The organism is Myxococcales bacterium, assembly GCA_022563535.1.
Taxonomy (GTDB): Bacteria; Myxococcota_A; UBA9160; order UBA9160; family UBA4427; genus DUBZ01.
Genome location: JADFNE010000036.1, coordinates 1 through 44383 on the forward strand (window position 1 = coordinate 1; position 44383 = coordinate 44383).

Sequence of the window (44383 nt, forward strand, 5' to 3'; positions counted from 1 at the left end):
GAGTCCCTTTACAACGCGCAACGTCACGTGGGCGGGAGTGAGTTTATTAAAATCAGATCGTTGTCGATGAGGCACCTGGCCACGTCCAACCCGCTTGGCTCCAGCTCCTTTGCGCGGCCCGCCATGCCCAGAGGTCATGCGCTTCTGCATGACGAAGTCAGCGAGTTCGAGCTGCTTGATTACTGCCATGCCTCTACTGTAGCAGGAACGATCGTCCTTATCAACCCAATAATGCGTCAGATAACTAAAATAAATAACAACAACAACCCGTGAACTTTCATTCACCCCCTGTCCGCGCCACCACCACGCCCCGCACCAACCCAGCACCCCCGAAAACCCCCTTTCCCTCATCGCCCAAATGGCAACACGCCCAGTGCAAGACCCCCGAGCCTCACCCCCAAAGCCCCGCGACCACAAGCCCCGCAACCAGAACAACCCAAGCCGAACCAGAACAACCCCGGCCCGATTCGGTGCGAGGCGTACGAGAAACAAGAAGCAACCCCGACGAAACGACGCCTACGTCTTGCTACCGAGCCCCTCCGCATCTATAAGAAGAGTCGAAGGTCGCGTTCGCGGCGGTCTCGAGCGCGCAGTCTCACGCGGTTCCAATCCCTTCGCGTATTCAGCCCCTCGGGGCCTCGATTGTCGGAGAGGAGGTTGTAATCCAAGTTTACGGGAACACCCATGGCCTGAAGGCTAGCCAGGTCCAGCGGCTCGAACGCCTCTTCCGCCGGAAACTGGACGCGGACGTGCTCCTCAACAACGACTTCGCCCGGCAGCTTACGGAGTTGAGTCGCGAGATTCGCCGGCAGGTCGGCGTGCTGGTCGATCGCCGCGGCAACGTCGCCCACGTCATGGTCGGCGGACCCAGTTCATTGGAACTACCCGATTGGGGGCGTCTGCGCGCGGGGGAAGGTCGCTTGCGGGGTCTGCGCTGCATCCACACCCATCTTGCGGGGGAGGGCCTCACTCGGGACGACCAGACTGATCTGTTACTGCTGCGCCTCGACGCGATGGTGAGCGTAGCAGCGCTCGAAGACGGACTCCCCGGGCTCGCCTATATCGCGGCCCTCGAACCCACCGTCCGCAGCAACAAAGGCATTGTCGAACACAAGCCGGTCCATCCTGCGCAGATCAACATCGAATTCCAACACTGGATTCGCGAACTCGAAGACGATCTCACCGCCAGTGTTCGCGGCCGTGAGGTCGATACCCGCGACCGAGCGATCCTGGTTTCGGTCACCGCCGGGCGCGATGCCCACGAACTCGAGTTGCATCTAGACGAACTGCGCGAACTCGCGCGGGCTGCCGACGTCACCATCTGCGACGTCCTCACCCAGAATCGCAATCGCGTAGATCCAAAGACCGTCGTCGGCCGGGGCAAGTTGCAGGATCTGATGGTGTTGGCGTTCCAGAGCGACGTCGACCTCGTCATCTTCGACCAGGATCTCACCCCTACCCAGGCGCGCAACCTGGGTGAGCGGCTCGAACTCCGGGTGCTCGATCGCAGCCAATTGATTCTCGACATCTTTGCCGGGCGCGCGTCGACCCGGGACGGCCAGGTACAGGTCGAACTGGCGCAACTCAAATACCGGCTGCCACGTCTCGCCCAGCGCGCAGAAGTTTCGCTCTCGCGGCTGGCCGGGGGGATCGGCGGGCGCGGTCCCGGCGAAACAAAGCTCGAAGTAGATCGACGTCGCGTGCGCGACCGGATCACGCGCCTCGAGCGCGAAACCAAGAAACTCGCCGGTCAGCGCGAACAACGGCGTCGCCGGCGCAATCGGCGCGGCGTGCCGGTTCTCTCGATCGTCGGCTACACCAACGCGGGCAAGAGCACGCTGCTGCGCAGCCTCACCAAAAGTGACCCCTTCATCGAAGACAAGATGTTCGCGACCCTCGACCCGATGAGCCGACGCTTGCGCTTTCCCCGAGAGCGCGAGGTAATCATCACGGACACGGTGGGGTTCATTCGCGATCTGCCGGACGAACTGGTGGCTGCTTTTCACGCTACCCTGGAAGAACTGAGTGACGCTGTGCTGCTGTTGCACGTGGTCGACGCTGCGTCTCCCGACATCGAGTTGCGCATAGAAGCCGTCCACAGTGTGCTCGAAGGGCTTGGTCTCCAGGGGATTCCCGAGCTTTTGGTTCTAAATCAGGTCGACCGTCTGCCTGACGGGGTTGGGGAGGCGATTGCCCGTCGCCACGGGGGCATCGCGATTTCGGCGCTCAAAAAACAGGGCCTGCGCGATCTCCTGATGCGGGCGGAAGAAATATTGTGGAGTCCCGAAGCTCCGGACTTTGACCGGCGGCTACTCGACGGACTCGCGGCCGAGGTTGAAACAGAGGGGGTATAGGAGCATGGGCATGCGATCAAAGATCGTCGGCACAGGAATGTGCGTACCCGACCAGGTCATTACCAACGACGACCTCGCGAAGCGAATGGACACCAGCGACGAATGGATCAGACAGCGCACGGGCATTGCCGAACGACGCTGGATCACGGAGGGCGAGACCCCCGCCAGCCTCGGCCGCAAAGCGATCGACCAAGCGCTCGAGCAGGCCAATCTCGAAGTCGGTGACATCGACTGCCTGTTGCTCGCAACGCTCTCCTCACAGCATGACTTTCCCGGTACCTCGTTTTTCGTCCACGAAGCCCTCGACATGGGCGAAGTTCCCTGTCTCGATCTGCGCGCTCAGTGCAGTGGCTTTCTCTTTGCCCTGAACATTGCAGACAGCCTGATCATCAGCGGCAAATTCAATCGCGTCATCGTGATGGGCTGTGAAGTGCATTCGACCGGTCTCGACGTCAGTACCCGCGGCCGAGACGTGAGTGTAATTTTTGGCGACGGATCGGGAGCAGTGATCCTGGAATCGCAGCCCGACGAATCCGATCCAGCGGGGATTCTCGAAGTACGCATGCACGCTCAAGGCAAGTTCGCGCGCAGACTTTGGATCGAAGCACCGTCTTCTGGGCAAACGCCAGCGAGGCTTACTCACGAGATGATCGACGATGGTCGAATCTATCCACACATGGAAGGCCGCTACGTGTTCAAGCACGCCGTCAGTCGTATGCCCGAAGTGTTGATCGAAACACTCAACGCAGCGAGCGCCAAGCTCGACGATGTCGATCTCTTTCTCTTTCATCAGGCCAACCTCCGGATCAATGAAGCGGTGTCCCAACGCATGGGGATCTCCGAGGACAAGGTCTTCAACAACATCCAGAAGTACGGGAACTGCTCGGCAGCTTCGATCCCGATGCTGCTCGCAGAGACCACGAGGAACGGCCGCTTGACGCCGGGAAAGCTGGTCTCGATGACCGCTTTCGGATCCGGATTCACCTGGGCTAGCGCTTTGATTCGCTGGTAATTCCCTATGCCGCAGCGCGTCGATCTCGACCGCCACATTTTTAATTCTATTTGGATATCAATTAGTTAAGTTTTTCTCTGCACTTGTTGATGCCATGACGCAACGTGTTAAACTGCCCCAGCTCACAAGCCGCTGAAGGTGCGCTCCGGCCCCGCAGACCGATGAGCAGTTTTCTTCCGAACCGATAGGCGCAAACCGTCCCGACTGGGTCCAAGCTGCCTGCGGACTCCGGAAGCCAGCATTTTCTGAGGAGGGCAACGATCATGGAAGCAAGAGCGAGCCTGTTCGAAGACGGATTGGATCGCGTTCAGGCGGGTATCCGAAACGCGGGCGAGGAGCTGCACAGGCTCCAGGAACGTGCGGACGAAAACCGACGCGATTTTTCCGAACGCGCACAGGCCAGAGCCGAAAAGGTGCAGAAGCAGCTGCTCGAAATTCCCGCAATCAAAGCGGCCGACGACTACCGGATCGAGGTCTTGAAGCAGATCGAAAACAATCTGGACGAGTTCCTGGCCCGACTGCCCGTCGCCAGCAGCAACGACGTCAAGAAGCTCGAGAAGAAAGTGAATTCACTGACCCGGAAGGTCCGCTCCCTCGAAAAGTTGCTCGAGTAGGTCGGACGGCACTGGGTTGAAGTAGTCGCGCGGGTCGCACAGTCTGCTCCCGCGCATAACCCCACGCCGAAGTAGCCCGCAGATTCGCCCAGCAGGCCCGGTCGAAGCCAGATTCGCCGGGCCTTTCCTGTGCCCGGGGCCCTGTTTCGAGCTGCTAGTCTCTATTTCTCGATCTCAGACCGCAAACATCCCAAGTTCGGAGACCCACGTGGCCGCGTATCAATCCCCCGACTTCCTCCTCCTGGACGACTTTCACTTCAGCGAAGAAGAGCGCATGGTGCGCGACTCCGTGCGCGAATGGGTGACCGGCGAATTTCTTCCCACCCTCACCGATCACATTCGCCGCGACGGCTCCTTCCCGATGCACCTCGTGCCCCAGATTGCCGAGATGGGAATGTTCGGCGCCAACCTCAAAGGCTACGGCTGCGCGGGGATGAACAACGTCTCGTACGGATTGATGATGCAGGAACTCGAGCGAGGCGATTCGGGCCTGCGCTCGTTTGCGTCGGTGCAGGGATCCCTTTGCATGTACCCCATTCACGCCTACGGGAGTGAGGAGCAAAAAGAGACCTGGTTGCCCGCCATGGCGGCGGGAGAGAAGATCGGCTGTTTCGGTCTGACCGAGCCGGACTTCGGAAGTTTCGTCACCGGCATGGTGACTCGGGCCGAACGCAAGGGCGGTAGCTGGGTGTTGAACGGGACCAAGCGCTGGATCACCAACGGTTCCGTCGCCGATGTCGCGATCGTCTGGGCTAACACCGACGACGGCGTGCGGGGATTCATCGTCGAGACCGATCGGCCGGGCTTCGACGCACGGGACATCAAGGGAAAGTTTTCCTTGCGGGCATCGATCACCTCGGAGTTCTTCATGCACGACGTCGAAGTACCGGAAGCGAACATGCTGCCCGGCGCCAAGGGCATCGGCGGACCGTTGAGCTGCCTCACCCAGGCGCGATACGGAATTGCCTGGGGTGTGATGGGCGCCGCCATGGCGTGTTTCGACGAGGTGGTCCAGTACACGAAAGATCGGATCGTTCAGGGAGGCCCGCTCGCCAGCAAGCAACTCACCCAACAGAAGCTGACGATCATGCTCACCGAGATCACCAAGGCTCAGCTTCTATCGCTGCACCTCGGTCGTATCAAGGATGCCGGGAGCCTGGAGCCCGTGATGGTGTCGATGGCAAAGCGGAACAATGTCGACATTGCACTGCAGGTCGCGCGGGAAGCGCGAGACCTGCTCGGCGCCAACGGCATCGTGGACGACTACGTTTCCATGCGGCACATGATGAACCTCGAGACCGTGCGAACCTACGAGGGCACCCACGATATCCACACGCTCATTGTCGGGGAACACATCACCGGGATGCGGGCGATTTAGCAGCCGCGGCGGGACCTGAACACAATATTGTCAATTTCCGCCCACAGGGCTGCGCGCAGCTTGAAGCGCGGCTTCGACGCAGCCACCGTTTTGATCCAGCAGCTGGCGCGCCCGGTCTGGAGTCAGCTCGGTGAGCTGAAGCACGATACGCAGGGCTCGGTCCTTGAGCTTGTCGTTGCTGGGTGCGAGGTTCGTCATCAAGTTTCCCTTGACCCGCCCGAGCTTGACCATGACCGCGGTCGATAGGGTGTGGAGAATCATTTTCTGAACCAGGCCACCCTTCATCCGGGTCGAGCCGGCGATCACTTCTGGACCCACATGCGGTGCGATCGAGATTTCCACTGCTTCGGCCAGGGGGGAGTTGGGGTCGCAAGAGATCCCGATGCTGCGCGCACCCACTTCGTGGGCCGCTTCGATGGCCCCCAGCGCAAATGGGGTCGAGCCACTCGCGGAAATCGCCACGATCGCATCACCCATGGTGAGTCCTCGCTCGCGGAGTTCCCAGCTGCCGGCTTCGAAGTTGTCCTCCACCCCCTCGACCGCAATGCGGAGCGCCCGGTCACCACCGGCGATGATTCCCTGCACGCGTTTTGGTGAAAGTCCGAAGGTCGGGGGAATCTCCGAGGCGTCGAGCACGCCAATGCGCCCGCTGGTCCCCGCCCCGACGTTGAACCAGGTTCGGCCCCCCGCGATTGTGGCTTCGAGAACATCGACCGCAGCTTCGATCTGGTCGAAGACCAGGCTCACGGCTTCGAGCGCGACGGCGTCTTCTCGGTGGATCAACCGGACGATCTCGCCGACACTGCGCTGATCGAGATCGCGCGCGCACTCCAAAATCGCCTCGGTGGGACATTCTCTCGCCATGGCGTTGTATTTCGGCCGGTTCGAACCGTAAGCTGAAGGTTGTACGCAAGATCATTCGAGCAGGGGATCGGGGCTAGGCTTTGCAGATGGAACTCCTTCTTGCGCAGAAGACCCTCGAAAGCCTTGAATGGCCTGAGGTGGTCAGCCGTTTGCTGCGCTACTGCCGCACGCCTCAGGCCCGTCTGCGGCTGGGCGTCTTGGGCCAGGTCGACGCCCAGGCCGCAGAAGAAACGGACACACAACGCGGCAACTCCCACGGCCATTCCAGTGAGGAAAGAATGCGAGAAGCGTCCACGGGAGTTCGTCTCGTGGACGGTTGCGCACTCGCAGAACTCGAAACTTCAGTTGCGGGAGTGTGCGAGCGTCTCGCCGAAACCTCCGAAGCTCGCCATCTGCTCGAAGCGGGGGAGAGTCCTCCCCTGCACGGAGTCGCGGACTTGCGGCGCGGCTTGCGGCGGGCCGAGATGGGCGGGATCTTGTCGGCCCAGCAACTGTTCGATGTTCTCAAGACCCTCGAAGCTGTGGGCCAGGTTCTCGTCTACCTGGGTGCGCGTCGCGACAGTGCACCGCTGCTCGCTGGTCTCGCCGAGAGCATCGAACTCGACCCTCAGCTCGCGCAAAAAATCTCTCACTGCCTCGATCCCTCGGGCGAGGTTCGCGACGCGGCTTCCCCTGCGCTGAAACACGCGCGCCGGCAGGCAAGCGATCTCGCGGCGCAGTTGCAACGCCGCCTCGGCAGCTATCTGCGGGATTCGAACGTGCAGGCTGCGCTCTCCGATTCTTACTTCACCGTGCGCAACGATCGCTATGTGCTGCCGGTGCGCGCCGACGCTCGCAACCGGGTGCGGGGGATCGTGCACGATGCCTCGCGATCGGGCACCACGCTCTTCATCGAACCCGAAGCCGTGGTGGAACTCAACAATCGACTGAAGCAAACCGAACTCGAGGTCGCGCGAGAGATCGAACGTGTGCTGCGCGATCTATCCCAAGCGGTGTCAACGGCACGTCCCTCGCTCGAGATTGGGCTCGTGGCCCTTGCGACCATCGACCTCGCCTTCGCCCGCGGTCATTTATCAATCGAACTGGATGCCGTGCACCCCGCGGTCGAACGAGGCGGCTGCTTCCGACTCGAGGGACTGCGCCATCCACTGCTCCCCAGGGGCGAAGCGGTGCCAAACGACATCGAGTTGGGCGAGCGCCACACCGTGCTCATCATTTCAGGACCCAACGGCGGAGGCAAGACGGTCGCGATGAAGGCCGTAGGCCTGGCGGCGGTGATGATTCGCCTGGGCATGCACGTCCCCGCTGCGGCCGGCGCACGAGTCGACTTGTTCGACAACATTCTCGTCGACATCGGCGACGGCCAGGACTTGCGAGAAAGTCTCTCGACCTTTTCTGCCCACATGGTCAACTTGTCGGGCATCGTGGAGGCGGCATCTCCGCATACCTTGGCCTTGCTCGACGAAGTCGGCGTCGGCACGGACCCGAGCGAGGGAGCGGCCCTCGCCCAATCGATCCTCGAGACCCTCGCCGCCCGGGGCGCAAGGGTCATCGCGACAACCCACTACAGCTTGTTGAAGGAAATGGCCGAGGTCGACGAGCGGTTCTGCAATGCGTGCGTCGAGTTCGACCCCATCACCCTCGCCCCCACCTTTCGTCTCCACACAGGTAGCGCGGGGGTTTCATCCGCAACCGCCGTCGCGGCGCGCATGGGCATGGCACCGGAGGTGCTCGACCGCGCAAATGCCCTGCTCGAACGCGAGGACCGACAGCTCGATCAGATGTTGAGCGAGCTGGCAAACAGTCGGGCCACCCTCGAGCGAGAAAAACAAGAAGCAGTCCGCTTGCGGGCCGAAAGCGAAACGGCGCGAAGCGAGTACCAGGGCAAACTCGAACGCCTGCAAGAACGTCGCGACAAGATCTACGAATCCATGCGGGCGGATCTCGACGCGACCTTCAAGGACGCTCACGCCCAGGTGGCGGCGGTCATTCGAGGACTTCAACGCGCGGGAGACACGACGCCGAAACAGGCTGCACGGGGTGCCGCCCACGCCCGAGAACGCTTGCTGAGCCTCGAGGAACGGAGCCAGGAGCAGCCCCGAGAACCGCTTCCGGAAGAGCGAACGGGCCCTGCGGTCGACTGGCGTCGCGCGAAACCCGGCGACTCGGTGTTGCTCCCGGGCGGGCGCAAGGGCGTGCTGAAATCATTACCCGATCGCCGCGGGCGGGTCACGGTTCAGATCGCGAGCGCAAAGTTCGACCTCGAAGCCGCGAAGGTCCGGCTGCCACTGGACGCGGAGCGATCGAATGCCGCCGCAGCTAACGACGGGCGGGGGAAAGTCCACTTCGAGCGCGCCGAACCCGACTCCACCGAGGTCGCACCAGGGGGCGGGAGCCGGGAATGCGATCTAAGGGGAAGGCGCGTCGACGAAGCCCTCGACGAACTCGCGCGAGCGCTCGACCTTGGGCTGCGCGACGGCGACGAGATCCTGCGCATCATCCACGGCATCGGAACCGGCGCCCTGCGCAGTGCCGTGCGCGAACACCTTACTGTTTCACCGCATATCATTTCCCACCGGGCGGGCGAGCGAGGTGAGGGCGGAGAAGGGGTTACGATCGCGACGCTCCGCAGATGATCAGGGAGCGCACCGCCGCAGCGCGACCCTCCGTCGCAAAGGGGATGGGGAAGCTCAACTCTGAATGACAAGATTCTCCGGGGTTCCACTGTCCCTGGGCATCGGCGAGATCAGAACCCACTGAATAAATCAGATGTTGATCCGAGGAATAGCGAATCGCGTGTCCATCGAAGTAGTCGAGCGGAACGTGATCGAGATACTCGGGCACCAGTTCGTCGAGCTTGTCGGGCATACGCCCGCGGGTTCCCTCGAAGGCCCGCAGCGCAATCATCACCTGAACGGCAGAGACCATCGACTCTGAAACACGGCCCGTCTGCTGATAAATCTGAATTGACCTTTGGGCCAGGTCAGCCCAGTAATTGCCGAGTGCATTGCGTTCGATCGAATACACGCTTGGCGCAATTTGCACGATAGGCGCTGCCCCCTCGCGACATCGCACACCGGCACAGGTCGACGAAACACTGCTCACGCTCGTGCTCATGCTGTCGCGGTAATGACCGGCCAGTCTCGCGAGCGTCCTGTTTCGCTGGAGCGAGTACCATCTCGGCGCCAGGGTGAGCAGGGATTCGAGGACGTCTCGGGCAAACGGATCTCGCGAAACTCGAGGACCAGCGCTTTCGCGCGCCGCAACCGACTCGTCGAGCACCGCCTTGATCCATTGATAGTCACCCCGTGCAACCCGGGCCCATCCGTCTCGCTTGAGACGCATGCCGTCCAGTGAGCGCACCAGCTGGTTCGCCAACTCGGGGTCTACCGAAGCGTCCTTCAAAACGCTCTGTATCGCCGACAGCGCGACGCGAATGACCGAGGTGCCGGTCAGGTAATGAATCATGCGGCCTCCGTCGATTTCGCGGATCCGCGTGCCGAAGTGCGCGAGGACGAGCAGCGACTGGAGCGCTCGCTCGGGTTCACCCCCCAGCGCAACTCTCCGCGACTCGAGGGCGCGGAGCTTCGTCAGCATCAGCCACCCCCCGAGCACTTGCTGCTCGCCGTAGTTCGACACGACGCGAATCTGCAGCGCATCGGTCTCGAACGCACGTTCGAATCGCTCCAGAGCGATGGCGTTGCTGTCGAGGGTCTTGGCCACCCAGTCGGAATCCCATGCCGCGCCGATAATTGCCAGGTCGATGCGATCGGTGGCCTCGTCGTAGTCGTGGGGGTATTTCAAGCTCTGCACGGATTCGTTGAGCCTGGTCAGGGCGTTGCGCGCGGCCGGCACAGGTTCGCTCGTGTATGAGAGATCTGCGTCTGCGGGGCTGGGGATGTCTTGTGCGTAGAAGTACAGGGCCGCTGACCCGACGATCCAAGAAAATGCGAAAACGCCAAATCCGCGTCTATAACAACGACCGAGTGATAACTGCGACAAGCCAAGACCCCAAATCGAAACGCCAAATCGAAACGATTGGAGTCGCTATCGGCGAAACCGTCTCAACAAACAAGCGTTGCTCACGGCAAAGCGGTGTTCAGTCGCCGAAATGGGCGCGCAGCGCTGCGGCGGCGCGGCGCCCCGAAGCCACCGCATGGTTTGCACTCGGCCCGATCAGATAGTCGCCAGCAAAATAGATTCGCCTTCCGGCGTTGCCGCGATCTTCTTGCACCTTTGCGAAGCGCGCGAGATCCCGATACGCACCGACGTGGAAATTTGGCTTGCCGTCGGGACTGCGTCGCAGACGAGTGAATCGCGTCCGACCCACAGCCTCGGGGTGAAATCTCGAAACTGCAGCGAGCAGTGATTTTTCGACCACTTCGTCGCTAGCGCTGAGATAGGCCCTGGCAAAACCTACGTTTGCGCGGAGTGTGAGGAGGCCCTTGCCCTCGGGCACGCGACCTTCCGCCGAACCCGACTCGCAGAGGTAACACTCGATCGAGGAGGCTTCAGCCTTGGGTACCCGGATGAAGCTTGCCCCGGGCACAATCGGCGAATCGAGCGCCAGGGTCAGAGAAGCCGCAGGTCCGCCACAGTAGCCGGCAAAGAAGTCGCGCTCGGCGGGGACCAGCACCGGGGCGGCAATGCGCCCGGCCGTCTCGGGCGAAGTTGCAATCACCACGGCTTCGACTTCTACATCGAGAGAGCCGGACGTCCGGGAAGAAGATTTTGCGCTCGCGCGATCCGCACGACTGCAGTGGACCACGTACCCGCCCCCGGGTCGAGCGACGACTTCATCCGCTCTCACCTCTCGCGCGACATCGAGCTCCGCCGCAACTCGCTCCACCAACTCCCACAAGCCACTTCGCGGCACGCCGAGCGGCGCCCGGCCTTCTCGCGACGCAATCCGGGCGAGCAAGAACGCCACCCGGCTCAGCTCCAATTCATCGCCCGCATACTCGCATGTCGTCTCTGGCGAAATCCAGTAGTCCCACAGCGATTTTCCGAAGTACAGCGTGGCGAAGTCACGCGCACTGCGGAAATCGAGGTCGGCGGCAAGTTCAGGTTGATCCGGGTCGAGCATGGGGCGGTAGCGATCCATCAAGCGCGGAAGTCGCAACAGGCGCTTCTTGTCCCAAGTCCTCACGCCAGCAATGTTTGCAAGCGCCGCCAGGCCATGGGTTTCAATTGGCTGGACTGCGCCCCGGTAGATCTGCGAAACGTCGATCGCGCGGGGGGGCAACAACAGTTCGGCGAGCCGGCTCTGCTCGATCCACGAGAGCAGCGCGAGGTCCGTGGAGCGCATCACGGGCAGGCTGCCGTCGATGCTGAAGCCTTCGATCCGGCCGCCGGAAGCGGAGCCGCCGACTTCCCGTCTGCTCTCGAGCACGGTTACGTCGCAACCCGCACGCGACAGGCCTGCCGCAGCCCGCAGCCCGGAAAGCCCCGCGCCGATCACCGCAACCCGCACACCCGGCATCGCTTCACTCCAAATTCGTGAGGGCGAACACTAACTCGGCTGGCAAACTCCCGCTGGCTAAGCGCGCAGCGCCCGAGCCTCGAGGGTCAACGCGTCGAGCTTGGCGACAACGTCGTGCAGGGACTCGAAGGGCTCAAAGGGTTGCTTTCGCTCCTGCAATGCCTCGGCGAGGGTCTGCTTTGCAAATACGAGGTCCGCCTCTTCTGCGCCGCAGAGATCCGAGACCCGTCCGTTGCCCACATGCACGCAGAACGACCCGGGACGTTCATTGCGGCGCGCAGCGATAATGCCGGCCTTACACGTTCCTGTGCCGCAGCCGCACGCGGGGTTGAGACGGCCGGGGGAGATCGTCCATTCCTCCCCCGACTCCCCGCCGTAGACGAGGTGGTTGGATACGTAGTCGAACTCGACCCCGTTATGACGCTGCAACCAGTTGAGGTTGTAGTCGAAGCCATCGGACAAGATGCGAAACGCAACGTCGTGATCGCTGCACCAGGACTGAAGCGCGGGGGCGCCGGGATCGAGTTCGATCGTCGCCAGAAACTCGTGCAGTTCCGGCTCGGGGAGACGGAACCCGGTAAACAGTTCGAGGTTGTACTCCCAGGGGGCGAATTCTCCCTGCTCGTACCTGCGCCAAAGGTCCTTGCGGCGCTCGCCGAGGTACTTCATCGCGAGAGTCGAACCCACGTCCTGAACTGAATAGGTACCATCAAAGTCACAGAACACGGAGACAGAGGTCGCTTGGGCGAGCCGGGCCGCCAGGTCTTCGCTCGGTTCCAGGCTCTCGAGATTTTTGGCCAATGTTCGGGGTTCCTTGGGCTTCGATGTGGGCCCTGGGGGTGGGCAGGAGTGGGGTCGGGGCAACACTACCCGGCAATCCGATCCGGGGCGAACCGGTTGTAAGAGTGGAGCCGACAGCCGTGCCGACAGGGCAACAGCGGGACATCCCCGATTCCGATGGAAGCTCGCTCCTCGACCAACGTATGGGCGCGGCGCGCCCGATCCTGCTGGATGGAGCCACGGGAACCGAACTCGAACGCCGCGGTCACGCGTCCGTCCTGCCGCTGTGGTCGAGCCACGCCCTGTTGGATGCCCCCGAAGCCATCGCAGAGATCCACGCCGACTACGTCGATTCGGGCGCCGAGATCATCACCGCGAACACGTTTCGCACCCAGTCCCGGGTACTCGAGAAACATTCTGGGTTTCGGGGGCGCGCCCGCGAACTCACGCGACTCGCGGTTTCACTCGCGCGCGAAGCGACCAATCGCCGGCCGGGCAAGGTGTGGGTCGCGGGTTCCGCGCCCCCGCTCGAAGACTGTTATCGACCCGACTGGGTTCCGGACGCCAAATCCCTCGAGATCGAGCACCGCGAACACGCGGACCATCTCGCGGATGCCGGCGTCGATTTGATTCTGGTGGAAACCATGAACTGTATCGGTGAGTCCCTCGCCGCCGCGCACGCGGCCGCCCTCACACAGCTGCCCTTCTGGATCAGCTTCATCTGCGGAAGCGACGGGCGACTGCTCTCCGGGGAACCGCTCGACGAAGCCCTGGAAGCCGTCCGCACAACGGGACCCGAGGTCGTCCTCGTCAACTGCTTGCCTCCCTCGGCCGTCGCCCCGTGCCTCGCTCCCCTGGCGGCTTCGGGACTCGCCTTCGGGGTCTACGCCAACCTCGGGGCACCCTATCCCAATTCTCCGGATCAGCGGCGAGAGGACTGTGAACCCGCCGCGTTCGCCGAACAGGCCGGGCGTTGGATCGCGGCCGGGGCACGGGTGGTGGGTGGCTGCTGCGGGACAACGCCAGAGCACATTCGCGCCTTGGGCGAGGCCTGTCTCCTGGACCGCTGAGAGCTGACTCTGCCCAAAGTGGTCAGCCCACGGCTCGCCGGACACAATTTGTGTCACTCCGAATGCGGGGCTGCGCACTCTCTGCCGCTGGGTGGGGGGTCGCTAGATCAACGCTGAGAATATCGATAGCAATTCCAATGACTTAAATTGATTCTCATAGTTTTTCCGCTGGCTGGGGCTTCTGGCACGCACCTTGCTCTAACTCCACATAAGAACTGCACGAAATAACAATTTATTCGCGCTCGGATTGGCTACCCCTCCCCTGTCACTTTGTGTCAGGAGCCGATCCGGGCGCGTTTTCTTTTTTCGCTCCTCACCCACACATCAGCGCTCGGCTGGATCTCGACTTGTGGGTATTCGGTAGACTTCGACCGTGGCAGCTAGACGTTCCGGCTCGCAAAATTCCAGCGCTCTTCTCAAGACCGACACGCGCTTGACCCGGACGTCCGGTGCGAAGTCTCTGCCCCCTCTATTGCCCGCACCCAAGAAACTGATCCAGGGGCCGGGCAACTTTCCGCTCGATCGCAATACCCCGATCGTCCTTTCACCCAGCGCCGGAGTGACGAGTTGGGCGACCGCACGAATTTTGCGCGACGCCATCGAGCGCGCATGCCGAGTTCGGCTTCCGATCGAAGCTCATTTGCGCCGCGCAGATCTCGGCCCGCAGATCGCCCTCGGACACGGGGGAGAAACGTCGCGCAAGTCGGGAGATCGCTATCGCATAGAAATCCGACAGGACGCGGTCGAGTTGCGGGGAGGTGGACGGGCAGGACTGCGTTACGCGGTCGAAACCGTGATCCAACTTCTGGCTGGAGGAACGGAGAAGGAAGCAAGGTCGCTGCCTGTTTGCGAAATCGAGGACGAACCCGACTTTGCCATGCGGGGCATCATGCTCGATGTCTCTCGAGGCAAGGTTCCGACACTCGAGACTTTGTTCGGCATCGTGGACGTCGCCGTCAAGCTCAAGCTCAATCTGCTGATGCTCTATACCGAGCACACGTTTCGCTTCCGCCGACATCCGGAGATCGGCGCCGACGCTTCCCCGCTCGATGCCGAAACCATGCGCGACCTCGACCACTATGCGGCACAGCACCACGTCGAGCTAGTGCCCTGCTTGCAGTCCCTCGGGCATATGGACCACATCTTGTCGCTTCCCCGCTACCGGGAGTTGGCGGAGACCGACGAAGGCTGGACGATCGCCCCGACCAACCCGGAAAGCCGCGCCTTGTTGCGCGATCTCTACGACGAATACTTGCCAAATTTTCGCTCCCCGCTCATGAACGCAAACTGTGACGAGCCTTGGGATCTCGGTCGCGGCCAGGGAAAGGCGCGAAGCGATGAACTGGGCGCCGGCGGTCTATATCTCGAACACATCGACGTGTTGCGCGAACTCGCGAACCGGCACGGCAAGCGCACGATGATCTGGGGCGACGTGGTCCACGCCCACCCCGGGCGCATCTCCAAAATTCCAAAAGACATCGTGATGCTCGACTGGTGGTACGAAGCAGAATTCAAGTACGACCGGGTCAAAGTGTTCAAGGACAACGATCTCGAGTTTTTGGTATGTCCCGGGACGTCGAGTTGGAACTCTTTGTTTCCACGGGTCGAGAACAGTCTGCGGAACATCGCAAACTGGGCGGCCGCCGGCCGCAAGTTCGGCGCGTTGGGCCTGATCAACACCGACTGGGGAGACTTTGGTCACTACAATTTGCTGGGCAACTCCTGGTTCGCCTACGCGTACGGGGCTCAGCAGAGCTGGTCGGGTGACGTCGACAAGAAATCTTTCGACCGGGCCTTCTCGGCTCGGCTTTTTGGTGAAACCTCGAACCGTGGCACCGCAGCGCGGCTCTATCGCGAGCTGGGCGACATCCACGACACTGGTTTCAAGGTATTCAACGGATCTCCAATCCAGTACCTCTTCTTCGACACCCTCGAAGAGAGCTACTTCATTGCGAACTGCAAGAAGGGCGCGCTCGAAAAATCGTGCAAGAAGCTCATCCGAGTGCGAGCGAAGATCGACGACGCGAAGGACTGCTTCCGCGAAGAGAAGGCTACCTGGCGCGAACTGCTCTACGCCGCGGACGCATCATTGTTCGCCCTCGAAAAAACCCTCGCGGCCCAGCGCTACAACGCCTGGCGTCGCAAACCCAAAAGCCTCGCCTCCCGAGACCGCAAACGACTAGCCCAGCGGCTCCGAGCCCTGGCAAAATCTCAGACCGCCCTCCTCACTCGCCTGAAAAAACTCTGGCTAGCCCGCAGCGCCATCTCAAACTTCGACATCACAGAGCACCGCATCAAACGCTCAACCCAAAGTCTACGCACCGCAGCCACCCACCTGGAAAAAAACCTCCCCCCCACTCCAACCAAGCGAGCACCCATCAACCTCGACGGAGTCCGGGCCGCCGTCCGAAAATCTCTCCCCTAAACCTCTCTCGCCCCAGACGCGGTGCTCAATCAACGCTCCCCAAGCACAAGCAAAGTTTCCCCATCCCCCACCTGATCCCCAATACCAACATCCACCCGTTCAACAATCGCCCCCCCCTGCGCCCGAACACTATGCTCCATCTTCATCGCTTCCAGAATAATCATCACCTGCCCCTTCTCGACGGTGTCCCCTTCGCGCACCAGGACTTCGATGATCTTCCCCGGCATAGGAGTGTGCACCACCCCTTCGCCCGTGACTTCTTCATCGAATCCCCCCGCGAAATCCTTGGATGAAAGCCGAAACGTCTCCCCCTCGACAAAGAGCGTAAGCTGCGCGCCGTGTACTACCGACACCAGTTCTAGCGAGCGCCCTGCAAACGTCGCTTCAAAGCGATGCACCACCCCTCGTTCCGAATCAAACTCTCGCCATTCGAGGGTTCGCCCCATTGCTCGAATCTCCTCCCCCGAGACCCGCACCGAGTATTCGCCTGGGTCGGTCGGGCAGCCTTCGCCTCGAACCTCACTTGTCCTTTCCTCTCCATTTGCGACGAAGTGGAGGACGTCGTGGATTTCGTTGTTGAGTCGCCAGCTATCGGTGGCGTTCCAGGGAGAATGGGGGTCCTTTCTTCGAGCCGCCGACGCATCGCTGCGGCGAGCCCGGGAGAGCACCGAATCGAGGCTCGCCAACACCAGGACATCTGTGTCCGAAATCGCCCCTGCATCGAGCAACGCAGATTGGTTGGCTTCGATGAATGTGTTGTCGAAGGACCCGGTCTCGAAGCCCGGGTGGTGGGCAATCCGTGACAGCAACGAGAGGTTGGTTGCGACCCCCGCCAGGTGATATTGCGACAGAGCTTCGCGCAATCTGCTGATCGCGACCGAGCGATCATCCCCCCACACCACGAGCTTGGCCAGCATCGAGTCGTAGTGGACCGAGATCTCGTCGCCCTGGCCGATACCGGTTTCAATGCGCAGAGATTCGCGCGGCTCGGGTTCCGCGAGGTAGTCAATCGGGCCCGCGGTCGGCAGAAAATCCGCGGCTGGATCCTCAGCACAAATGCGGACCTCGACGCTATGGCCCCGCAGCGCAATCTCTTCCTGACCCAGGGGCAGGGGCTGGCCATCGGCCACGCGAATCTGCCATTCGACGAGATCGATTCCCGTGACCATCTCCGTGACCGGGTGCTCGACCTGCAACCGCGTATTCATCTCCATGAAGTAGAAGGGCGGCGGCTCGCCGGACCCCGGGGACCAGGCCTGGTCTGTTCCGGTTGCGAGCAGGAACTCCACCGTGCCCGCGCCCTGGTAACCGATTGCACGCCCCGCCTTCACCGCCGCAGCGCCCAGTTGACTTCGCAGCCCATCACTCAACCCCGGCGCTGGCGCCTCTTCGACAATTTTTTGATGCCGCCGCTGGATCGAACAATCCCGCTCGAACAAATGCACCAGGTTGCCGTGGGCATCGCCGAACAACTGAACCTCGATGTGCCGCGTGGGAGACAGCAGCCGTTCGAGCAACATGCGGTCGTCGCCAAATGCGCCGCGGGCCTCGCGCTTCGCCGCTTCGAGAGCCGCGGGGAATTCATCGGATGAATGCACGGCGCGCATGCCTCGCCCGCCGCCTCCGGCGATGGCCTTGATGAGCAGTGGATAACCGAGTTGATCCCCGGCCTCGCGCAACGCTCCGGGGTCCTGGTCCTTTCCCGCGTGGCCGGGAATCACGCGAATCCCCGCGGCTTCCATCAACGCCTTGGCGCCGTCCTTCTCCGCCATGGAACGAATCGTGGCAGGCGCTGGCCCGATGAAGATGAAACCCGCATCCCGGCAGGCCTCAGCAAAATCCGCATTCTCGGACAGGAAGCCGTAACCCGGATGAATGGCATCGGCGCCGGAACGAGCGGCGGCTTCCAGCATCGCCGGGATGTTCAGGTAGCTCTCACTGGCCGGCGCAGGACCGATGTGCAGAGCCTCGTCCGCCAGTTGCACGTGACGCGCCTGGGAGTCCGCATCGGAATAGACGGCCACACCGACGATGCCCATCTGGTGGAGGGTCCGGAAGATGCGACATGCAATCTCCCCGCGGTTTGCAACGAGTACTTTCTCGATCGACACCTTGAATCAATCCCCGATCGCGACAGCGCGCTGGGCGCAGCAGCTACATGCGAAAAATTCCAAATCGAGTCTTCACTTCAGGTGCGTTCATCGCGCTCGAAAGTCCCAGGGCGAGAACCCGGCGGGTTTCATTCGGAGCAATGATGCCGTCGTCCCAGATCCGTGCGGTCGCGTAGTACGGGTGTCCTTCGACTTCGTACTGTTCGCGAATCGGCGCCATGAAGGCTTCCTGTTCTTCGTCACTCCAGGCTTCGCCCCTCTTTTCAAGGCCATCGCGTTTGATCGTCGCGAGTACGTTGGCGGCCTGCTCTCCCCCCATCACCGAGATGCGTGCGTTGGGCCAGGTCCACAAGAAGCGGGGAGAATACGAGCGACCGCACATGGCGTAGTTGCCCGCGCCGAACGAACCCCCGATCACGACGGTGAATTTGGGAACGTTGGCGCACGCGACCGCCATCACCATCTTTGCGCCGTCCTTTGCGATGCCCCCGGCCTCGTACTTCTGGCCCACCATGAACCCGGTAATGTTCTGCAAAAAAACCAGGGGGATATTGCGCTGACAACACAGCTCGATGAAGTGCGCCCCCTTGAGTGCCGACTCCGAGAAAAGCACGCCGTTGTTCGCGACGATTCCGATTGGCATGCCGTGAAGATGTGCAAAGCCGGTGACCAAGGTCGAGCCGTAGCGGGCCTTGAACTCGTCGAACTCGCTGGCGTCTACGATCCTCGCGATTACTTCGCGAACGTCATACGGGACTCGTGTGTCCGACGGAATGATGCCCGCGAGTTCTTCGGAGTCGAGTAGTGGGTCTCTCGGTTCGCGACCCGTTCCGGTGTTTGGCTTGTTGCGATTGAGATGGGCGACCACCTCTCGGGCCAGCGATAACGCGTGGCGATCGTCTTGCGCGAGATAGTCGGCGACCCCAGAAGTCATGGTGTGAACATCTGCGCCGCCGAGTTCTTCGGCCGAGACCACCTCGCCGGTCGCCGCCTTGACAAGCGGCGGCCCCGCCAAGAAGATCGTCCCCTCCTCTTTTACGATGATGGTCTCATCGGCCATCGCGGGCACGTAGGCTCCACCCGCGGTACACGATCCCATCACCACCGCAATCTGCGCGATTCCGCGGGAAGACATCTGGGCCTGGTTGTAGAAGATGCGACCAAAGTGATCTCGGTCGGGGAATACCTCGGCCTGATTCGGCAAGTTCGCCCCGCCGGAATCGACGAGATAAATACACGGAAGGTGATTTTGTTGCGCGATCTCCTGCGCGCGAAGATGTTTCTTGACCGTGATGGGGTAGTAGGTGCCTCCTTTTACTGTTGCGTCGTTACAAACCACGACGCACTCGCGGTCCGCAACCCGCCCCACACCCGTGATGATTCCCGCCGAAGCAATATTCCCGCCGTACAGGTCGTGAGCCGCCAGTTGGGAGAGCTCCAAAAACGGAGAGCCCGGATCGAGGAGTTGTCGGATGCGCTCGCGGGGGAGCAGTTTTCCGCGAGAGAGGTGGCGTGCCACCGCGGCCTCGCCTCCGCCTTCGAGAGTGCGATCAACTTCGCTTCGCAATCCGGCGACAAGTCCCTCCATCCACGCCGCGTTCTCTGCAAACGTCGCCGAACCTCTATCGACCTTGTTACCGATCACAGCCATTCGATCTCTCCATGATGAAACTCGGAACGCGCAATCCTGCACTCTACCTGGGGAATCGTCGCACAAGTCGTCCTTCGATCACTCTTCGTCCTCATCCTCACCGGAAGCATCGGAATCGCGATCGGACCCGGAAAGTCCCAAGATGCTGCCCGCGAACCAGAACCCCAGGATCCACGCGCCCATCGACACCCAGATCTCCCTGTCATCACGTGACTCTTCGGCGAGCCAGTATCCAAATGCGAGGGTCAGAACTCCCGGGAGCAGAACTAAAAATCGAGGCTTCATTTCGCTTCTCCAAGTCTCCGGGTAACTTCCCTCAATTCCACTAGCACCGGAAGAGGGGAATCGCCTCTAGTTTCATCTCGACCCCGCTCACCGTCGGATTCTGAAGAGAGACAAAAACGTGCGCACAGCGAAACCTTGGGGATTTATCCCGGAGCCCACGGTCCGGGCCTCCCTGGTCAACGGCTTTCAAGTCTTCATCGACGACGCCGTCCCGCTGCTGGTCCTAGGATTCGTTGTAGTCATCGTAGGCGCAGTCTGTCGGTCTCTGTTCTTTATTGTCGAATACGGCCAGTTCTACTCACTCGCCCTGCTTCTAACCATCGCCGCTCCGCTCGAAATGGGTATGTCATTTGTCTGTTTGCGGGCTGTTCGCAGCGGTCGCATCAACATCGAACACATGATGGCGATCTTCGGCCGATATTCGCAATTGTTCCTCGCCAACGCGTTAATGCTGATGATTCTCCCCGGTATGTTCGCGCTGCTGGTGGTACCCGGGTTCGCCTTTTATTGCGCCACGAAGTTCGTGCCCTTCCTTTTGCTCGAAGATGAACTCACCGGTGCGCGGGCAATTGTCGAGAGCATCCGGCTGAGTCGCAGCTGTTTCTGGCAGTTGGCCGGAATCTGCGCCGTGGGAACGCTCGCAACGCTGGTTGGTGGATTTTCCATCCTGGGTCTGGTGCCGGCACTCGTCTGGTGGAACCTCTCGGTTGCATCGCTCTATCACGCTTCGGTGCGACCTCCGGCCGGCTGGGAACTCGAAGACGCAGAGGACAGCGAGATGCTGCGAGCCCAGCAGGAATAGCTTCCCGCCGGTCTGCGCAGTCGAGATGTATTGCGTACTCGAGATGAGTCCAGAGCTGGCTCGAACGAAATTTTCATCACCCACAAAGCCCCAGTGAAACTGTGACCGTTGCAGCTTCAGTTGCACACCCGCGAGGGTGCAGCCGGAGTTGAGTTCTTCAACCCTGCTGCAAAAGGCATTTCGACAGTCTAAATTGAAGAACCCAGACCGGAGTCGGGGCTTTTATTGGCTCGACTCAATGGTTTCCCGGGCTTCTACCCCGGTTCCCCGTCAACACGGAGACGTCGTGCACACGGTCACCACGTTCGACATGCACCAGATGCTGCGGGATTTGGACGGCGACCGTTCCCGACTCGCCTCGTTGGCAAACTCGGTCGTCGGCGAGGTTCCGCACCATATCCGGACCATGCGCACGAATCTCAGCGCGGGGCGACTCGACGGTCTCGAGTTCTCGGCCCGATACATGGGAATGTTGTTTGACAGCCTGCTCGCCCAGGACGCGTCGGATGCGGCAAGAGACCTCGAGAGCGCTGCGCGCCGGCGTCACGACAGCGAATCCAAATTCGCCTTTGCAACCCTCGAGAACGAGATCGACGTCCTGTTGAGTTTGCTGGCCGAACTCCGCTAAGAGCGTTGCTGAAGCGTTCGTAGGTTACTTTTTCTTTTCCGGCTTGGGTGCGAACCCGATGCTCTCCACCTCTACGACGCCGTCTTCTAAGGCGGCGTCAACTTTGCTCTGATGACCATTACAGCGAACGGCCGCCAATACGTCGGCTTCTACTGCAGCGAGTCGTTCGAGCGTCACGGCGTTTCCGACCAGGGTGAGGTTTTCGACTTCGCGGCCCAGTGAGACTTCGTTGTCGGCCTTGCACTTGTTGATTGCGGCGAGCGCCGCCACGGCGAGCGCAAAGCTCTGGGGATCGCGAGGGCTCGCCACGGACTCGAAGTCCGTCGCTGCGGGCCACGCTGCCCGATGGATCGAGGCCTCACCCGTCTCTTCGGCAAAGGTCCACGACCAAATCTCTTCCGTGATGTACGGCATCACCGGAGCGAGCAGGCGCAGCAACACGTTGAAACCCAGGCGAAGTGCGGCAACCGCCGAACCGCTCTCGGCGACTCGATCGCCCTGCACTCCGTCTTCGAACCAACGCGCCCGCGGTTTGGCGAGTTCAAGATAGGTATCTGTGAAATGAGTCCAGAAGAAACTCTCGGTCTCCTGCAGGCCATGAGCAAAATTCCAATCTTCGTACTGACCCGTCACCCGCTCGACCAACTGCGCGAGTTCGACCACGAAGGCCCGATCGAGTTCGCACGAGATGGGATGGACTTCACCGGTCTGCGACAGGACAAACTTGCCCGCGTTGTAGAGCTTGGTGACCAGTCGCTTGCCGATCTTCCAGACCTTCTCGTCGAAGGCGGTATCGACACCGAGCCGAGCACTCGCCGCCCAATAACGGCCCGCGTCGGTGGTGTATTTTTCGAGCAACGGAATCGGGGTCATGATGTTCCCGACACTCTTGCTCATCTTCTTGCGGTCGGGATCGAGGATCCAACCCGAGATCATCACGTGTTCCCAGGGCAGGACGTCTTCGTGGAGCATTCCCTTGGCAATTGTATAGAAGGCCCAGGTGCGAATGATTTCGTGGGCCTGGGGGCGAACGTCCGCCGGAAACAGCTTGGCGTGACGCTCTTCGTCGAGGCCCCAGTGGGAGCTGATCTGGGGAGTGAGTGAGCTAGTGAACCAGGTGTCGAAGATATCGGCTTCACCGACAAAGCCCCCGGGTTGGTCGCGCTGGGATTCTTCGTATCCAGGAGCGGTGTCGATCATCGGATCGACTGGCAGGCTCGCGCGCTCGGCCACGATCGGTTCTTCGTAGTTCGGCTCGCCGTTCTCGTCCAGGGGATACCAGACGGGAATCGACACCCCGAAATAGCGCTGGCGGCTCAGGCACCAGTCCTGATTGAGATTTTCGGTCCAATCGCGATAGCGGTTTTCCATGTGGGGCGGGTGCCATTTGATCGCAGCGCCATTTCTGAGCATCGCCTCTTTCTTGTCGACCAGACGCGCAAACCACTGCCGGGTCGAAAGGTATTCGAGCGGACGATCGCCCTTCTCATAGAACTTCACAGGATGTTGAATCGCTTCGGGCTCGCTGGTGAGCGGCGCACCGTTGCCCGTCGCGCTACCCGCTGGATCGCGCAACAACTCGACGATTCTTTTCTGGGCTTGCTTGACGTTCTTGCCCGCAATTTCGCCGTAGTACTGATTGGCCGCTTCGGGATCGAGGCTCTCAAATTCGGGGGTGCCGAAGGTCACGGGTTCGAGTCGCCCGCTCATCGAAACGATCTGGCGCAGGGACAGGCTCTTTTCCCGCCACCACACGACATCCGTCGCATCGCCGAAGGTGCACACCATCAAAATGCCGGTTCCCTTTTCAGGATCGGCCAATTCACTCGCAAAGATTGGCACCGGAGCGCGGAACAGAGGCGTGACCGCACGCTTGCCAAAGAGATCTTTGTAGCGATCGTCGTCGGGGTGGGCCGTAACTCCGACGCATGCGGGAAGCAGTTCGGGGCGGGTCGTCGCGATCGTAAAGCTCGCTTCGCTTCCCTCGACGCCAAATTCCAGCTGGTGGTAGGCACCTGCGAGATCCCGATCCACCACCTCTGCCTGGGCAACCGCGCACTGGAAGTCGACATCCCACATCGTGGGGGCTTTGTCGGTATAGACTTCGTTCTTCGCGTAGAGATCGAGGAATGAGAACTGCGCAATCTCGCGACAGTGGTCGTCGATCGTCTGGTATTCCTGCCTCCAATCCACCGACAGCGCGAGGCGGCGCCACAGCGCGCGGTAGTACTCTTCGTCTTCGTTGATCAGGCCGTAACAGGTTTCGATGAAGTTGCGGCGCGAGATCAGGCGCGCGGGTTTCTTCCGCTGCTTGGCGTTCGCCTCTTCGAGTTTCAGACCCTCTTCATAGGGCGACTTTGGATCGCAGCGAACATGGTAATAGTTCTGTACGCGCCGCTCGGTGGGCAGACCATTGTCGTCCCATCCCATCGGGTAAAAGACGTTCATGCCCGTCATGCGCTTGTAGCGCGCAATCACATCGGTGTGGGTATAGGAAAAAACGTGACCCACGTGCAGAGAACCGGACGCAGTCGGGGGCGGGGTATCGATGACGAAAGTTTCGTTGCGCGGACGATCTGGGTCCCAGTGATAGACCCCGCGTTCTTCCCATTCTGCGATCCAGCGCTTTTCAACGTCTTCGGATTCGAAGTGCTTGCTGAGCTTGGCTGGATCGATCGAGCGCACTCGCCTGGGCCGGCTGTTTTCACTATCGCGATCATCGAGGTGGTTGGCCATCTGCTTCTCGTCGTGAATCCCGTGTTCGAGCCCTTTGCGCAATGGACACCACCGCCCTGAGCGAAAGGTTGCTCAATATAGAACACGCCCCGATGACTGCCTCCCAATGGGATAAATCGCTAGACGCTTCCCCTGCATTCACCCCTCTCCGAGCCGGCGCGACCATCCGATGGATTCGCATGTTCTGGAAGCGTGAAACACCCAAACCCGCGACCCGACCCCAGCTGCGCATGAGTTCAGATGGCTCTTCGCCAGTCTCGGCGGAGGCGAGTCTCGACGCCTTGGCGGAGTTTCTGCGCAGCTTCGGCAAAGGGGCCTTCGACCTCGAAACCAAGAGCGCCGTACAGGTGCAGGAACGCTGCGAGGCCTGGGCGCGCCATCTTCTGGTCGGGGTAGAGCCTCCAGACTATCCGGCCGAAGCCGACGATTGGGAACCCGGGGCCGACGCTCCCAGAGACCTGCAGGGTCTGCGGCGCTTCATGGCCGATACCCGGCAGGAAGAACACAGCTTCATCGGTCGAAGATTGAGCAACATGCTCGAGGCGATCTGGACTTTCATCGCGGGCATGCGTCAAGCCCTGGTCTTCGAACAGCAGACCGACGAACAGGTTGCCCACAGGCTGCGGCGACTGGAGAGCGCCGCCCGGGGAAACTCGACGGAACAGCTGAAGCGGGAAGCCCTCGAAACGGTCAGCATGCTGCGCCAGTGCATGCAGGACCGTGGAGCGCACCAGCAGGCCCTGGTCGAGAACCTCGGCACCAGACTCGAGACGCTGCGAAGCGAACTCACCGTCGTGCGCGAACAGGCGGCCTGCGACGGTTTGACGGGGCTCTACAATCGGGCCTCGTTGGACGAGCATCTCGAGCGAATCGTCGACCTGCGCAATCTGTTCGGGCGCGAGTCGACGCTTTTCATGATCGACATCGATCACTTCAAATGGGTAAACGACACCCACGGCCATCCGGCTGGAGACACGGTCCTGCGCGAGGTGGCGAACTGCCTGGCAAATTGCTTCTCGAGAACGGAAGATTTTGTCGCCCGCTACGGGGGCGAGGAGTTCGTGGTGGTCCTGCAGGAGGGCCGGGCAGGAGATCACCTCGACGCTCAGCGAGCGCTGCCTCCTGCGCCTGCGAGACCTCGTGTTCGATATTGGCGAGGAGAATCTGCGCATCTCGGCTTCCCTCGGGGTATCGGTCCTCCACATGCAAGAATCAGCGGCTGCTTGGCTCGAACGCGCAGACCAGGCCCTTTACGAGGCCAAGGAATCGGGGCGAGACCAGGTAGTCGTGCATGCAGACGATCGCGTTTGAAAGCCGCCCCCTCGCAGTCCATTGAGGAGTCTGCAGCTGGATTTTGTCAATCTCTTGCGGGGGTTCGAGTGGACGCCTATGGTCCCGCGGCTTCTCCGAGGGCTCGCCAGCCGAGACTCCCGGAACTGACAAGAGACTCCGAACAGCTTCGGATGTCCTCTATTGGATATTAGATAATCCCGCATCAGAGGTCTGAGACAGAAACCTGATTCGGAACAGCGGAGTGCCAGATGGCCAAGACATCTCAGATTTTCCGGGACAACAAGCGCAAGAAGTTGATCAAGAAGTATGCCGCGAGACGCGCTGAGCTTCGCGCCAAATTGAAGGACCCCAACGTTTCCGTCGAAGAGAAGCTCGAGGTTCAGGATCAATTTGCAAAGCTCCCGCGCAATTCTTGCCCGACCAGGCTCAATCGTCGCTGTGAGGTTACGGGGCGCTCGAAGTCCTTCTACCGAAAGTTCGGCATTTCTCGCATCGCGCTCCGCGAACTTGCCCTGCGCGGCCAACTCCCCGGCGTTCGCAAGTCCAGCTGGTAGACCGCCGGAATAGATCGGCGGCGGTAGCACCCATCACTTTTGCCGACCCCCTCGGCCAGGAAGAGAACAATGAAGTCCGAAATTCATCCCGACTATCACACCGTCATCTTTGTGGACTCTGCCACGGGTAACGAGTGGACGAGCCGCTCCACCATGACCTCCAAAGAAACGCGAGAAGTCGACGGCGAACAGATTCCCGTGGTCAAGCTCGAAATTTCTTCGGTTAGCCATCCCTTCTGGACTGGCACCATGCGCGAGCTGGACGCGGACGGAAAGATCGATCGCTTCCGCAGGCGGTACGGCGGCAAGAAGAAGAGCTGATTGGGGGCGCAGGAGCATTCCTGCGTCAGGTTTGAGCGTTAGCTCGTCGATCCCGCGCTAGTTCCGCAGCCGCTTCATCACGCGACGCTTCAGTCGCTGACCCTCGTCGGCGAGATCTTTTTCCGCCGTCTTGATCAAATACGAATCGAGTCCACCCTTCTTCTGCACCGTGCGCAGAGCCCGCACCGATACGTTCAGCGAGATATCGCAGCCGAGCAGCTCCGAAGTGAACTTGACCTTCTGAATGTTGGGATGGAAGGTGCGCCGAGTCCTGCGCTTGGAGTGGGAGACATTGTTCCCGAACTGAACTTTCTTTCCGGTAAGCGCGCACTGACCCATGATGGAATTCCCTTGCGGTCCTAAACGACCAGGGCTGAGTGACCTGGGCGGGGACGGTATCGGTCGAACGGCCGCGACCGCGGCCCTTGAACTCCCCGATTGGAACTCCCCGATATCAAAACAGAATTGCTGGAGAGCCCAATAGCGAGGGCAATGGATAGCGACTGGCCGGGATCTGGTCAACCGCCCGTCTCGAGCAGGTCCGAGAGGCAGGGCGAGGGCGCCCGGTGACCGTCACCACCGGGTGCCCAGCAGAACAACCACCGCCGCTAGTGGGATACCAGAATGGCCTCTTTCCGGACCGGCAGGATCCGCGATGCCATCTCGCTCTTGAGCTGGTCGAGTTCGCTGCGGGCCGCATCGCGCCGGGCCTGGTCGCGAAAGCCGCGCAGCTGGTCGCGCAGGTCACTGCCACCCATTTCGTAATCCAGCTCGCTCTCGGCGTCCATTCGCTCGATCTGTTCTCGCACGCCTTCGAGAGCTTCCATTTCGGCCTCGACCGAGAGTCCCTCCATGGCGGACTGCAGCCGGCGGCGGGCCTTCGCGTTGGCGAGGGTCGCGAGCATGCGGCCCTTCTCTCTCACCAGCGAGCGAATCTCTTCGCGGAAACGAACCAGATTGGCTTTGGATTCGTCAGCCTGGGTGCGCACGACGCCGAGTTCCTTTTCAGCGCGCTCGAGGTCTTCGAACAGGACCTGTTTGCGCGCGATCAGGGTCAGACACGCGTCCTCGTCACCGCGGGTGAGCGAGCGGCGGGTTTCGTCGTGCAACCGCGCAATTTCGGCCCGGCGCTCGCTGATCTCGGAGTTGAGCTTGCTTCGCATGTAGAGGATGCCCGCAACGGCATCCTTGAGTTCGCGGTACTGCTTCAGGCGCCCGCGAATGGCCTGTTCGTAGATTGCTTCGGGGCTCTCGAATTCGCGGTCGCGAACCCATACCGCAAACCAGCCCTGGATCAGACTTCGCAGTCGACTGAACATGCTCGAGGGTTTCGTTCCACTCATTGGTTGTCTCCTTTCGTTGATCGACTCTCGGGCGCGGGAGTTCGTTTTGCGGCTTGCTGTTCCGAGCGCAGATCGAGATCTCGGATTTTCTGTTGGAGGCTCTGCCGCACCATCCCGATATCTCGGGCGGTCTGGGACACGTTGCCGTCGTTCTTGCTGAGGGCACTCGCCAGAAACTCGCGCTCGAAATCGTCGATCATTTGCTTCTTGGCTTCCGCAAAGGTGGCGTCGTCTTTCAAGCTGCTCATCCCTGCGCTCGCGTCTCTGCGAACGGGACTCGCTCCGAGCTGCAGGTCGGCCTCATCAATTTCTTCACCACTCGAGAGCACCGAGGCCTGTTCCAGAACATTGCGCAGTTCGCGGACATTGCCGGGCCAGGAGTGTTCGAGCAGCCGAGACATCGCCAGAGGAGAAAGGGTCTTCTTGTCGCGATCCAGACGCTCGGCGACCTGGCGCAGAAAGCGATCGCATAGAGAGGGGAGATCTTCGCTGCGCTCTCGCAGCGGCGGAAGTTCGACCTGCACCACTTTGAGCCGGTAGTAGAGATCTTCTCGGAAGCGACCTTCTTTTACTTCTTCTTCGAGATTGCGATGGGTCGCTGCGACCACCCGAACGTCGACCTCGACGTTCTGGCTACCCCCGACACGTTCGAAGCTTCGTTCCTGGAGAACGCGCAACACTTTGGCTTGGGTCTCCGCTGCCATGTCCCCAATCTCGTCGAGAAAAATGGTGCCACCGTCGGCCAACTCGAAGCGCCCCTCGCGTTGCTTGTCCGCACCAGTGAATGCACCTTTTTCGTGACCGAAGAGTTCACTCTCGATGAGTTCCCGATTGATCGCGGCACAGTTGACCGCCACAAAGGGGCGATTGCGCCGCCCGCTCGTGTTGTGGATCGCCTGGGCGACGAGTTCCTTGCCCGTTCCGCTTTCGCCTCGAATCAAGACAGTGAGATCCGTCTCGGCCACCTTCTGGATCGTCTCATAGACACGCCGCATGCCGGAACTGGTGCCGATGAGGTTTTCGAAACCGAATTCGCGTTGAACGCGTTCGAGCAGCAGTCGGTGTTCGCGCTCGAGGCGATAGCGATCGAGGGCCCGGCGCACCACCACGCGGATTTCGTCGTTGTCGAACGGTTTGGGGATATAGTCCTCGGCCCCGGCCTTCATTGCATCGACAGCGATCTTTTCGGAACCGTGCGCCGTGATCATGACCACGGCAGTTTCAGCGCGCAGACCCTTGGCAAATTCGAGAACATCCATCCCACTGGCTCCGCGCCCCAGCGCCAGATCGGTCAGAACCAGATCGAATGGTTTGGCTTCGAGGGCCGCCATGGCAACTTCGCCATTTTCTGCCAACTCGACCTCATAGCCCTCGCGGTTCAGCAACCCATTGAGGGCGACGCGAATGGCGTGTTCGTCTTCGACGACCAGGATTCGGGGTTTCACGCGCGCCCTCCCAACGGATCGCCGTTGCCGCCGTCCATCTGTTTGGGAAAGACCAGCACGAACTCGGCGCCCTCACCCGGTTGGCCAGCGACCTCGATACTGCCCTGGTGTGCGTCGACGAGCTTCTTGGTGATCGCGAGACCCAGCCCCGTACCCCCGCTCTTGGAGGTGTAGAACGGTGCGAAGATCTGGTCCCGGGTCTCGGCATCGATCCCGAACCCGTTGTCGCGGATCTTGACCCACACTTCACTGCCAGCGAGGTTCTCCCCCATCGAGACTTCGATCACGGGTTCATCGACTTGGGCATCTGCTAGCGCATCAAAGGCGTTGCCCACCAGGTTGATCATCACCCGGCGCAACTTTTCGGCGTCACCCCGCATGGCACCCTCGCAGTCGAACACACGCCTGATTTCTACTTGCTCTCGTTCACCGCGCTCGCGGAACGTTTCGAGTGCCGAATCGAGAACGTCACGCATGAGGATCCGGTTCTTGCGGACCTCTTCATCTCGGCCAAAGCGCAGCAGGTGCGAGATCGAGCGCTCCACCCGCTCGAGTTCGGCCAACGCCACCTGGGCGTACTCTTCATTGTCTACGGCCTCGGGATCTTCTCGCATTTGTTGCAGAAGACTCTTGGCTGCCGTTATTGGATTGCGAATCTCGTGGGCGATGGAAGCCGAGAGGACTTCGAGGGAATGCGAATGTTCGTCTGCCAGTTTCCGGCGTTCCTGGCTGAGGTTGGCGTGGATGTGTCTACTTACCTGATCTTCGACGAGTCGCTCACGCAGACGCGGCTCAATGGTCATCGCGAACAGCCGGCGGCCATACTTTGCGGCCCAGAAGATTGCAGCCACGAAGCCGAGCGGGGGGATCACTACCAGCAGGAGCAAAACGATCACGGCCCGCTTGCCCGCGCGGAGAAACAACTCGGCGCGATCCTCCGCAAACATTCGCGCGTCGCGGTACAGGTGTTCCTCGCGGCTCAGAAGCTTTGGGGCGTCGTCGTCGAGTGCATATCGCGAGTCGTCGTTTTCGAATTCATATTCGTCTTCGTAGTTTCGCCCGTGACGATGCTTGCGGTGGCGTTTTTGTGAACGCGTTTTTTTGCGAAGATCGCTCCACCTCGATTTCGAGTGACTCGACATCTGCGCGTCCTCCTGCAGGGAGCTGCACCCTGCGGCCTCAAGAGTATCGAGAATTGCAAGGTCATGTCGCGGTGCGTTCTTCATGAAATCGTTCACGGAATGATTCATGCAGTCGTTCATACTTGTGGCTCCCGGGCTTCGTGCGTCTTTGGGAAGGTCAGAAGAAACTCCGTTCCCGAGTCCGGGGCCGCATGGACCTGCATGCTGCCGCCATGGGATTCCACCACCTTCTTCGAGAGTGCGAGACCCAGGCCGGTCCCGTCCGCCTTGGTGCTGTAGAACGGGTCGAAGATTCTCTTTCGCACCTCGTCACTCATCCCCGGGCCATTGTCCCGGATCCGGAACCAGACTTCGGTGGCTGCTAGGTTCTCTCCAGCCATGATGACAATACACGGTGTCGGAGTCGCCGCATCTTCGAGCGCATCGATCGCGTTGCCGACCAGGTTCACCAGCACCCGGCGAAGTTTTTCGATATCTCCGCGCATCGTGCAAGGCGCTGACACCTCCACGTCGACGCCAATACCGATCGCATCGATCCGATCTTGTACCGACGCGACCACAGATTGGATGATTTCAGGAAGCGACATCCGCTCGAAACGAAACTCTTCGTCGCGAGCGTATTTGAGCAGATGCGAGATCGAGCGTTCGACCCGGTCGAGTTCTTCCAGAGCGATCCGGGCAAATTGAACATTCTCACTCGAGCCAGGATCCTCTCCCATCTGCTGAACGAGACTCTTGGCGGCGGTCACCGGGTTGCGGATCTCGTGAGCGATGGATGCCGATAGATCTTCGAGGGAGCGGGCGTTGGCGTTCTCTGCTGCGTGCAGACGGTCGGCTCCCCGTTCGGCGTGACGATCCATTTCTTCGGCAATCCAGCGGCCGCGAAGCATGGGCGCCAGAATGGCCGCCACGTAGTGAATCGACAGGCCGATCCCCCAGGCCAGGGCGACGATCACGGTCGCACGCACGCTGCGGGAACTCACGAGAATCAGCGTGAGGACCGAGCCGTAGGCAACGAGGTGGATGAGCCAACCGATCTTCCGATTTGCCCGGCGGCGCGCCGCCCGATAGCGGCGCTCCTCAGGCGTCAGATTGCGCTTCTTTCGCTTGAGCATCCCCTTCCAACCGGGCCGACGCGAAGGTCTGAAGTCGCGATCTCGGTGTGACTCTTCACCGCCTCCCCAGCGCCGATGCCTTCGCTGCTTCATCCCCCGACCCTCCATCGACAACGCCGCATCCGCCCTCCACATTTGCGAAACGCCACCGACATCCAAACGGTGCATCTGATTCCAGCCGGTCATCATGCCCCTACCAAAAGCAATCCCCATGCCGAAACCCAAACCCTCGCAAAATCAACCCCTTACCACCCCACTCCCCCCGCTCCCCCGCAGCCCCCACCCGACACCTGCAGCCCCCAACCTGCACCCAAAACCCCCGCGCGCAAGGGGGATCTCACCGCACACCACCCCAGCGGCGCACGGAGACCACACCCCAACAGCCTCAATCAAAGGAATTGCGCCCAGCAGCCTGAGCGCAGGAATTGTTCCGCACAGCAGCCCAGCGGCGCACGGAGACCACAGCCCTGAGCGCAGGAATTACCGCACAGCAGCCCAGCGGCGCACGGAGACCACAGCCCTGAGCGCAGGAATTGAGCCCTGCTCAATTCCGAAAAAAGGAGGGGCGCCCGGGCAACATCACCTCAGCGCCCGGGCGCCTCAACTGTCCTTTGTCTGGATGCGCGCGAGTTCTGGTCGCAGCCTCGGGGAGAGGCTGGGGGTAGAACCCTTGCCGCTGACGCAGTGCTCGCCAGCCCGAGTGGCCCAAAGTCCGGCAATCGAAGACGATCGACCGAACTCCCTTCCCAGGATATGCCATTGCTCCAACCCGTCCCGAGATCTACACGATAACGTGTCAGACCAAAACTCGGTTGTCTCAATGACTACGGCCACCTGGGCCAACGATCAAAAGCGCCAAATCCAGCAACGGGTCGGACAGCAGACCCGCATCCTCAGAATACGCTCGGCTCGCTTCGAAGGTCAATCACTATCTCGCGGCGCTGCCGAAATGATAAAGTGAATCACTACGGGACCTTTTTTGTCTCGTTGCTATCATGCCCGCAGCCGTTCTCGGTTTACGTTCAACATGCCGTTCTGATTTCTGAAGAGCATTAATTCGGGAACATAAACGCGATGTTGCACATCAGTACACGAGTTCGATGTGGAATTGGTCCAAAGCAGGGGCTGTGGTGTCGCAGCTTGCCAAGGACCCAGATTATGCGAAGTAGCATGGCGCATTGCCGAAGGAGCAGAGTAGACCTAGATGAGCCAGATCAATGCCGAGCAGAGGCGCGCGCACTACCAGGCGGGACAGGCCGTCGTATGCATCACGTTGTTCGGCGCGAGAGTGATCAAAAACATCGCGATTTCGAAAAATCCGGACGACACCTCGGGTTTCGAAACCTACTCGCGGCTACCCGTCCCTCTTTCGTGTAGACCCCCCACCCATCGGCGCGGAGAAGATCGCAGACCCATCGCGGTCGAAGGAATCGTAGACGGGCACGGCGTACTCGCCTATTCGGGCTTGGCCGCGGTCTACGAATGCCTGCGGGCAGTCGGAGAATCTGAAGAGTTCGATTACCGCGACGCCGACCACGCGGCCCGCGAAGGGTTGTCCAAGCTCGCCAGCAGCATCGGCTTGGAACGTCCGAGTGATCACTTTTACGAAGAGTACTGGAATGAAGCCCTGCGGCTGCTCGAGACCCATTGGGAGACCGTAGAGCGCGTCGCGGAAGCCCTCGTCATACACCAGACGCTGAACGGCAATCGAGTGGACGAGTTGATCCTGGGCGATGACAATCCGTAACGCCGAGAGCGTCATCCACGATCGCGTCACAACACCTTTACAACACCTTCACAACAGCATGATCAAAATGAGAAATGGCCATCGGATCGAATCCGACGGCCATTCTTGAATTGACGTCTTGATTAAACGAACTGCTCTGATCGCACAGCGGAAACTTACTGGCGCGCCCGGCACGACTCGAACGTGCGACCCTCGGCTCCGCAAGCCGATGCTCTATCCATCTGAGCTACGGGCGCGTAAATTTTTCTGGATCCCAATTTAGCGGCGCCGCAGTCTAGCCCACGTTTGCGCCGATTTGACGCCGAATTGAATGTCTGGCGGGATCGTGGCGGAGAGAGTGGGATTCGAACCCACGGTACCTTGCAGTACACACGCTTTCCAAGCGTGCGCCTTAAGCCGCTCGGCCATCTCTCCGTTTGTTGATTGCCTCGACTGATCCCGCTACTTCCTGTTTCTATCTCTACCTACTTCTCTTTTTATAATTACTGCAGTCTCTACTTCTGGAGCTCTGGCGGAGAGGGAGGGATTCGAACCCTCGATAGGCTTCCACCTATACACCCTTAGCAGGGGCGCGCTTTCAGCCGCTCAGCCACCTCTCCGCGCGCGAGACGATAACGTACCGAGCCCGTCCGGGATGTCGAAGTCCGCCGAATTTATCGGGAATTTGGCTGTCCGCCCGTACTTCGCGCAGCACCGTCGGGCGCTCGGGCTCACTGTCGAGTGGCGGAGAGGGAGGGATTCGAACCCTCGAGGGACGTGAATCCCTGCCGGTTTTCAAGACCGGTGCATTCAACCGCTCTGCCACCTCTCCGCGCAGAAATCTTGAGTGGCTAGACCGTATCTCGGGCCGGGCTTATTCAGCAACCCGGATTGAACCCGTCGCCAGCAAGCGTCCCGGTGAAGAACGGAGCGAAAATCCCGCTCTCGCGGCGACTCCCGTCATCCCTGCTCAGGTAGAAGCGCGGGCTCGGCTGTAGACCTGGAGCATTTCCCCGTTCTCACACACCACCACCGTTGCCCGCCAGTTTTCCAAAGCGTGATCCGCCTCTTGCTGGCCGATGAGTTCCACGAGGTGTGCGAAGTCGCTGGTCCGCAGCCGCTCGTACTCCTTCCTTACTTGAACCCGGTACCAATCGGAGCGGTCCAACACACTGACTTCGGCGAAGCCCGCTTCGCGCAGGGTCGCGTCCTGGCCGCGAACGGTCTCCATCGCGTAGGTGAGACCCTCCATCTCGAACCAGTACTTCATCTCCTCGCTGTACTCTCCCTCGCTCTTCATCCAGTCGTAGCAGCTGAAGGTTCCGCCGGGTTTCAGCACGCGAAGAATCTCTCGGAAGATGCCGATCTTGTCGGCGATCTGGGTCACGCCGCCGGAACTCATGACGAGGTCGAAGGAGTTGTCGTCGAATGTCAGTGCTCCAGCTTTCACGACCTGAAAGTCGGTTCGATCGCTGATGCCCAGCTTTGCTGCACGACTGCGCGCCCGCTCGATCAACGGAGCTTCGAGATCCGTGGCCACCACATGGGCTCTGTACTTCCCCGCCACGATGCAGGCCGGCCCGCCGATCCCACAACCCAGGTCGAGCACGCGCCGGCCCTCGAGATTGAGGCCCTCGACCATCTTCGCAACATTGCCCTCGCCGCCGGGAGCCATGAAACCCTCGCCCCAGATCCACTCCAACATTGCGACCGTCGAGTCGTGGTACTCAATTTGGTGTTCCATGATTCGTACGAACTCCATCTCGTCTGGGTTCGCTATTGTGGCAGAAACGTCTGGACGACGCTCCAGTAAATGAAGAGGCGGGTAGCGCAATGGACACCTTGGAAAAAAACCAGAAAGCATTCACAGATCAGTCCCAGGGTTTCTCCCTCGACGGACAAACGTACGCAGATGCAGAAGGACTCGCCTGGATGCTCAAGGATCTCCCCGTATCCCTCGACGCGCAGGTTCTCGACATTGCGACGGGAACCGGTGAGTTCGCCCGGGCATTGGCGCCCCACGTCGAAAAGGTGATCGGGCTCGACGCGACAGACGCAATGCTGGAGCAGGGGAAGAAGTTCATCGAACAGGCTGGGATAGACAATATAATATTTCAGCAGGGAGTGGTACAGGAACTCCCCTTCGAGGACGAGACCTTCGACATCGTCTCATCGCGCTACGCGTTTCACCACTTTGCGGATCCGAAGCCCGTGATCTCGGAGATGGTCCGGGTCTGCAAGACGGGGGGCCACGTCATCATTGTCGACATCGTCGTTCCCGACTCATCGACCGCCGCTGAGTACCATTACCACGAGTGGCTCTGTGACCCGTCCCACACGCGATGTCTCGAGGCCGATGAATTCCAGACCTACTTTCGGCTCTTCGGGTTGGAGGTCGTGTCTACACGAACTCGGGCTCTTCCGGAGGAACTCGTCGAGTGGATGGACTTTTCTCTCACGGAGAAGAATCGCCGTGAGGAGATCATCCGCGCCGTGCGAGCCGAACTGGCTGGCGGCCCGAAGACCGGGCTAACTCCGAGCGAAGAGGACTCCGTTCTCATGTTCCAGCAGGTCGATCTGTCGATCGTCGGGCGCAAGCTGTAACCGCCTCTACGCGCTGGGACGCCACGCGCGCAGCGAGAGCGCGGCTGCAACGAACAAGCCGGGAGTCAACAGGAGCGACAGGAAGCGTGGGCGACCCACGTTGAGGGTGACAAACACCCGGTCGCCGAAAATCATCATGATGACCTCGATGCGCCCCCCCCAGTCGTACAACGAGAGGATTCCGTGGGCGAGCCAGACCGCCAGGGAAACGAGCAGTATCGTTGCGACGACACTAAAAAGGCGCTTCATCAATCCACCTGGTCATCCGAGCCAAGCCCGCACGCGGCTCGAGCAGATCGGGAAACGGTTGGGTGTCAGAATGATTGGGACGGGTAGTCAGCGGCATCCATGGATCGTCCTCACGGGTGTAATCGGGCGGGAATGAATATTGCGAATCCGGCCAACCGACGCCTCGAAAGATCGGGGGCTGAGGTTCATCTGCTTTGTCCCCGGGGGCGATGCCCTGAGAGCCCGTATAATTGATGGCACTCACGTCCGGATCGCCTGTCCGGAGCATCCGGACTCGTGGGATAGATGCACGAGGATGCCGGCGGAAATATGCATCAAAACGGATACAAAATTGCTACACAATTCCGTTCTTCCGTTAATTTGTTGAGGATCCTAAATATGACACCGTCTCCGACGAACTGAATCAAATAGTTACGATCTCGCAAAATAACTCTTGTTGATTAGTCTGAACAGCGAGACACTGCGGTCCACCAAAGGCAGGCAAGGAGCGATTGATTGACGGTGACCGGCTACAACGGGATCGACAATAAACGGCGGGGTGGCTACTGTGGCCGCACCGGTACCGTGCTCGATCCTACCAGTGCTCGATCCGTCGTTGTTGGTCCGGGGGGATCACAAGGCACCGGGCATGATCACATGCGCGATTGGCGAGAGCCTCGCGCTCCCACCCCGGTTCAGTTCGTACATCTGTCCGCCCTAAGGTAAATCGGGCGGGAAGAGTCCGAAACTATCGAATATCGAACGCACGCGAGGTGCATTCGCGCTGCTGGGAAACTCGATGTGGCTAGAAGTAACACTGGCCCGTCGCGACAACAATTGAAAGGTTCGGGGAGAATTTCATGAGGAGATCGAAGCGCCCTCTCGCGGGGCTGTTGGCCTTGGGAGTTCTATTGCTCCCCTTTTCGGCATACGCCGAGGCAATGCTGGAATTAGCGGTAGGGTCCCAACGCGAAGCGTTTGACAACGCCGTAGAGATCCGCGGCACGGCGAACACCGAGCTGGCCGAATCGCAGGTACGCATCGAGGTTCTCAGCGACAAAACTGACGCGCTTCTCACTCAGTATCAGTCTGCGGTGCGACAACACGAGTCGTTGACCATTTACAACCGTCAGCTGGATGCGCTGATCGAAGCGCAGGAAGTCGAGCGTTTGTCGCTCGTGGATCAGGTTGATCGGATTGAACTCGTGAGTCGGGACGTGACGCCGCTGATGCTGAGAATGATCGAGGCGCTGGATGTCTTCGTAGCGCTCGACATACCGTTCCTCGAGGAAGAGCGCTCAGACCGGATCCTCGATCTCCGCAAGCTGATGATTCGCGCAGACGTAACCGAAGCCGAGAAGTATCGCCGCATCATGGAGGCCTATCAGATCGAGAACGAATACGGCCGCACAATCGAAGCCTACCGCTCGACACACGCCAGCGGTGACAAGGAGGTGACCGTCAACTTCCTGCGCGTCGGACGCATCGCACTTGTCTATCAAACGCTCGACGAGTCCAAAGCAGGGGTTTGGAATCAGAAAATGCGGCGCTGGGAGCCGCTAGAGGGGAGCTTCCGTACAGCGATTCGACAGGGCTTGCGCATCGCGCGCAAGCAAGTCGCCCCAGATCTAATCGGGCTCCCGCTACCGGCGCCGGAAAAGGGAGATAGCTGATGCGGTTGCAATGTCAGATGCTGATCGGAAGAGGTGCCCTGGTGGCACTGTTGACACTCACCTTCTTTGTTACTGCGGCAGGGGCCCAGGAGCCGACCAACGGGATCAAGGTCGAAGCGAGTTCGCTCGACGAACTGCTGGACATGGTAAAGACGGGCTTCCGCCTCGAGCGTGAAGCCACCCAGAAGCGCGAGACAATCTTCGTGCAGGCGAAGGATCTGCAGGAAGAACTGCTCCGGGAGATCGAGGGCCGGGTCGCGACCGAAGAGGCTCGCGCCGAGCGACTGGAGACGACGTTCGCGATCAACGAAGAGAATCTCGCGAAGCTCGAGGACAACCTCGAACAACGACTCGGAACCATGGGCGAGCTGTTCGGCGTGGTCCGCCAGGTCGCGGGCGACATGCAGGCCCACGTCTGGGAATCAGTGACGAGTTCGCAGCTCCCGGACCGCGAGAAACTGCTCGAGAGACTCGGCCGAGGCAAGGAACTCCCGAAGACGGACGATCTCGAGAAGCTCTGGTTCGAGCTTCAGCGCGAGATGACCGAGCAGGGGAAGATCGTAAGCTACACGACCAACGTGCTCACGATGGACGGCGACGAGCACCCGCGCGAGGTAGTCCGCGCGGGTGTGTTCTCGGTCATTTCGGATGACAAGTACCTGGTCTGGGACCCGGATATCCAGAAGGTCCGCGAACTGAGCCGCCAGCCCCCGACGCGCTACCTCCAGACCGTAGGTCCGTACCAGGACAACACGGGTGAAGGCTTCACTCTCCTCGCGGTCGATCCGTCGCGCGGCTCGCTGCTCAACGCTCTGCTCGATTCCCCGAGCCCGACGGAGCGAGTCCAACAGGGCGGCTATGTCGGTTACGCAATCATTGTGATCGGCATCTTCGCGGGGGTGGTAGGAATCTCGAAATTGGTGACGCTGTCCCAGACGAACCGCAAGGTGAAGGCCCAACGCCTCCGCAACGACGCGAACCCGGACAACCCATTGGGTCGCGTGCTCCAGGTCTACGCGCAAAACCCGACGCTCGACCCCGAGGCCCTCGAGTTGCGGCTCGACCAGCAGGTGATCGAAGAGGCGGACCAACTGGACCACAACATGTGGATCGTGCGCGTGGTCTCCGTGGTCGCGCCGCTCATGGGCCTGCTCGGTACCGTGACCGGAATGATCAAGACCTTTCAAGCGATCACAATGTTTGGAGCCGGCGACCCGAAGATGATGGCGGGAGGCATCTCGGAAGCACTGGTCACGACCATGTTGGGACTCATCACGGCCGCGCCGCTCGTGCTGCTCTACGCGTTCATCTCGACCAGCCGCAAGCGGATCCTCGCGGTTCTGATGGGTCAGAGCGCCGGCCTGGTAGCGATGCGGATCGAAGAGCCCAATGTCTGAGATCGAGGCATATGCGGCGGTCCGCGACTTCGTTGAGACCGGGGGCGACGTGCTCCTTGTCATCGGAGTGGTGACCTTCTGGATGTGGATATTGATCCTAGAGCGCTACTGGTTCTTCTTCTGGGTTCACCCCGGGTCCGCAGATCAGGTTCAGCTAGAATGGGACGCGCGCGAGGACCATAAGAGCTGGGGCGCCCACAAGATTCGGCTACTGCTCCTCACGGACGTGGATATCGAACTCCAGCGCGGGCTTCAGATTATTGTGTCGCTGGTAGCGCTGTGCCCGATGCTGGGGCTGCTGGGAACCGTCACCGGCATGATCGAGGTGTTCGACGTAATGGCGAGTTCCGGCAGCGGAAATGTGCGCGGTATGGCCGGAGGCATTTCAAAGGCGACACTGCCGACAATGGCGGGAATGATGGCGGCGCTCTCCGGGCTGGTTTTCAGCGTTCAGCTCGAGCGTCGCGCGAAAAAAGAAGGCCGGCTGATGTCGGATCGACTGATCACCACGCACGTTTGAGCACTACACAGAGCTCGATAAAGTTCGTACAGCGAAGGCCCGAAGGAGAGACTCGATAGATGCGGATGAACATGAACCAATTCGACGACGATAATGAAAACGAGGTGGATCTCACGCCGATGCTCGACGTCGTGTTCATCATGCTGATCTTCTTCATCGTGACGGCTTCCTTCGTGAAGGAGTCCGGGATCGAGGTCAACAAGCCGAACGCGGTGACGGCCGAGCGCAAGGAAAAGGGCAACATCCTCGTAGCGATTTCAGCGGACAACCAAATCTGGATCGACCGACGCCAGGTCGACCCGCGGGCGTTGCGGGCGAACATCGAGCGCATGCACGCGGAAAACCCGAATGGCGCCGTTGTGATCCAGGCTGACACCGAGAGCAAGAACGGGTTGCTCGTCCTGGTGATGGACGCGGCACGCCAGGCAGGCGTGAAGAGCGTGTCGATCGCCGCCGAAGTGGTTGAGTAGGTGCATGGCAATTCGACTTCTTTCAGTGACGATGGTGGCAGCGGCCATCACTTTTTCGCTCTTCTGGGCTATGCAGGCGCTAGTTGGAGTCGCTTGGGAGGCGATCGAAGCAAAGCCAGCACTCTCGATAGACTTTGTCCGGTTAAAGCGCGATACCTCGGCCGAGACAAAGAAGCGCGAGATCCCGGACCGGAAGAAGCCCGAAGCGCCGCCGCCGCCGCCGCAGATCAGCGTCACCGAGAACCTGAACCCCGACGATACGGCGGGCATGATCGTTCCCATGATCGAAGGCACACTCGATCTGGCGATTGCCGACCTGGGTACCGGGGGCTCCGACCGCGATGTGGTACCGCTGGTGCGCATCAAACCCCAGTACCCGATGAGCGCGAAGCAGCGCGGCATCGAGGGCTGGGTCGAACTCATGTACACGATCACGAAGGCAGGCACGGTCAAGGACATCAGAGTTACCGCCTCCCATCCTGGATCGATCTTCAACAAGTCTGCAGTTCAGGCTGTGAGTAAGTGGAAGTACAATGCCAAAGTCGAGCAGGGAGTCGCAGTAGAGCGACCCGGTGTCCGGCAGCGAATCAAGTTCCAGCTACCGAGGTGACAAGATGAAGCGGTGGACCCTATCTCTGATTTCCTGCGCTTCGATTCTGGCATTGCTTTTGATCGCCACTCCATCGATCGCCGAGGATGAGCTCGACCTCGAAGCCATAGGCGAGGAACGTGCTGAGAAGCGCGAGCGGTACAAGATACGCAAGCTCACCCAGGAGCGTCTCAACCCCGTAACCGAGTTCATCGAGGATGGGCAGTACGACGACGCCCGCATCAAGCTCGAAAAAATGAAGTTCAAACGCTTGAACGCGAATGAGCTGGCGTCCACGTACAAGTTCCTGGCATACGCCCATATGGGGCTGGAGCAACAAGGGAGGGCCGTTGGGTTCTTCGAAAAGGTGCTCGAGCAAGAAATCGTGCCCGTCCCTGACGAGGCCATCATTCGCTTCACCATCACGCAGATCCACGCGGGGAACCAAAATTGGGAGAAGGTCGAGAAATCCCTGCACGAATGGTTCAAATACGTAGACAAATCAAAGCTGAACGGAAACGGCCATTTCCTGCTCTCCATCTCGCACTACCGGCGCGACCAGTTCGACAAGGCGCTGGTTCCCGCGCTGAAGGCCCTGGAACTTTCAGGTAAGAAACCGCAAGAGCGCTTTCTGCAGTTGGTCGCCGCACTTTACCTTCAGACGGAGGACTACAGCAGCAGCATTCCCATCCTCGAGTCGCTGCTGACCAACTATCCAAAGAAGCAGTACTGGATACAACTCGCACTCATCTACGGCGCCGAAGGAGATTACGGAGGCGCCCTGCGCATCCAGCAACTTGCGTACACGCAGAATCTGCTCACCAAAAATGACGAGCTGCGCCGACTGGCGCGCACTCTCCTATACCATCAGCTGCCCTACTCGGCGGCTCAGGTGCTCGAGCGCGGCCTCGAAGAAAACCAGATCGAGATGGACCGCGATGTGCTCGAGCTTCTCGGGAACTCGTGGATCGCGGCCCGGGAGTACGAAAGATCCCTCGGTCCGCTCCAGCGGGCGGCAGACATGGCGGATGACGGAAGCCTCTACCTGCGCCTCGGGCAGGTCCGTGTACAGCGCGAGGACTGGACGGAGGCGACGGCGCTCATTGAGAAGGCACTCAAGAAGGGCGGCCTCGAAGATGAGGGCAGGGCGCAGTTGCTCCTCGGGATCTCGCACTACAGCGATGACCACACCGAGAGTGCGCGCTCGGCTTTTCTGCTGGCGCAAAAGCATGAATCGAGCCGGAAAGACGCAAAGGCGTGGCTGGACCACATCGCCCGCCAAATCCGCGAGGAAGGCTGACATCCATCGGCCTCATTTGTTGAGCTGCCGGCCTCACTTGAGCTGCCGGCACCCATTGAGCTGACACCGTCAGCGCAGCAGCGCGTCGATATCTCGCTTCATCACGCCGTTCAGGATGATGGACCGCATGATTTCGGAAGTTCCCTCCCAGATACGGTCTACGCGTGTGTCCCGAAACAGACGCTCAACGGCGTAGTCGCAGCAGTAGCCGCGACCGCCGAAGGCCTGCACGGCGCGGTCCGCCACGCGATGCGCCATTTCTGATGCGTAGAGCTTGGCCATCGACGCCTTCGTATGCAGCTCCTTCACGTTGCACACGCCGGCGTCCTCCTCCCAAGCGGTCTTGTACGTCATGAGCCTGGCTGCGTAGAGTTCGGTCGCCGAGTCGGCCAACATCCAACCGATCCCCTGGTGCTCGTAGAGCTTCTTGCCGAAGGTCTCGCGTTCCCCACACCACGCCTTCATTTCCTCCATCAGGCGCTGGCCGGCTCCGACGCAGCGTGCGGCAATGTGCAGGCGCTCTTCGCGAAACCACGCCTTGCTGATCGAGTCGGCTTCGCCGAGTCCGCCGAGCATTTGCTCTTTCGACACCGCGCAGTCTTCGAAGACCATTTCGACATGCTCGTCCTCGGTGCGGTTCATGAAACGGGGTTGTCGCGTGATCCGCATCCCCGGCGTGCCGTGGTCGACGAGAAAGAGCGTCTCCTCGCCAGGTGCAGTAACTGTGTGAACGATGACGGCGATCCCCTTCTCGCCTCCGGTCACGAACCACTTCTCGCCGTTGATGACGTACTGGTCTCCCTGCTTGACCGCGCGCGTCTGGAGGTTGCTGGTGTCCGATCCGGCGCCGGGCTCGGTGACCGCGTACGATGCGGTCCACAACCCTGCCAGAGCCGGCTCGAGGTACTTTTTTCGCTGCGCCTCGTTGCAATACAAAAGGGCGTTGTAGGGGCCGCCTACGTAGCCCCAGAGGTGATTGGTTGCGCGCCCGGCCTGCTCCTGCACGATCACCTGCGCGAGTACGGAGGAACCGAGTCCGCCCAGTTTCTCCGGGATGTTCATCGGCCACAGGCCGTCCCGACAGGCGCGCTCGCGAATGGTTGCGCGTGCGTCGTCGGAGATGCGTGAGTGCTCGTCCACTTCGAGCTCGCGCGGGATGAGTTCCTCGTTGGTGAAGCGTCGGGCGGTTTCTTGTAGCAGCTTCAGCTCGTCGGACAACTCGAAGTTCATGGCATCAGCTCCTTCTCTTTTTCAGGCCAATTTTCTGAGTCCGATTCGTCGCCCTGGTTGGCCTTGGGTACGACCAGCGCATCGACTACCACCGCTCGATCTGGCAGTGCAACGAGTGGATTGACATCGATCTCACGGATGCAATCTCCCAGATCACTAGCGAGCGCCGCAAGCGAAAGCGCCGCCTGAACGATCGCCTTGATGTCTGCGGGGGGGCGACCGCGCACGCCGTTCAGAAGGGGCGCCCCGCGCAGACTAGCGAGCGCTTCACTGACCTCGGCGGATGTGACCGGCAGCGGCAGCATCCGGAAGTCCTTGAGCACCTCGACGAAGATACCGCCGGTTGCAATGGTGAGCATCGGCCCGAATTGCGCGTCGAACACCAGGCCGAGGAGCAGTTCGCAGCCGTCGGGAATCATCTCCTGGACGAGCACTCGGGGTCCAAGCCGTGCTTCGAAGTCCCGATACACGGCCTCGAGCTCGTCCGGATCCGCCACCCCTAGATGCACACCGCGCCGCTCCGTCTTGTGCAGGTCACCCGCAGCCGTCTTCAGTGCGATTGGATAGCCGATCTCCGCTGCGGCACGCAGAGCATCATCGAGGGTCGTCACGGCGTGCTCTCGCGTCGTCGTCAGCCCGTAGGCGCTCAGCAGCTCTTTGCTCGCGTGTTCGTCGAGGGCGTCTGTCGTGCCCTCGAGCTGCCGACGCAGGGCATCGAGATGCTTTGGCGGCTTCACCCGCTCCTCGCTCGTTCGAGCTAGCCGCTGCGCTCGAGTGCGTTGGAACTCTGCGTATTCGACGACGTGGCGAACGGCGCGCAGCCCCGTCTCGGTTCCCATCAGTACCGGGATTCCGATCTCGCGCAGTCGACTCGACTGGACCGCACTCGCTGACGAACTCGCGTGTACCAGAAAGGCCAGCGGATTTTGTAGGCGCCCCTGCACCGCTTCCGCGATCTCGATATTCGACGGCTCTTCGTCGTCCATTGGCCACAGGTCGACTGCAAACAACGTCAGGCCGGTCGCGGGGTCGGCGTCCAGCGCGAGCACGCTCTCGGTGAAAATCTCGTTGGACCCGTTCCCGGTCCCCCAGGCGTCGAGCGGGTTGATCGGGTCGAGACCCGGATCGAGGACGGCCGCCAGCCGGGCCTCGGTCGCTTCGTTGATCGCGGCGAATTCGACGCCTTCTGTTTCAGCCAGATCGACCATGTGCGCCCGCTGGCCCCCCGAGTCGAGGATCGC

37 protein-coding genes, 4 tRNA genes and 1 pseudogene are annotated in these 44383 nt (G+C 60.7%); 20 read left to right on the plus strand and 22 right to left on the minus strand.

Features of this window, described 5'->3' with window-relative positions:
- The coding region (locus IH881_12260) for a hypothetical protein (protein MCH7868463.1) at positions 1-189 on the minus strand (189 nt) is incomplete at its 3' end.
- Between the two features lie 452 nt (positions 190-641).
- Between IH881_12260 and hflX the strand changes: the two genes are divergently transcribed.
- The 4 genes from hflX (at position 642) to IH881_12280 (ending at position 5358) form a co-directional block, all read left to right on the plus strand.
- Positions 642-2354 (plus strand): GTPase HflX, encoded by a 1713-nt coding sequence (hflX, locus tag IH881_12265; GenBank protein MCH7868464.1) that lies wholly within the window; start codon positions 642-644, stop codon positions 2352-2354.
- A 10-nt stretch (positions 2355-2364) separates the two neighbouring features.
- Positions 2365-3366 (plus strand): ketoacyl-ACP synthase III, encoded by a 1002-nt coding sequence (locus IH881_12270; protein MCH7868465.1) that lies wholly within the window; start codon positions 2365-2367, stop codon positions 3364-3366.
- A gap of 263 nt (positions 3367-3629) precedes the next feature.
- Positions 3630-3980: a hypothetical protein gene (locus IH881_12275; protein ID MCH7868466.1), complete on the plus strand. Its 351-nt coding sequence runs from the start codon at positions 3630-3632 to the stop codon at positions 3978-3980.
- A gap of 274 nt (positions 3981-4254) precedes the next feature.
- A complete protein-coding gene (locus IH881_12280) occupies positions 4255-5358 on the plus strand; it encodes an acyl-CoA dehydrogenase family protein (GenBank protein ID MCH7868467.1) in 1104 nt (367 codons plus the stop codon).
- A gap of 30 nt (positions 5359-5388) precedes the next feature.
- Here the strand turns inward: IH881_12280 and IH881_12285 are convergent, their stop codons facing one another.
- On the minus strand, positions 5389-6222 hold the full coding sequence (locus IH881_12285; GenBank protein MCH7868468.1) for an N-acetylmuramic acid 6-phosphate etherase: 834 nt from the start codon (positions 6220-6222) through the stop codon (positions 5389-5391).
- 86 nt (positions 6223-6308) lie between these two features.
- Here IH881_12285 and IH881_12290 point away from each other — a divergent pair, with 86 nt between their 5' ends.
- Positions 6309-8858 carry a Smr/MutS family protein gene (locus tag IH881_12290; protein ID MCH7868469.1) on the plus strand — a complete coding sequence of 850 codons (2550 nt, stop codon included), beginning with the start codon at positions 6309-6311 and terminating at the stop codon, positions 8856-8858.
- On the opposite strand, the gene IH881_12295 is transcribed toward IH881_12290, so the two are convergent.
- The 3 genes from IH881_12295 to IH881_12305 form a co-directional block, all read right to left on the minus strand.
- Positions 8833-10224 (minus strand): hypothetical protein, encoded by a 1392-nt coding sequence (locus IH881_12295; GenBank protein ID MCH7868470.1) that lies wholly within the window; start codon positions 10222-10224, stop codon positions 8833-8835. The two genes, IH881_12290 and IH881_12295, sit on opposite strands and share 26 nt — an antisense overlap.
- A gap of 97 nt (positions 10225-10321) precedes the next feature.
- Complete coding sequence (locus IH881_12300; GenBank protein MCH7868471.1) at positions 10322-11704, minus strand: FAD-dependent oxidoreductase; 1383 nt, start codon at positions 11702-11704, stop codon at positions 10322-10324.
- A 57-nt stretch (positions 11705-11761) separates the two neighbouring features.
- Positions 11762-12505 carry a hypothetical protein gene (locus IH881_12305; GenBank protein MCH7868472.1) on the minus strand — a complete coding sequence of 248 codons (744 nt, stop codon included), beginning with the start codon at positions 12503-12505 and terminating at the stop codon, positions 11762-11764.
- A 119-nt stretch (positions 12506-12624) separates the two neighbouring features.
- Here IH881_12305 and IH881_12310 point away from each other — a divergent pair, with 119 nt between their 5' ends.
- Positions 12625-13554, plus strand: coding sequence for a homocysteine S-methyltransferase family protein (locus IH881_12310; GenBank protein ID MCH7868473.1), 930 nt, complete (start codon positions 12625-12627; stop codon positions 13552-13554).
- 373 nt (positions 13555-13927) lie between these two features.
- Positions 13928-15979, plus strand: a complete 2052-nt coding sequence (locus IH881_12315; GenBank protein MCH7868474.1) for a family 20 glycosylhydrolase — start codon at positions 13928-13930, stop codon at positions 15977-15979.
- Between the two features lie 29 nt (positions 15980-16008).
- Here IH881_12315 and IH881_12320 read toward each other — a convergent pair.
- From IH881_12320 to IH881_12330, 3 genes and pseudogenes are all read right to left on the minus strand, one after another.
- Positions 16009-18081, minus strand: a pseudogene (locus IH881_12320) (biotin/lipoyl-binding protein).
- Between the two features lie 52 nt (positions 18082-18133).
- Entirely contained in the window at positions 18134-19741 is a 1608-nt protein-coding gene (locus tag IH881_12325) for a methylcrotonoyl-CoA carboxylase (protein MCH7868475.1), read from the minus strand.
- A gap of 78 nt (positions 19742-19819) precedes the next feature.
- Positions 19820-20026 carry a hypothetical protein gene (locus IH881_12330; GenBank protein MCH7868476.1) on the minus strand — a complete coding sequence of 69 codons (207 nt, stop codon included), beginning with the start codon at positions 20024-20026 and terminating at the stop codon, positions 19820-19822.
- Positions 20027-20144: 118 nt separating this feature from the next.
- On the opposite strand from IH881_12330, the gene IH881_12335 reads away from it, so the two are divergent.
- Together IH881_12335 and IH881_12340 are read left to right on the plus strand one after the other, a co-directional pair.
- Positions 20145-20828, plus strand: a complete 684-nt coding sequence (locus tag IH881_12335) for a hypothetical protein (protein MCH7868477.1) — start codon at positions 20145-20147, stop codon at positions 20826-20828.
- Between the two features lie 286 nt (positions 20829-21114).
- Positions 21115-21456: a hypothetical protein gene (locus tag IH881_12340; GenBank protein MCH7868478.1), complete on the plus strand. Its 342-nt coding sequence runs from the start codon at positions 21115-21117 to the stop codon at positions 21454-21456.
- Between the two features lie 24 nt (positions 21457-21480).
- On the opposite strand, the gene valS is transcribed toward IH881_12340, so the two are convergent.
- Entirely contained in the window at positions 21481-24192 is a 2712-nt protein-coding gene (gene valS, locus IH881_12345) for a valine--tRNA ligase (protein ID MCH7868479.1), read from the minus strand.
- A 179-nt stretch (positions 24193-24371) separates the two neighbouring features.
- Here valS and IH881_12350 point away from each other — a divergent pair, with 179 nt between their 5' ends.
- The 3 genes from IH881_12350 (at position 24372) to IH881_12360 (ending at position 26360) form a co-directional block, all read left to right on the plus strand.
- Positions 24372-25676: a diguanylate cyclase gene (locus IH881_12350; protein MCH7868480.1), complete on the plus strand. Its 1305-nt coding sequence runs from the start codon at positions 24372-24374 to the stop codon at positions 25674-25676.
- 57 nt (positions 25677-25733) lie between these two features.
- Positions 25734-26039, plus strand: coding sequence for a 30S ribosomal protein S14 (gene rpsN, locus IH881_12355; GenBank protein ID MCH7868481.1), 306 nt, complete (start codon positions 25734-25736; stop codon positions 26037-26039).
- Positions 26040-26108: 69 nt separating this feature from the next.
- Positions 26109-26360, plus strand: a complete 252-nt coding sequence (locus IH881_12360; protein MCH7868482.1) for a type B 50S ribosomal protein L31 — start codon at positions 26109-26111, stop codon at positions 26358-26360.
- Positions 26361-26417: 57 nt separating this feature from the next.
- Here the strand turns inward: IH881_12360 and rpmB are convergent, their stop codons facing one another.
- The 5 genes from rpmB to IH881_12385 form a co-directional block, all read right to left on the minus strand.
- Complete coding sequence (rpmB, locus tag IH881_12365) at positions 26418-26702, minus strand: 50S ribosomal protein L28 (protein ID MCH7868483.1); 285 nt, start codon at positions 26700-26702, stop codon at positions 26418-26420.
- 266 nt (positions 26703-26968) lie between these two features.
- Positions 26969-27703, minus strand: coding sequence for a PspA/IM30 family protein (locus tag IH881_12370; GenBank protein ID MCH7868484.1), 735 nt, complete (start codon positions 27701-27703; stop codon positions 26969-26971).
- Positions 27700-29148 (minus strand): sigma-54-dependent Fis family transcriptional regulator, encoded by a 1449-nt coding sequence (locus IH881_12375; GenBank protein ID MCH7868485.1) that lies wholly within the window; start codon positions 29146-29148, stop codon positions 27700-27702. Before IH881_12375 ends, IH881_12370 begins: the two co-directional genes overlap by 4 nt.
- Entirely contained in the window at positions 29145-30290 is a 1146-nt protein-coding gene (locus IH881_12380; protein MCH7868486.1) for a HAMP domain-containing histidine kinase, read from the minus strand. The genes IH881_12375 and IH881_12380 overlap by 4 nt, the downstream gene beginning before the upstream one ends.
- A 116-nt stretch (positions 30291-30406) precedes the next feature.
- Positions 30407-31498, minus strand: coding sequence for a HAMP domain-containing histidine kinase (locus tag IH881_12385; GenBank protein MCH7868487.1), 1092 nt, complete (start codon positions 31496-31498; stop codon positions 30407-30409).
- A gap of 1111 nt (positions 31499-32609) precedes the next feature.
- Here IH881_12385 and IH881_12390 point away from each other — a divergent pair.
- Positions 32610-33152 (plus strand): hypothetical protein, encoded by a 543-nt coding sequence (locus IH881_12390; GenBank protein MCH7868488.1) that lies wholly within the window; start codon positions 32610-32612, stop codon positions 33150-33152.
- Positions 33153-33311: 159 nt separating this feature from the next.
- Here the strand turns inward: IH881_12390 and IH881_12395 are convergent.
- The 5 genes from IH881_12395 to IH881_12415 all read right to left on the minus strand — a co-directional run bounded on the left by IH881_12395 (position 33312) and on the right by IH881_12415 (position 34875).
- Positions 33312-33388 (minus strand) — tRNA-Arg (locus tag IH881_12395).
- 90 nt (positions 33389-33478) lie between these two features.
- Positions 33479-33566 (minus strand) — tRNA-Ser (locus IH881_12400).
- A 95-nt stretch (positions 33567-33661) separates the two neighbouring features.
- Positions 33662-33751 (minus strand) — tRNA-Ser (locus tag IH881_12405).
- A gap of 122 nt (positions 33752-33873) precedes the next feature.
- A tRNA-Ser gene (locus IH881_12410) sits at positions 33874-33963 on the minus strand.
- 138 nt (positions 33964-34101) lie between these two features.
- Positions 34102-34875 carry a methyltransferase domain-containing protein gene (locus IH881_12415; GenBank protein ID MCH7868489.1) on the minus strand — a complete coding sequence of 258 codons (774 nt, stop codon included), beginning with the start codon at positions 34873-34875 and terminating at the stop codon, positions 34102-34104.
- A gap of 89 nt (positions 34876-34964) precedes the next feature.
- Here IH881_12415 and IH881_12420 point away from each other — a divergent pair, with 89 nt between their 5' ends.
- Positions 34965-35735: a methyltransferase domain-containing protein gene (locus IH881_12420; protein MCH7868490.1), complete on the plus strand. Its 771-nt coding sequence runs from the start codon at positions 34965-34967 to the stop codon at positions 35733-35735.
- Between the two features lie 6 nt (positions 35736-35741).
- Here the strand turns inward: IH881_12420 and IH881_12425 are convergent, their stop codons facing one another.
- Positions 35742-35984, minus strand: coding sequence for a hypothetical protein (locus tag IH881_12425; GenBank protein MCH7868491.1), 243 nt, complete (start codon positions 35982-35984; stop codon positions 35742-35744).
- Between the two features lie 839 nt (positions 35985-36823).
- Here IH881_12425 and IH881_12430 point away from each other — a divergent pair.
- Genes IH881_12430 through IH881_12455 form a run of 6 tightly spaced genes read left to right on the plus strand, consistent with a single transcriptional unit; the run spans position 36824 to position 41912 of the window.
- A complete protein-coding gene (locus tag IH881_12430) occupies positions 36824-37636 on the plus strand; it encodes a DUF3450 domain-containing protein (protein MCH7868492.1) in 813 nt (270 codons plus the stop codon).
- On the plus strand, positions 37636-39033 hold the full coding sequence (locus IH881_12435; GenBank protein ID MCH7868493.1) for a MotA/TolQ/ExbB proton channel family protein: 1398 nt from the start codon (positions 37636-37638) through the stop codon (positions 39031-39033). The genes IH881_12430 and IH881_12435 overlap by 1 nt, the downstream gene beginning before the upstream one ends.
- Positions 39026-39553, plus strand: a complete 528-nt coding sequence (locus IH881_12440) for a MotA/TolQ/ExbB proton channel family protein (protein ID MCH7868494.1) — start codon at positions 39026-39028, stop codon at positions 39551-39553. The genes IH881_12435 and IH881_12440 overlap by 8 nt, the downstream gene beginning before the upstream one ends.
- A 59-nt stretch (positions 39554-39612) precedes the next feature.
- Positions 39613-40023, plus strand: a complete 411-nt coding sequence (locus tag IH881_12445) for a biopolymer transporter ExbD (GenBank protein MCH7868495.1) — start codon at positions 39613-39615, stop codon at positions 40021-40023.
- 4 nt (positions 40024-40027) lie between these two features.
- On the plus strand, positions 40028-40633 hold the full coding sequence (locus IH881_12450; protein MCH7868496.1) for an energy transducer TonB: 606 nt from the start codon (positions 40028-40030) through the stop codon (positions 40631-40633).
- Positions 40634-40637: 4 nt separating this feature from the next.
- Positions 40638-41912: a tetratricopeptide repeat protein gene (locus IH881_12455; GenBank protein MCH7868497.1), complete on the plus strand. Its 1275-nt coding sequence runs from the start codon at positions 40638-40640 to the stop codon at positions 41910-41912.
- 69 nt (positions 41913-41981) lie between these two features.
- Here IH881_12455 and IH881_12460 read toward each other — a convergent pair whose 3' ends face one another.
- Complete coding sequence (locus IH881_12460) at positions 41982-43142, minus strand: acyl-CoA/acyl-ACP dehydrogenase (protein ID MCH7868498.1); 1161 nt, start codon at positions 43140-43142, stop codon at positions 41982-41984.
- Positions 43139-44383, minus strand: a 1245-nt coding sequence (locus tag IH881_12465) for an acetate--CoA ligase family protein (GenBank protein MCH7868499.1), incomplete at its 5' end; no start/stop codon positions are given. The genes IH881_12465 and IH881_12460, both read right to left, overlap by 4 nt.

Excerpts from the sequence above, each read along its gene's own strand:
- IH881_12370 (MCH7868484.1), bottom strand. The coding sequence starts at position 27,703 with ATGAGTGGAACGAAACCCTCGAGCATGTTCAGTCGACTGCGAAGTCTG.
- IH881_12430 (MCH7868492.1), top strand. The coding sequence starts at position 36,824 with ATGAGGAGATCGAAGCGCCCTCTCGCGGGGCTGTTGGCCTTGGGAGTT.
- IH881_12420 (MCH7868490.1), top strand. The coding sequence starts at position 34,965 with ATGGACACCTTGGAAAAAAACCAGAAAGCATTCACAGATCAGTCCCAG.
- IH881_12390 (MCH7868488.1), top strand. The coding sequence starts at position 32,610 with ATGAGCCAGATCAATGCCGAGCAGAGGCGCGCGCACTACCAGGCGGGA.
- IH881_12380 (MCH7868486.1), bottom strand. The coding sequence starts at position 30,290 with ATGTCGAGTCACTCGAAATCGAGGTGGAGCGATCTTCGCAAAAAAACG.
- IH881_12455 (MCH7868497.1), top strand. The coding sequence starts at position 40,638 with ATGAAGCGGTGGACCCTATCTCTGATTTCCTGCGCTTCGATTCTGGCA.
- IH881_12385 (MCH7868487.1), bottom strand. The coding sequence starts at position 31,498 with ATGAAGCAGCGAAGGCATCGGCGCTGGGGAGGCGGTGAAGAGTCACAC.
- IH881_12275 (MCH7868466.1), top strand. The coding sequence starts at position 3,630 with ATGGAAGCAAGAGCGAGCCTGTTCGAAGACGGATTGGATCGCGTTCAG.
- IH881_12435 (MCH7868493.1), top strand. The coding sequence starts at position 37,636 with ATGCGGTTGCAATGTCAGATGCTGATCGGAAGAGGTGCCCTGGTGGCA.
- IH881_12350 (MCH7868480.1), top strand. The coding sequence starts at position 24,372 with ATGTTCTGGAAGCGTGAAACACCCAAACCCGCGACCCGACCCCAGCTG.
- IH881_12285 (MCH7868468.1), bottom strand. The coding sequence starts at position 6,222 with ATGGCGAGAGAATGTCCCACCGAGGCGATTTTGGAGTGCGCGCGCGAT.
- IH881_12290 (MCH7868469.1), top strand. The coding sequence starts at position 6,309 with ATGGAACTCCTTCTTGCGCAGAAGACCCTCGAAAGCCTTGAATGGCCT.
- IH881_12460 (MCH7868498.1), bottom strand. The coding sequence starts at position 43,142 with ATGAACTTCGAGTTGTCCGACGAGCTGAAGCTGCTACAAGAAACCGCC.
- rpsN (MCH7868481.1), top strand. The coding sequence starts at position 25,734 with ATGGCCAAGACATCTCAGATTTTCCGGGACAACAAGCGCAAGAAGTTG.
- IH881_12270 (MCH7868465.1), top strand. The coding sequence starts at position 2,365 with ATGCGATCAAAGATCGTCGGCACAGGAATGTGCGTACCCGACCAGGTC.
- IH881_12450 (MCH7868496.1), top strand. The coding sequence starts at position 40,028 with ATGGCAATTCGACTTCTTTCAGTGACGATGGTGGCAGCGGCCATCACT.
- IH881_12440 (MCH7868494.1), top strand. The coding sequence starts at position 39,026 with ATGTCTGAGATCGAGGCATATGCGGCGGTCCGCGACTTCGTTGAGACC.
- IH881_12330 (MCH7868476.1), bottom strand. The coding sequence starts at position 20,026 with ATGAAGCCTCGATTTTTAGTTCTGCTCCCGGGAGTTCTGACCCTCGCA.
- IH881_12325 (MCH7868475.1), bottom strand. The coding sequence starts at position 19,741 with ATGGCTGTGATCGGTAACAAGGTCGATAGAGGTTCGGCGACGTTTGCA.
- IH881_12360 (MCH7868482.1), top strand. The coding sequence starts at position 26,109 with ATGAAGTCCGAAATTCATCCCGACTATCACACCGTCATCTTTGTGGAC.
- IH881_12280 (MCH7868467.1), top strand. The coding sequence starts at position 4,255 with ATGGTGCGCGACTCCGTGCGCGAATGGGTGACCGGCGAATTTCTTCCC.
- valS (MCH7868479.1), bottom strand. The coding sequence starts at position 24,192 with ATGGCCAACCACCTCGATGATCGCGATAGTGAAAACAGCCGGCCCAGG.
- IH881_12300 (MCH7868471.1), bottom strand. The coding sequence starts at position 11,704 with ATGCCGGGTGTGCGGGTTGCGGTGATCGGCGCGGGGCTTTCCGGGCTG.
- IH881_12445 (MCH7868495.1), top strand. The coding sequence starts at position 39,613 with ATGCGGATGAACATGAACCAATTCGACGACGATAATGAAAACGAGGTG.
- IH881_12425 (MCH7868491.1), bottom strand. The coding sequence starts at position 35,984 with ATGAAGCGCCTTTTTAGTGTCGTCGCAACGATACTGCTCGTTTCCCTG.
- IH881_12415 (MCH7868489.1), bottom strand. The coding sequence starts at position 34,875 with ATGGAACACCAAATTGAGTACCACGACTCGACGGTCGCAATGTTGGAG.